Genomic DNA, 57,671 nt, shown 5'->3' on the forward strand with positions numbered 1-57,671 from the left:
CGTACAGGGCAACATGATCAAACAGGTGCGGGTCACGCCAATCACCTCGCTGCAGGCCAGCGTCGGTCATCACTGACCGTCGGCCTGAACGTAAAAAAGACGCGAAATCGCGTCTTTTTTTATCTCTGCGGGCCACGTACGACTAGATATGCAGTTCCTGCAGCTTCTCTTTCGGCAGCGCCAGCTCGTCGTTGTGGTTCACCACCACATCGTTATCCAGAATGTGCTTGGCGATCTCCTGCGCTTCTTCCAGCGAGTGCATATGGTAAGTGCCGCATTGATACTCGTTCAGCTCAGGGATCTTGCGCTGATCGGTCACTTTCAGCACGTCGGCCATCGCCGCTTTCCAGGCATCGGCAACGCGCTGCTCTTCAGGCACGCCGATCAGGCTCATGTAGAAACCGGTGCGACAGCCCATCGGAGAGATGTCGATAATTTCCACGCCCTGGCCGTTCAGATGGTCACGCATAAAGCCGGCGAACAGGTGCTCCAGCGTGTGAATGCCGCGCTCGGGCATCACTTCCAGGTTCGGGCGGCAAAAGCGCAGGTCAAACACCGTGATAGTATCGCCATGAGGCGTTTTCATGGTTTTTGCAACGCGGACAGCCGGAGCTGCCATACGGGTATGATCGACGGTAAAGCTATCCAGCAATGGCATTTCGCTACCTCCTCGTAAAAGAGCATTTATTTCGAAACTTTTTTTCCTAACCGGGAAACCTTTTCCAACCCTGCGAGTCTGAGTATGTGAAAGACGCGCATTTGTTATCATCATCCCTGTCATCAGAGATGCATATTTGGCCACATTGATGTGGCCTTTTTCTTTTTCAGCTTCCGCCGTTTTGCTTCAGGAACGCTTCAAAGCTTAGCGTATCATTGGCTTCTATGTCGCGTTGGCGCTGCCACGAAGCCTCGCGCTCTTTATCCAGCTCAGCTTCGTTCAGAATTTCCAACGGCTCTTCCAGCAGCATCTCGCGATAGCGTTCAGCCAACTGCAGACCGACGCGCCCGGTGCCTTCCGCCTTCATCGCCTTCAGAATGCGTGCGGAGAAAGTCAGTTCCGGATCGTCGAACGCGGCGACCAACTCATCGCACACCTGCTGGTATTGACGATTGCCGGCTTCGCCGTCCAGCACTTCCGCTACCCGACGCAGATCGGCGAACAACGCCTTGCCGACTTTCTCCAGCGGCTCATGGCTGGCGCCACAGCCGATGCCGATGGTCTGGCCCGACTTGCGCCCTTCCAGGATCACTCGGTTCCAGTTTTTGCGCGTGCACAGCAGCTCATCGCTGCTCATCTCCGGCGCATCCGCCAGCGCGCACCACACCAGGAACAGATCCAGGAAACGCGCCTGTACCGCATCCACGCCGATTGGCGAGAACGGGTTGATGTCCAGCGAGCGCACTTCGATGTATTCGATGCCGCCGCGCAGCAACGCGTCCGACGGCGTCTCGCCGCTTTTGGTCACGCGCTTCGGCCGGATCGGCGCATACAGCTCGTTCTCGATTTGCAGCACGTTGCTGTTCAGCTGCAGATAGCGATCGCCCTCTTTCACGCCCAGCTTGGCGAACTCTTCCGAAGGCGTGGCGATCGCCCGCTTCAGACCGGCCACATAGCTGTGTAGATCGTTGAAGGTAATGCCCAGATTACTCTGCGATTTGTTGGTGTAACCCAGGTCGCTCAAACGCAACGAGGTGGCGTATGGCAGGTAGCACATGCCCTGTTCGGTGCGCTCGAACGGCAGATTGGTCTCGCGCCCTTTGAGGAACGAAGAACAGATCGCCGGCGATGCGCCGAACAGATATGGGATCACCCAACCGAAACGGTAGTAGTTGCGGATCAGGCGGAAATAGCCCGCCGAGATCTGCTCTTTACCGCTTTCGGCATCCTGCACGCCGGCCCAGGCCTGCCAAAACTCCAGCGGCAGCGAGAAGTTGTAGTGCACGCCGGAAATGGTCTGCATCAGCGCGCCATAGCGATTCTTCAGCCCTTCGCGGTACAGCGTCTTCATGCGGCCGATGTTCGACGAACCGAACTGCGCCAGCTCGATATCCTGTTCGGCTTCGATAAAGCACGGCATGCTGAGCGGCCACATGCGTTCATCGCCAATATTGCGCGCCACGTAGCGATGAATATCGCGCAAGAACGTCAGCAGGTGATCGATATTGTCATCAACCGGCGTAATGAACTCTAACAGCGCCTCGGCGAAATCCGTGGTAATCCAGTGGTGCGTCAATGCCGCCCCCAGCTTTTCCGGATGCCCGGTAGTCGCCAAGGTGCCGTTCGGCGTGACTCGCAGCGTTTCACGCTCGATGCCGCGACGAATGCCTTTTAATGCCTGAGGATGGGCTTCCAACCAAGAAAGCGCCTGTGATACGTCCGGGATCAAATTGACCTCCCGCTTCTAAAAACAATAACTCGTAAGCATACTGAATCCGCATCCGAGAGAATATTGAGTTATATTCACTTGGTTACTGCCACCAGGCGATGCCCTGTACCGTTATCATAGTCAAAACGATGTAACGCAGCGCCTTTCCGATACACAGAAACAGCGCGACAGAGCCCCAGGGCATGCGCAGCCAACCTGCCAACACGCACAACAAATCGCCCACCACCGGCACCCAGCTGAGCAACAGCGCAGCCGGGCCGAAGCGTTGCAGCCACCCGAGCGCCGTTGCCAGCCCCCGCTGTGGTTTCAACGCCGGTAACAGGCGCCCGATAATGACATTGGTCAAGCCGCCCAGCGTGTTGCCCAGGGTCGCGGCCAGCACCAGCAATTCCGGCGAGACGCGACTCTGGGTCAGCAAAGCGACCAGAACGATTTCTGAATTTCCCGGCAGCAGCGTCGCACTGAGGAAGCTGCTGCCAAATAACGATATTACGGCTAGCGTACTACTCACAGCGTGCGAACGTCTACCACGTCCATACCGGCGCTTTTTGCCGCCTGAATGCCGAACTCGGCGTCTTCAAACACCACGCACTTTTCCGGCGGCACGCCGATAAGTTCAGCGCAGCGCAGGAAGGTGTCCGGCTCCGGTTTGTGGCGCTGTACGTCGTCCGCCCCGACGATCGCGTCGAAGCAGTTGAACAGGCCGAGATGACGCAGCAGCATTTCCGCCATGCGGTGCTCGCTGCCGGTACCGACCGCCATCGGACGGCGACCGTGATAGGATTTTACCACCTCGATCAGCGGCAACGGGCGCACGCTGTCCAACAGCATCGCCTCCACCGCGCGGGTTTTCTCCGCGGCCAGGTGATGGGGATCGAGATCGGCCTGATGGCTGGCGATAATCGCCTGAGCGATGCGCCAGGTTGGTGAACCGCTCAGCGCCACCATCGCCGCTTCATCAAACGTCATGCCATAACGGGACAGCACTTCACTCCACGCTTTACGGTGCGTTGGCTCGGTGTCCAGAATCGTGCCGTCCATGTCGAAAATAAGACCCTGATAGCGGTCGTACATCGTTACTCCATGATCGTTGAGGAAAGAAAACTACTTTAGCGTAAAGCCGTTGGGTTGTCGCTGACTGCGTCATAGCGGAATGTGCTGTGAGCGATCGGGTGCAAAGAAGGAAAGGAGTGAAGAGAGAATGGCTGAATGCTGAAAAGCGAAAAACCCGCCAAGGCGGGTTTCTCTTAGATGGTGCATCCAGGAGGATTCGAACCTCCGACCGCTCGGTTCGTAGCCGAGTACTCTATCCAGCTGAGCTATGGATGCAGAACTGTTTTTGCCGCTTGCCTGTTTCACGAACAACAGAAAAGCAAAAACCCGCCAAGGCGGGCTTCTCTTAGATGGTGCATCCGGGAGGATTCGAACCTCCGACCGCTCGGTTCGTAGCCGAGTACTCTATCCAGCTGAGCTACGGATGCATTACTATTTTTACCGCGTGCCGGCTTCGCTAATAAAGCCAGACTTTAAGAATGGTGCATCCGGGAGGATTCGAACCTCCGACCGCTCGGTTCGTAGCCGAGTACTCTATCCAGCTGAGCTACGGATGCACAGGAATTCTTTTTTGATACCGTATGGTACGTTGTTACTACCCCACCATACTGCAAAATATGGTGCATCCGGGAGGATTCGAACCTCCGACCGCTCGGTTCGTAGCCGAGTACTCTATCCAGCTGAGCTACGGATGCAAATGGCGGTGAGGCGGGGATTCGAACCCCGGATGCAGCTTTTGACCGCATACTCCCTTAGCAGGGGAGCGCCTTCAGCCTCTCGGCCACCTCACCATACGCTTCTTTCGAATTGTGCCTAACTTGCTTTAGAGAAGCTCATCGGCACTGCGTGGCGCACATATTACTTTCTCCGACTTTTAAGTCAAACAATTTTTCCCAACTCATGCGCGTTTGCACAATTCACACCCAACATGGGCGATTTCACGGCAAAAAGGGCGTTTTATCAACAGGCAACCGCAGCGTTTATCGCAACAAAGCAGGAAACTAACCGGGAAAATAATCACGAAAAAGAGAGGGGAGAACGAAAGAAGTGGCTAAAACGATGCAGTAGCGTCTCGTCTGGCAACGAGACGCTGCTTCGGAATCAGTAAGTCGTCTGCTGAGACTTCTCTGCCTGAATGCGCTGATAGATTTCTTCACGGTGAACCGAAACCTCTTTGGGGGCGTTCACACCAATACGCACCTGGTTGCCTTTTACCCCTAGCACAGTGACCGTAACCTCATCGCCAATCATGAGGGTTTCACCAACTCGACGAGTCAGAATTAACATTCTTTGCTCCTTGAAAGATTAAAAGAGTCGGGTCTCTCAGTTTCCCCGTCATTATCCATCATATGTGGTGAAAACGTAAGCCGCGCAATCCACAATAAGTGTAAGCAGACTTGGTCCCACCTCAGATAATGGTAAGTTTAGCCGACCTGAAAAACTTTGTTCCCGCAATTGTAACTAAATTGTGTTAGCACAGTATGAAAACGCCATAATCAACAAAGTATTATGGCGTTTGTCCGTGCTATTTATTTATGTTCACAGCTTCGAGGCCACCCAGGCTTCTACGCTGTTTAACGCCGCTGGCAGGGCGTTGATATCCGTCCCCCCCGCCATCGCCATATCCGGGCGGCCACCGCCCTTGCCGCCTACCTGCTGTGCCACGTTGCCGATCAACTCGCCGGCTTTTACGCGGTCAGTCAGATCCTTGGTCACGCCTGCGACCAGGCTGACTTTATCGTCAGCCGTCGTTGCCAACACGATAATGGCCGAACCCAATTGATTTTTCAGGTCATCCACCATGGTGCGCAGCATTTTGGCTTCGACATTATCCAACTGGCTGACCAACAGCTTCACGCCGTTAACCACTTTCGCCTGGCTGGACAGCGACGCGCTTTCCTGCGCCGCCTGCTGATCTTTCAACTGCTGCAGTTCTTTTTCCAACGCGCGGGTGCGATCGAGCACCGAGCGCACTTTATCGGTCAGGTTGTTGCTGTCGCCCTTGACCAGCTGCGCAACGTCTTGCAACAAATCGCTTTGCTGGTGCAGCGTGGCGATAGCGCCTGCGCCGGTCACCGCTTCGATACGACGGATGCCCGCCGCAGTGCCCGACTCGCTCAGAATGCGGAACAGGCCGATGTCGCCGGTGCGGCTGGCATGGGTACCGCCGCACAGTTCGGTGGAGAAGTCGCCCATGGTCAGCACGCGCACGTTGTCATCGTACTTCTCGCCGAACAGCGCCATCGCGCCCTTCTCTTTGGCATCTTCCAACGCCATCAGCTCGGTCTGTACCGGCAGGTTACGACGCACCTGCTGGTTCACCAGATCTTCCACCGCGCGGATTTGCTCTGGTTTCATCGCTTCGAAATGCGAGAAGTCGAAACGCAGGTATTTGTCGTTAACCAGCGAGCCTTTCTGCGCAACGTGGTCGCCCAACGTTTGGCGCAGCGCGGCGTGCAACAGGTGGGTTGCGGAGTGGTTCAGACGGATGCTGTTGCGACGCTCGGTATCGATCTGCGCGTCAACGCGATCGTTCAGCTTCAGCGAACCTTGCGCCAGCTTGCCTTGATGGCCGATAGCCTGGCCGTATTTCTGGGTGTCGTTGACCACAAATTCTGCGCTGGCGGCTTTCAGCACGCCTTTATCGCCGACCTGACCGCCGGACTCACCGTAGAACGGCGTCTCATCCAGCACCACCACCGCCTCTTCGCCGGCGCTGATCTGATCGACCGGCTGGCCGTCGCGGAACAGTGCGATGACCGTTGCCTGCTGTTCGTCGTGATCGTAGCCGCTGAACTGGCTGCTGCCGTCCACGCGGATCAGGCTGTTGTAGTCGGCACCGAAACCGCTGGACTCACGCGCGCGGCGGCGCTGCGCTTCCATCGCCTCTTCAAAGCCTGCTTCGTCGACTTTCAGACCGCGCTCGCGGCAAACGTCAGCGGTCAGATCGACCGGGAAGCCGTAGGTGTCGTACAGACGGAAAGCGGTTTCGCCGTCCAGGGTATCGCCCTGCAGCTTGGCCAGCTCTTCGTCCAGCAGCGCCAGGCCACGCTCCAGCGTGCGGGCAAACTGCTCTTCTTCGGTTTTCAGCACCTGCTCCACCAACGATTGCTGGCGTTTCAGCTCGTCGGCCGCCGGGCCCATCACTTCGATCAGCGGTGCCACCAGCTTGTAGAAGAAGGTGTCTTTCGCGCCCAACATGTTGCCATGACGGATCGCACGACGAATGATGCGTCGCAGCACGTAGCCGCGGTTTTCGTTAGACGGGATCACACCGTCCGACACCAGGAAGGCGCAGGAACGGATGTGGTCAGCGATAACGCGCAGGGATTTGTTGTCCAGATCGGTCGCGCCGGTCACTTTCGCTACGGCGGCGATCAGGGTGCGGAACAGGTCGATCTCATAGTTGGAGTTCACATGCTGCAACACCGCCGCGATGCGCTCCAGACCCATGCCGGTATCCACCGAAGGTTTCGGCAACGGCAGCATGGTGCCGTCGGACTGACGGTTGAACTGCATGAAAACGATGTTCCAGATCTCGATGTAACGGTCGCCGTCTTCTTCCGGGCTGCCTGGAGGGCCGCCCCAGATGTGATCGCCGTGATCGTAGAAAATCTCGGTGCACGGGCCGCATGGGCCGGTGTCGCCCATCTGCCAGAAGTTATCGGAAGCGAAAGGCGCGCCCTTGTTGTCACCGATGCGGATAATGCGCTCGGCCGGAACGCCGATTTGCTTCTGCCAGATATCGAACGCTTCGTCATCGGTTTCATATACGGTGACCCACAGTCTCTCTTTCGGCAGGTTGAACCAGTTTTCACCGGTCAGCAGTTCCCACGCGTAGCTGATAGCGTCGTGCTTGAAGTAATCGCCGAAGCTGAAGTTGCCCAGCATTTCAAAGAAGGTGTGGTGACGAGCGGTATAACCGACGTTTTCCAGGTCGTTATGCTTGCCGCCTGCGCGCACGCAGCGCTGCGAGGTGGTGGCGCGGGAATAGGCGCGTTTGTCGAGCCCCAGGAAAACATCCTTAAATTGGTTCATGCCGGCATTGGTAAACAGCAATGTCGGATCATTGTTAGGCACCAGGGAGCTGCTTGCTACAACCTGGTGACCCTTACTATGAAAGAAATCGAGAAACGCTTGACGGATCTCAGCGGTGCTCTTGCTCATAATTTTCCTGGAAAGGCTAGAATAACGACACGTGAGCCGGCGACGCGTCATCCCGACGATGACAACCAGCTCACGAACAAAAAGTGGGGATAAGATAAATTTTCTTCAGAGGGAAGTAAAACCCCGTGTGCGCTCATTGCGCAAAATCACGGTAAATTGACTGAATTTCTTCCTGGAAGAAGCCGCGATAGAGCAGATAACGCTGCACTTTGGCTTTCTCTTTCCAGTCGGTTGGCAACACATCGCCAAATTTTCGCTGCGCCACCTGTTTAGCCTGTTCACACCAGTCGATGTCGCATTCCGCCAGCGCGTCCTGCACCAGCGCTTTATCCACGCCCTTTTGCATCAGTTCGCTGCGGATACGCTGCGCGCCATAACCCTTGCGGCTGCGGCTACCGATGTAACTGTGAGCGAAACGCCGATCGTCCAGCCAGTTATGCTGATAACAGTAGGCGATAACCTGCTCGATCTGCGCAGGATCCACCGGCTCTTCAACCACCGGCGATGATGCCGGCGCATGTGGCCCCTTGCCACCAAAACGGGCTTTCGCCACAAACGGCTGCGCCGCAAGTTTGCGGCGCAGTTCAGCTTCACTATGATCGCGTTGCGACAGCAGGCGCATGGCGCGGCTTAGCAAATCATTCATCATTCAAGCCTGAATTTATGGGATATGCGCCACACAAGCGGCGGCGCATACCTTCAGCGATTAGAACTGCTCGCTGGTTTCCGCTTCGTCGTCTTCGAAGTCGTCACCGGAAGCGGCCACCAGTTCACCGCCGCTGTGCAGCAGCAGGTCGCGCAGCTTCTTGTCCAGCTCGGCGGCGATCGCTGGGTTTTCTTTCAGGAAGTTACAGGCGTTCGCCTTGCCCTGACCGATCTTCTCGCCGTTATAGCTGTACCAGGCGCCGGCTTTTTCGATCATCTTGTGCTTAACGCCAAGATCGACCAGCTCGCCGCGGCTGTTGATGCCTTCGCCGTACATGATTTGGAACTCAGCCTGCTTGAATGGCGCAGCGATTTTGTTCTTCACCACTTTCACGCGGGTTTCGCTGCCCACCACTTCATCGCCCTCTTTGATGGCGCCGATGCGGCGGATATCCAGACGCACCGAAGCATAGAACTTCAGGGCGTTACCGCCGGTCGTGGTTTCCGGGTTGCCGAACATCACGCCGATTTTCATACGGATCTGGTTGATGAAGATCAGCAGGGTGTTGGCGTTTTTCAGGTTGCCGGCCAGCTTACGCATCGCCTGGCTCATCATGCGTGCCGCCAGGCCCATGTGCGAATCGCCGATTTCACCTTCGATTTCCGCCTTCGGCGTCAGCGCCGCCACGGAGTCGACGATGATAACGTCAACCGCACCGGAGCGGGTCAGCGCATCACAGATTTCCAGCGCTTGCTCGCCGGTATCCGGCTGCGAGCACAGCAGGTTGTCGATATCGACGCCCAGCTTTTTCGCATAGATAGGATCCAGCGCGTGCTCGGCGTCGATGAACGCACAGGTTTTGCCTTCGCGCTGCGCAGCGGCGATCACCTGCAGCGTCAACGTGGTTTTACCGGACGATTCCGGGCCGTAGATTTCTACGATGCGGCCCATCGGCAGGCCGCCGGCGCCCAGGGCGATATCGAGTGACAGTGAGCCGGTGGAGATCGTTTCCACGTCCATGGAGCGGTCTTCACCCAGACGCATGATGGAGCCTTTGCCGAACTGTTTCTCAATCTGGCCCAGTGCCGCAGCTAACGCCTTTTGCTTGTTCTCATCAATAGCCATTTTTGCTCCTTCGTTTCGCAATGCCGGTGTTACCCCACACTGCCACTGAATGTATGTTGTGCAGGAAATGTCACTAATTATACTGTATGGTCATACAGTATCAAGCCTAATTTACAAAAATTCGTCAATGGCGGTTTGCAGCGCGAAGATCGTCGCCTGCAGCCGCACCGCATCGCGGTCGCCCTTGAATTGCATCTTGCGCACCAGCCCCCGGCCATCGCTGTTGGCGAAGCCGAACCACACGGTGCCGACCGGCTTTTCCTCGCTGCCGCCGTCCGGGCCGGCGATGCCGCTCACCGACAGCGCCAGATCGGCCCGCGCCGCACGCAGCGCCCCTATCGCCATCTCGCGCACCACCTCTGCACTGACCGCGCCGTGCGCCGTCAACGTGGCTTCGCTCACCCCCAGCAGGTCATGCTTCGCCGCATTGCTGTAGGTGACGAAACCGCGATCGAAATAGGCAGAGCTGCCGGCGATGTCGGTAATGGCCTTGGCGATACCGCCGCCGGTGCAGGATTCCGCGCAGGTGATCCAGCGGCCCTGAGCCTTCAGTTTTTCCCCTGCCAGCACGCTGAGCCGGCGCAGTTGGTTTTCACTCATAACCCCTCCCTCGCGAATTCAGGTATATGCGCCCGATAGTAGCATTTATCAAGGCGACGCGGCGGCCGGCGCGTGGAAATGCGCAGCGCCTCGCAGGCGGTGCGGTTTTAAGCGCCCGGTCAAGCTGCTAGTATCAAAAGAAGCGCCCCATCGAGCGGCGGCGCACCAGCACAAGGAACATCACGGAGGCGGCGCGCTGCGGCGGCGGCCTCAGGGCGCACCCGAAGAGATTAGGATGATAGAGTGAAAAAAACGTTGGGCGTATTCTTGCCGTTGTACACCACCACCCTGCTGCTGCTGTTGGGCTCGGGCCTGCTCACTACCTACGTTTCGCTGCGGCTGACCTCCATCCATGTCAGCAGCGCGCTGATCGGCGCCATCATCGCCGCCAACTACATCGGATTGGTGATCGGCGGCAAGGTCGGCCACTTTCTCATCGCCCGCGTCGGGCATATCCGCGCCTACGTAGCCTGCGCCGGCATCATCACCGCCGCGGTGCTGGGGCACGGCCTGACGGAGTTCATTCCCGCCTGGGTCGCGCTGCGTCTGGTGATCGGGCTGTGCATGATGTGCCAGTACATGGTGCTGGAAAGCTGGCTGAACGACCAGGCGGAATCCAACCAGCGCGGCATGGTGTTCGGTTTCTATATGGCGGCGACCTATCTCGGCATGTCGCTGGGCCAAATCGTGCTGATGCTGCAAAGCAACCTGGGTATCGCCACGCTGCTGGTGATCGCACTGTGCTTCGCACTCTGCCTGGTGCCGATCGCCCTCACTACCCGTACCAATGCGCGCCACATGTCGCCGGCCCCGATGGAGCTGCGTTACTTCGTCGGCGCCATCCCCAAGGTATTGGCCACCACGCTGGTGATCGGCATGGTGGTCGGCTCGTTTTACGGCCTGGCGCCGGTCTACGCCAGCCTGCAATCCTTAACCACTCAGCAAACCGGCCTGTTCATGGCGCTGTCCATCTTCGCCGGGCTGGTGGCGCAGTTTCCGCTCAGTTGGTTGTCGGATCGCTACAACCGCCCCTTGCTGATGCGCCTCAACGCCATTTTGCTGATCGTAGCGGCGCTGCCGCTGGCGCTGCTGCCGCACATCGATTTCCCGCTGCTGCTGGCGGTCGGGTTCGTCGTCAGCATGCTGCAATTTACGCTCTACCCGCTGGCGGTGGCGCTGGCCAACGATCTAATAGAGCCGGAGCGCCGCGTCTCGCTGGCCGCCTGTCTGCTGATGGCGTTCGGCGTCGGCGCCAGCATCGGGCCATTGGCGGTCGGCGCGCTGATCGAACCGCTGGGCGGCAATATCCTGTACGCCTTCTTCGCCCTGTGTGGCGTGCTGCTGGCGGCCCTCAGCCGCACGGCGAAAGCGGAGGAACCGCAGCTGGCGCAGGACGCGCCGGTGCCGCACATCCCGCTGCCGGACAGCCTCGCCAGTTCGCCGCTGTCGCCGGCGCTCAACCCGACCTTCGATGAACAGATCATTCACGACACCATGCCGCCGCCGGAAGCGGCGCCCGAGGTCGACGAGCCGCAGCCCGAAGAACAAGAGGCGGAGCCTTTGCCTCAGGGCGCCGATCCGGAAGAGGACACCGGCCTGAAAAAGGCGCACGCCATGCTGTAAACGGCGGCGTTACAGATCCTGGAAGGAGCCCAGCAGGAAACCGCGTTCGGCGATCGTCGCTTTCAGCGTCGGCGCGGTCAACACATCCAGCTCGACGAGGCGCGGGTGGCAGTATTGGCTCTGCAGAATGGTCGCATCGAGAAACGCCGGGTGGCACATTATTTCCAATGACTCGACGCCCTGCTCGTCGGCACGCGCCAACCTCTGCAGGAACAAGGCTTCGGAGATCGCCTCACCGTAGAATCCCGCGTCAAACGCATCGGTGCTGTAGGGAGCCTGCAACGCCATGTCGCGCCGTTTCGCCTCTTCGCGATCGAGGCGCAGCGGCAGACCCTGCGCCTGCGCGAACGCCTCCACCAGCGGATAAATCTGCGGATGCATATGCACATGATGGTGGCTGTCGATATGCGTCGGCGCCCGGCCGAACAGCGTCACAAACCGCGCGAACTGGCGCTGCAGCTCCTCGTGAATTTCGTCCAGCTGCAGCTCGCCAGCCTCGGCGCGGCGCCACAGCCATTTGCCCAGTTCGCCATGTTCGTTGACCAGCGAAGGCATGGCGCCCAGCGGCTTGCCATGGGTCAAAACGAAATGCAGCCCGATAGGCAACCCCGGATATTGCCGGCTGAGCGCCGCCGCGTGCTGCGCGCCGCCGCCGTTCACCATCGCCGTGGTGGAGGAAACGACGCCATGCTGATACGCCTCGATGACGCCATAGTTCTGCCCTTTGCTCAGGCCGAAATCGTCGGCATTCACGATCAGTAGTTTTTCCATAGAGGCTCCCGCGGGATAGATTTTTGGCAAGGGAAGGCCGACCGCTCGGCGCGGCATTCCCCTTCGTTAAGGTAAAAATCAAATGATTAACCGACCGGCGCCCTGAAGCTCATCGGCATATCGGCGTTGATACTGATCGGGAGCGGCCCTAAAGAGGGCCGTAACACTTTTTTCGGTAGTTGCCTGGGGTCACGTCGGTGAGCCGCTTGAAGTTTTTAATGAACAGGCTGACATCGCCATAGCCGGAATCAAAGGCGATGTCGGAGACCGAATAGTTGGTGACCTCCAGCTGCGTCTTGGCGAAGTTGATGCGGATCTCATTGATCACCTGCATCGGCGTCTTCTGATAGTAGCGCCGCATCGCCCGGGTCAGGTACTCCTGAGTTTTCCCCGACAGCGCCACCATGTTCGCCAACGCCTTTTCGCCGAACATCGCCTTGTCATGCATGCCGGCCAGGGTGTTCTTCAGCCACTGCGGGATATCATCGCCGCCGTCGTTTTCTTCTTTATAATGTCGGATGCGGCTGATCACGTAGAAGGTCAATGTTTCGAGGAATTCGGCGAAGTCGTCCTCGCGAAACTGCGGCGAACTCACCACCGATTCGATATAGGCCAAAAACTCGCTTCTCAGGCTGTAGGCCTGCGAGGCGACGAAACAACGCGGCAGCTGTTGCAAGTAATGCTCTTCAAAGAACGCTTTACTGACCGCCACGTTGAAGATTTTCGTCGCGCCGAACTCGTAAAAGCTCTGGTGGTAGGAACCGATAGGAATAAAGACGAAATCCCCCCGTTCCAGCAGCACCCGTTTGCCGTTGATCTCCTGATAGCATTTGCCGCTCAGCACGATGGTGAACTCGTAATAGTCGTGCTGATGCAGCCCGGTGGCGCTTTCCACCTTGTTGTAGATAAACAGGTGAAAATCTTTGCAGTTAAAGAAATCCTGCTCGCGAATCAGCTTCACGTCGTTTGCGCTCAGTGAAATTCGGTTATCGGACACGGCGCCGGCCTCCCGTTAGTCAAATCCGTTGCGTCTGGCCGCCTCGGCAAACCAGTAACCGCTTTTCTTGATGGTGCGCCGCTGATCCGCCCGATCCAGCCGCACCAGCCCATACCGATTCTTGTAGGCGTTCAACCAGGACCAGCAGTCGATAAAGGTCCACAGATGATAGCCCTTGCATTGCGAACCTTCCGCCAGCGCGCGGTGTAACCACTTCAGGTGCTCGCGAATAAAGTCGATGCGGTAGTCGTCTTCCACCCGCCCATCTGCGCCGATAAACGCTTCTTCGCCCTCGACGCCCATGCCGTTTTCCGAAATATAACAAGGCAGATTGCCGTAGTTCTCTTTCAGATCCATCAGGATGTCGTACAACCCCTTCTCATAGATCTCCCAGCCGCGATGCGGATTGATTTTGCGGCCCGGCATTGCATAGTAGCTGAACAAATCCTCCGGCGATGCGATTGGCCCCGCGGCGCAACGCCCCTCTTTCGCCTGCACCCTGCGCGGCTGGTAGTAGTTGACGCCGAGGATATCCACCACACCGCCTTCGATCAGCTGCGCGTCCTGCGGCTCGCAGTGCGGCATCAGCCCATGCTGCTCCAACAGGTACAGCAGCGCCGTCGGATAACGTCCCTTGGCGACCGGATCGAGAAAGCTGCGATTGAGCAGCAGATCGGCATCGTGTGCGGCCTGCAGATCCTCCGGCGCATCGGAGCGCGGATAGGTCGGGCTCAGATTCAGAATGATGCCGATGCTCCCCGGCAACCCGCGCGCTCTGAAACGCTGCACCGCCATGGCATGCGCCAGTACGCTGTGATACGCCACGGTGACCGCCCGTTTGAAGTCCACCACGCAAGGGTAGTGCAAGTCATTCAGGTAACCGGCCTCCACCGGCACGATCGGCTCGTTGAAGGTGAACCAGTGGGTGACCCGATCGCCAAACAGGCCGAAACAGGTATCGGCGTAACGCGCGTAGGCTTCGACCACCGCCCGGCTTTCCCAGCCGCCGCGCTGCTGCATGCACAGCGGCATATCGAAGTGATAGAGATTGATAAACGGGGTGATGCCCTGCGCCAGCAGCTCGTCGATCATCGCGTTATAGAAAGCCACCGCCTGCGGGTTCACCTCGCCGTCGCCGTCCGGGATCAGCCGCGACCACGAGATCGACGTTCTGAAGGTATTGTGGCCCAACGTTTTGAGCAGCCCGATGTCGGTGCGGAAATGGTCATAAAAGGTCGAGGCCTCAGCCGGCCCCACCCGATCGTGAAAGCGCTCGGGCGCGATCTCGTACCAATAGTCGAAGATGTTGCGGCTCTTGCCGTCCCGCGCGGCCGCCCCTTCAGACTGCGGCGCGGAGGTGGCGCTGCCCCACCAGAACCCGTCGGCAAATTGATATTCCATATTCGCGTCCCTCGCGGGGCGGCCGCGCCGCCCCGTTCCACAGTTAGAATTTCAGCGCGTTGGCGATGTCTTCTTCGCTTTCTGTCGCCGCATCGATCTGGCTCTGCGCCTTGTTGGAGATCGCCACGAACGGCAGGTAAATCACGGTGGCGACCGCCAGGTTGAACAGGCTCAGCAACATGGCCATGATGCTGCCGTTGGTGTTGAAGAACGCCCCCAGGCCGACCGGCATGGTCCAGGGCGCGATGTTGGTGATCGGCGGGATCAGCCCGGAGTAATAAGCCAGCGAGGTGATAATGGTCAGCACCGGCTGCACCAGAATAAACGGAATGAACATCACCGGGTTCATGATCACCGGCAGGCCGAACAGGATCGGCTCGTTGATCTGGAAAATGCCGGATGGTGTCGCCAACTTGGCGACCTGGCGGTAATCCTCGCGGCGCGAAGCGATGAAGATGGCGATGATCAGGCCCAGCGTCGAGCCGGTGCCACCGAGGTAGATATAGGAGTCGACGAACGGTTTCGCCCACATGTGGAACTCTTTACCGGCGGCCACCGCCGCTTCGACCGAACCGTATTTGTTGTACAGCTCCACGTTTTCCAGCGCGAACGGCGTCATGATGCCGCTGTCCAGCGCCGCCAGCGCCATGGAGCCGTGCACCCCAAAGAACCACAGCAGCGAAGAGAACAGCACGTACACCCAACCCACCACGCTGCCCATCTTGGCCAGCGGCGCCGAAATGCCGTCCATGATGATCTGGTGGAAGTTGGTGCCCCAATGCGCCAGCGCGAACGCCACCAGCCCCATGATGGAGAGGATGATGAAGCCGGGGATCAGCGCCGAGAAAGAGCGCGACACCGAAGCCGGCACGCTGTCCGGCAGGCTGATCACCCAGTTGCGCCGCACGATGAAAGCAAACATCTCAGCCACCGCCAACCCGATCACCATACCGGAAATGATGTTGGCGCCGCCCAGCCAGTTGGCGCCCACCGCATAGGCCTCGCCGACGTTGAACGGCGTGACGGTCATGAAGGCCGCCACCGCCAGCAGCGCCGAGGCCAGCGGATCGACCTTGCGCTCTTCGGCCAACGCCATGCTGATAAAGAACGGCGTCATCAGGGACATGATCCCCAGCGTACCGTTGTAAACGCTGCCGCCGATGCTCTTCAGGCCGTTAAGCGTCTCGATGGTGGAGGCGTCCAACCTCACGCCCAACGAATAGAAGAACGATCCCTCACCGAAGCTGAGGAACACGTTGTTGATCAACACGAACATCGCCCCGGTCAAGGTCAGCGGCATCAGGCGGATAAAGCCGTTCTTGATGGCGTTGACGTGGGGCTGCTTACCGATTTTTACGGCGAAAGGCAGGATAACCTTCTCGAGCGAGGCAATGAGGGTATTCACGGCGGCCTCCTGTTATTGGTTGGCTTTCTTGATGGCGGCCACCGCGGCCTTCAATACGCCCAGCCCATCGACCTTGCCGTACAGCAGCGGATCGATGACTTCCACAGGTTTGTTGGGCAGCTGTTTTTGCACTTCCGGCAAGGTGTAGGCGATCTGCGGCCCCAGCAGGATCAGATCCGCTTCAACGCCCTTCTCGGCGGCCAGCGCTTCCGGGTAAGCGGCGATGATCACCGGCACTTCATATTTCTCGGCCTGCGCCTTCATTTTTGATACCAACAGGGAAGTGGACATACCGGCAGAACAAAACAGATAGATTTTTTTCTTTTCCATACCAAGCACCTCAGATAATCAAAAAAACCCCGTGTTATTTGTATGCCAGATGCAATCACGATTGCTTCACGCACATTCCTTATGAAAATTTCCGTCACGTTGCCCTGGTTACGGACAGTATACGGAGCATGAAAAACGGATCGGTAAGCCAGGAGGAGAAATAACCGTCTCTCATTGACCTGGTGGATTGACCCTCTTCACATTTCGCACAAAAAAATAGTGTGACCGGGCTCTCAAATAACCGATAAAAACTCAGAATATTCGCAATAAATACTCAAATAGCAATTATAAACAGCAAGTTATAAACGCGCTGGGAATTTAAGGGTTTATTTGAGCCGGAACAAATGGAGAGGATATAAAAATAGTTCAGGCTTGATTCCCCCCTGCCATCCCGCACGCGGTGGCGTGGGGAGGATTACATGGGCAGACGCAGCAACTCGATCACCGTGGTCAACGCCACGGGGTGATTTCTACGATTGGGATAATAGAGGTAAAAACCGGGAAACGGCGCGCACCAGTCGGCCAACACTCGCCGCAGCCGCCCGCTCGCCAGGTGTTCTTCCACCTCCTGCTCGATGGCGAAAGCGATGCCGACGTGCGCCAACGCCGCCTGCAGCAACAGTCTGGCGTCATCCACGATCAGCGGGCTGTTGACCGCCACGGAAAATCGCTGCTCGCCCTGCTGAAACGCCCATTTGTAGCGCTCGCCCGAAGAGGCCTTGCGCCAACCGATGCAGCGATGCTGCAGCAAATCCTGCGGGTGCGCCGGTTCGCCATGCCGTTGAAAATAGTCCGGCGTGGCGACGATGGCAAAACGCAGATCTGGCGTCACGCGCACCGCGCGCATATCGTTGTGCAGATCCTCACCGAGCCGGATACCGGCGTCAAAGCCTTGTTCGACGATGTTGGCGAACCCCTCGTCCGCCACCACTTCCAGCGTAATGCCGGGGTACTCGCTGGCCAAGCGCCCCAGAAGCGGCACGATGGCGAGCTCGATGGCCGAACGCGGCGCGTTGATGCGCACCAGGCCGCGCGGCCCGTCGCGAAACGCATTCAGGCTCTCCAGCGCGGCGTCGATATCGGTAAAGGCCGGCACCAGCTGCGCCAGCAGATGCTCGCCGGCTTCTGTCGGCGAGACGTTGCGGGTGGTGCGGTTCAGCAGGCGAATGCCCACCTGCGCTTCCAGTTCGCGCAAGGTGTGGGTCAGCGTCGGCGGCGTTACGCCCAGCCGAGCGGCGGCGCGGCGGAAGCTGCGTTCACTGGCAATAGCCACGAAGGCCGCCAGGCCGGACAGTTCGGGTTTCTTCATGCTATTAATATAAATTATCTAATAGTGAGATGAATTTTTAGCGGATAGTTATCCGTCATCTAACAACATAGCATTGCGATCGAACCCATTACCAGGTATCGATGCGATGATTAATGCTACAGCTCCAACTCATGAAACGCCGCGCAGGCTGGCGGATAAAGTCGTACTGGTGAGCGGCGGCGGCACCGGCATCGGCCGCGCCGCAGCGCTGGCCTATGCCCGCGAGGGCGCCAAAGTGGCGTTGGCCGGCCGGCGCGCGGCGGAGATCGAAGCCACGGCGCGCGATATCGCGTTGGCCGGCGGCGACGCCCTGCCCATCGTGACCGACGTCGCCCAGGAGGGTGATATCCGCCGGCTGCTCGCCGCGGTGACCGCCCATTACGGCCGGCTCGACGTCGCCTTCAACAACGCCGGCATCATCGGCAACTTCGCCCCCATCACCGAACAGACCAGCGAAGATTTTGACCGGGTTATCGCCATTAACCTCAGAGGCGTCTGGCTGGCGATGAAATACGAGATTGAAACCTTCCTGGCTCAACGCTCGGGCGGCGTGATCATCAACACCTCCTCCTGGCTGACCCACGGCGCACTGACCGGTTCATCAAGCTACTCCGCCAGCAAAGGGGCGCTCGATGCGATGATCCGCGCAGTGGCGCTCGAATACAGCGGCCAGGGCATCCGCGTCAACAACATCAACCCCGGCATCATCGACACGCCGATGGCGCGCAGCAGCGTGGCCGACAGCGCGGCGTTCGCGCCCTTTATCGCCCATACGCCCGCCGGCCGCCTGGGCGAATCGGAAGATATCGGCGATGTGGCATTGTGGCTGGCGACGGACGAGGCCCGCTTCATCACCGGCCAAAGCCTGCTGGTGGACGGCGGTTACACCATCGCCGGCATGCGCTGAGGAGGCGACGCCATGAACTACGTTCGGCTTGGCGACAGCGGCCTGAAGGTGTCCCGCCTCTGCCTGGGCTGCATGACCTACGGCGATCCGGCCTGGCGCCCCTGGGTGCTGAAGGAAGACGAGGCGCGCCCCTTTATCCGCGAAGCGCTGGAAGCGGGCATCAATTTCTTCGATACCGCCAACATTTACTCCGACGGAGAAAGCGAGCGTCTCCTCGGCCACGCACTGAAAGCGTTCGCCCGTCGTGAAGACGTAGTGATCGCCACCAAGGCCTACTTCCCGATGGATGCGCAGCCGAACAGCCGGGGGCTGTCGCGCAAGCACCTGTTGCACAGCGTCGACGCCTCTTTGCAGAGATTGGGGACGGATTACCTCGATCTGTTCGTGCTGCACCGCTTCGACACCGAAACGCCGTTCGAAGAAACCGCCGACACCCTCGACGCCCTGGTGCGGGCGGGCAAGATCCGCTATCTCGGTGCGTCTTCACTGCATGCCTGGCGCCTGATGAAAATGCTGGCCTTTCAACGTCAGCACCGCCTGGCGCCGTTTATTTCGCTGCAGAGCCAATACAACCTGGTGACGCGTGAAGACGAAGAGGAGCTGATCCCGCTGTGTCTGGAAGAGGGGCTCGGCCTGACGCCCTGGTCGCCGCTGGCCCGCGGCGTGCTGGCCGGTTCAGGCACGGCCGGCACGCTGCGCGCCGCCACCGACGAACAGGCACCCCGTTGGTACGGCGGCAGAGACGAAGTTGAGCGTACCGTCGCTGCGGTAGCGGAGGTGGCCGCCGCGCACGGCGTTCCTCCGGCACAGATCGCGCTGGCCTGGCTGTTGGCCAAACCCGGCGTGGCGTCGCCGCTGGTGGGCATGTCCAAGCCGCATCATCTGCAGGATGCGCTGGCAGCGCTCACCCTCAGGCTATCGCCGGAAGACGTGGCCGCGCTGGAGGCGCCTATCGCGCGCGTTGCCCGCCCCGAGCGCTGGTAGCCCATTTGCCTTCATTGCAGGAGAGAAGACATGTCATACGCTGTTACCGTGCGAGCGGTGTTGTTCACCCTCGCCACCACACTTCCCCTTAGCGTTCCGGCACAGGCCGCCATCAGCGCAGCTTGCGCCGCAAGCAGCATGACGCTGCCGCCCGGCGCGCTTTACCCCAACGGCATCGCCCGCGCGGCGGACGGCACCCTGTATGTCGGCTTTGTCACCAGCGGCAATGTGCTGCGTAAACGGCCGGGTAAAGCGTGGGAAACCTTTTTCCCCGGCGCTGACACGGTGTTCGCCTCAAACGCGCTGAGGCTGGACGAAAAACGCGGGCTGCTGTGGGGCAATTCGCCGGACTTCCTCTCCGGCGGCAAAGCGCGAGCCAACCGCATCTACGCGCTGAACGTCGCGGATGGCACGCTCGACCGCAGCCTGGCGCTGCCGGCGGGCGAAATGGGCAACGATATCGTGCTCGGCGCAGACGGTACGGTGTACGTGACGGAAACCCGCGGCGGCGGCATTCTGCGCCTGCGGCCAGGCGAGACGGCATTCAGTACGCTGTTTCAGGATCCGCAGTTAGCGGCCCCTAGCGGGCTGGGCGCCGCCGGGATCGTGCTGCTCGACGATCGGCTGATGGCAGTCGCCAATTTCGGTACCGGTAAGCTCTACACCCTCAGCTATAACGATCCCCAGCCGCAGCTGACGGAAATGCAGCTGCCGCGCCTCATCGAAAACCCGGACGGAATGGGGTTGGCACCGGACGGCGCGCTGATCGTGCTGGAAAACGCGATCCAGAGCGGCCACGGGCGGATCCTGCGGATCGCGTTGCCGAAGGCGGCAGGTATGCACCAGCTTGAGGTCTTGCGCGAAGGCATGGAATCGCCGGTCAACCTGACTATCACCCCGCAAGGCTGCGCCTTCGTCAGCGAGTCGCGCATCCGCCACCGCCTGCTGCCCGGCCATGAAACTGACGTGCCCGACAGCTTCCGCCTCTATCAACTGCCCTTGCCTCTCACCGTCGCACAATAAACTCTGCGCCGCCTCTGCGGGCGGCGACTTGCGTTGTTGCCCGCAGACGAACGACAATCTCGCTTCGTTACCAACCCGCCTTGCGCAGCGCTTCCCATTTTTACCTGTGACAGCCGATTGCCCGCTGGGCTAGTATAAGCGTCTGTGCAAACCTTGGGTTTGAACACGCCGTTTGGCGTTTTGATGACTTGATTTGCGCCGCCCGCCAAGCGCTGAATGGGGCGACGCCTGCTGAAACAATGTGATAGCGAATGACGACAATGAAAATCACAGTGACCTTTACATTCAATGGATTGGAAAAATAATCGCATGAATAGCACCGATAAACTCGATTCGCACACGCCGATGATGCAGCAATACCTGCGCCTCAAGGCCCAGCATCCTGAAATCCTGCTGTTCTACCGCATGGGTGACTTCTACGAGCTGTTTTACGACGACGCCAAGCGCGCTTCCCAACTGCTGGATATCTCGCTGACCAAACGTGGCGCCTCGGCGGGCGAACCGATCCCGATGGCCGGCGTGCCACACCACGCGGTGGAGAACTATCTGGCCAAGCTGGTGCAGCTCGGCGAATCCGTCGCCATCTGCGAACAAATCGGCGATCCGGCCACCAGCAAAGGGCCGGTCGAGCGCAAAGTGGTGCGCATCGTCACCCCAGGCACCATCACCGACGAAGCGCTGCTGCAAGAACGCCAGGACAACCTGCTGGCGGCGATCTGGCAAGACGCGCGCGGCTTCGGTTACGCCACCCTGGACGTCAGCTCCGGCCGCTTCCGCGTCGCCGAGCCGCAGGATCTGGAAACCATGGCCGCCGAGCTGCAGCGCACCAATCCGGCCGAGTTGCTCTACCCGGAAACCTTCGAACAAATGGCGCTGATCGAACAGCGCCACGGCCTGCGCCGCCGCCCGCTGTGGGAATTCGAACTGGAGACCGCACGCCAGCAGCTCAACCTGCAGTTCGGCACCCGCGATCTGACCGGCTTTGGCGTCGAGCAGGCGCACCAGGCGCTGCGCGCCGCAGGCTGTCTGCTGCAGTACGTCAAAGATACCCAACGCACTTCGCTGCCGCACATTCGCGGCATCACCATGGAGCGCCAGCAGGACGGCATCATCATGGACGCCGCCACCCGCCGCAATCTGGAGCTGACGCAGAGCCTGTCCGGCGGCAGCGACAACACGCTGGCGGCGATCCTCGATCGCACGGTGACGCCGATGGGCAGCCGCATGCTGAAACGCTGGCTGCACATGCCAACCCGCGATATCAAGGTCCTGACTGCCCGCCAGCAGGCGATCGGCGCATTGCAGGAGCTGTTCGTGGATCTGCAGCCTTCGCTGCGCCAGGTAGGCGATCAGGAACGTATTTTGGCGCGTCTGGCGCTACGTACCGCCCGTCCGCGCGATCTGGCGCGCATGCGCCATGCTTTCCAACAGTTGCCGGACATCCGCGCGCTGCTGCAAGACGTAGAGACGCCGCACGTGCAGCAGCTGCTGTCGCAGGTGGGCCAGTTCGACGAACTGCGCGAATTGTTGGAACGCGCGGTCATTGAATCACCACCGGTGCTGGTGCGCGACGGCGGCGTGATCGCCCCCGGCTACAACAGCGAGTTGGACGAGTGGCGCGCGCTGGCGGACGGTGCCAGCGACTACCTCGACCGGCTGGAGATCCGCGAGCGTGAAAAGCTGGGGCTGGATACGCTCAAGGTCGGCTTCAACGGCGTACACGGCTACTACATTCAGGTCAGCCGCGGCCAAAGCCACCTGGTGCCGATCCACTATGTGCGCCGCCAGACGCTGAAAAATGCCGAGCGCTACATCATCCCGGAACTGAAAGAGTACGAAGACAAAGTACTCACCTCCAAGGGTAAGGCGCTGGCGATCGAGAAAAGCCTGTACGACGAGTTGTTCGATCTGCTGCTGCCGCACCTGGCGGAACTGCAACAAAGCGCCGCCGCGCTGGCCGAGCTGGACGTGCTGGCCAACCTGGCCGAGCGCGCCGATACCCTGAACTACGCCTGCCCGACCATGAGCGAGCAGCCGGGGATCCGTATTAACGAAGGCCGCCACCCGGTGGTGGAGCAGGTGCTGAGCGAGCCGTTTATCTCCAACCCGCTCACCCTGTCGCCACAGCGTCGCATGCTGATCATCACCGGCCCTAACATGGGTGGTAAAAGCACCTATATGCGGCAAACGGCGCTGATCGTGCTGATGGCGCACATCGGCAGCTATGTGCCGGCTACCAAGGCCACCATCGGCCCGGTGGATCGCATCTTCACCCGCGTCGGCGCGGCGGACGATCTGGCTTCCGGCCGCTCCACCTTCATGGTGGAGATGACGGAAACCGCCAACATCCTGCACAACGCCACCGAGCACAGCCTGGTGTTGATGGATGAGATCGGCCGCGGTACCTCCACCTACGACGGCCTGTCGCTGGCCTGGGCCTGCGCCGAGAACCTGGCTAACCGCATCAAGGCAATGACGCTGTTCGCCACCCACTACTTCGAGCTGACGACCCTGCCGGAGAAAATGGAAGGCGTGGTCAACGTGCATCTGGACGCGCTTGAACACGGCGACACCATCGCCTTCATGCACACCGTGCAGGACGGCGCCGCCAGCAAAAGCTATGGCCTGGCGGTCGCCGCGCTGGCCGGCGTGCCGCGCGACGTCATCAAGCGCGCCCGCCAGAAGCTGCGCGAACTGGAGTCTATCTCCAGCCACACCGCATCGGGCAGCGTCGATGCCACCCAGATGACGCTGCTGCAGGAAGAGACTTCGCCGGCGGTAGAAGCTCTGGAGGCGCTGGATCCGGATTCCCTGTCACCGCGCCAGGCGCTGGAATGGCTCTACCGGCTGAAAAATATGGTGTAGTTGAGGCGATAAACGCAGGCATAAAAAAACGGTGAGCGTCATGCTCACCGTTTTTATTTGATGCGGTTCAACAACCGGCGTTATTCGCGGAACAGCGCCTCAATGCTCAGACCCTGCATCTGCAGGATCTCACGCAGGCGGCGCAGACCTTCAACCTGAATCTGACGGACGCGTTCACGCGTCAGGCCAATCTCCCGGCCCACGTCTTCCAGCGTCGCCGCTTCATAGCCCAGCAGGCCGAAACGACGCGCCAACACTTCACGCTGTTTGGCGTTCAGTTCGAACAACCATTTGACGATGCTTTGCTTCATATCGTCATCTTGCGTGGTGTCTTCAGGCCCGTTGTCCTTTTCGTCGGCCAGAATGTCCAGCAGCGCTTTCTCCGAATCCCCGCCCAGCGGCGTATCCACCGAGGTGATGCGCTCATTCAGGCGCAGCATGCGGCTGACGTCATCTACCGGCTTGTCGAGTTGCTCGGCAATCTCTTCAGCGCTCGGTTCATGATCCAGTTTATGAGATAGCTCGCGCGCGGTGCGCAGATAGACATTCAGTTCTTTGACGATATGGATAGGCAAACGAATGGTACGGGTTTGGTTCATGATCGCCCGCTCAATCGTCTGACGGATCCACCAGGTTGCATAAGTGGAGAAGCGGAAACCACGTTCCGGGTCAAATTTTTCCACTGCGCGAATTAGACCGAGGTTACCCTCTTCGATCAGATCCAGCAGCGCCAGACCGCGGTTGCTGTAGCGGCGGGCAATTTTCACTACCAGCCGCAGGTTGCTTTCAATCATGCGGCGGCGGGACGGCACGTCACCGCGCAGAGCACGCCGCGCAAAATAGACTTCTTCCTCTGCGGTCAGCAGAGGGGAATAACCGATCTCGCCCAGATAGAGCTGCGTCGCATCCAATACGCGTTGCGTAACGCCTTGAGACAACAGCTCTTCTTCCGCTAAATCGTTCTCGCTGGCCTCTTCTTCTACCAGCGCTTTTTCATCAAACGACTCAGCCTCAGCTCCATTCTCGTCGAAATCCGCATCATCATGTAACTCGTTAACTTTCAGCGTATTTTGGCTCATATGCTGCTCCTACCCGTGATACCGCGAGCAGAATCTCAGCGTATTCTGCCCAATCTATCGCTGCGGAAGATAACGCAGCGGGTTTACGGATTTCCCCTTGTAACGAATTTCAAAATGCAAACGTACTGAACTGGTACCGGAGCTACCCATGGTGGCTATTTTTTGACCCGCCTTCACTTCTTGTTGTTCCCGGACCAGCATTGTGTCGTTATGAGCGTAGGCGCTCAGGTAATCATCATTGTGTTTGATGATGATTAGATTACCGTAACCCCGTAAAGCGTTGCCTGCATACACTACGCGGCCATCGGCGGTAGCGAAGATAGGCTGCCCACGGGAACCGGCGATATCGACGCCCTTATTCCCACCTTCTGATGAGGAAAAGTTATCAATAATCTTACCGTCAGTCGGCCATCTCCAAGTGCTGACCGGAGAACTGTTGCTGACGGTGCTGCTCACTGGTGGAGCGGCTTCCGGTGCGGTAACAGGCGCAGTCGCGGTCCCAACCGCTGCGGCACCCGCTGCAGGTAACATCTTACCTACATTCTGTTTACCCGAGTTTTCAGAATACGCGTTAGTTGATTGAGAATCAACCGTTGCCGTCTGGATCTGGGTAGTGGAAGGTGGCTTCGGAACGCCGCCTTTGGTGGCGTCTGTCGTCGCCAGCATACCGCCGCCGCCGTTGGCAGAACCATTACCAAGCTGAATGGTTTGGCCAACATTCAGGCTGTACGGCTCGGGAATATTGTTGCGCTGCGCCAGGTCGCGGAAATCGTTGCCGGTGATCCAGGCGATGTAAAACAGCGTATCGCCGCGCTTGACCGTATAGGTGTCGCCGCCGCTGTAGCTCCCTTTAGGAATGGCGTTATAACTGCGGTTGTAGACAATGCGGCCTTCTGGGCTGACCTGCTGCGCTCCGCCATTATTATTTCCGGATGGAACGGCGCCGCCGCCGCCCACGCTGCTGATAGGGGCCGACGTCGAGGCAGTATTCGTACACCCCGCCAACCACAAACTTACCATCGTACACACCGCTACCCGGCGTAACGTAATCATTGGGCTTCCCGTGCTCATGCTTCCCCCATGACAGCAATATCAGTGATATATCCAAAATACCCTTTACATCGTAGCCGAGCTTTTGCCACTTCCCAGTTTCTGCGATGCAAAGGCGCCGCCGGCCGATCCCTGAACGCCAGGTTATCTCCCGCCGGAGCATCAAAATGCGCGCCAATGCTAACCACATTGGCGATGTCGCACCATAAGACAACTACGTAGAAAGGCCAATTCTAGTGAAAATTAGCCTGATTGGAACGAGAAAACCTTATCCGGACGTGATGAAAGTGCAACAGATTTTGCGGGCGGTCTAAAAATCAGACAATCGCTAGGCCAATTCGCCTTTCACCAGCGGTACAAAACGCACCGCTTCCACCGCGTCGACAACGAATTCGTTGCCATGCCGCTGAATGCGTTTGAGGGTTTGGGCCTGCTCGCCGACCGGCAGCACCAAAATGCCGCCGTCGTCCAATTGCTCCACCAGCGCCTGCGGAATTTCCGGCGGCGCTGCAGTGACGATGATTGCATCGAACGGACCACGCGACGCCCAGCCTTGCCAGCCGTCGCCGTGGCGGGTGGAAACATTATGGAGATCGAGCTGCTTCAGACGGCGCTTGGCCTGCCATTGCAACCCTTTGATGCGTTCGACGGAACAAACGTGTTGCACCAGATGCGCCAGAATGGCGGTTTGATAACCGGAACCGGTGCCAATCTCCAGCACCCTCGAAGTGGGCGTCAGGTTCAGCAGTTCGGTCATGCGCGCCACCATATAAGGCTGGGAGATGGTCTGGCCGGAACCGATCGGCAGCGCGGTATTTTCGTAGGCCTTGTGATCCAGCGCCTCGTCGACAAAACGTTCGCGCGGCACCGCTTCGATCGCCTGCAGCAACTTTTCGTCCCGGATCCCCTGCTGCCGCAGCTGCGTCAGCAATGTTTGCATACGCTTGTTCACCATTCCCCGCTAACCTCTGCCTTGGTTAACCATGTTTTCACGACTTCCTGCGCCGCGTAGGCAGTCAAATCCACCTGCAGCGGCGTGATCGCCACATAGCCTTGTTCCACCGTCGCAAAGTCGGTATCCGGCCCGGCATCAAATTTATCACCAGGCGGCCCGATCCAGTAGAGATTTTGTCCGCGCGGATCCTGCTGGCAGAAGACCTTATCGGCGGGATGGCGGCTGCCGCAGCGGGTGACGCGCAGGCCTTTGATCTCCGCCAGCGGCAGATCCGGCACGTTGATATTCAGGATTTTTCCGGTACGCAACGGCTCGCGCTGCAACGCGCGCAGGATGCGGCAGGTAATGACGGCGGCGGTCGCATAGTGCTGATGGCCGTTCAGCGACACCGCCAGCGCGGGCAGCCCCAGGTGCCGCCCCTCCATCGCCGCCGCGACGGTGCCGGAATAGATGACGTCGTCGCCCAAATTCGGCCCGGCGTTGATGCCGGAGACCACGATGTCCGGCGCCGGGCGCATCAGCGCGTTGACGCCAAGATAGACACAGTCGGTCGGCGTCCCCTGCAGCACCGCGATATCGCCGTTGGCCAGCGTCTGCGTACGCAGCGGCGACTCCAGCGTCAGGGCATTGGAAGAGCCGCTGCGGTTACGATCCGGCGCCACCACTTGCACCTCGGCGAACTCCCGCAGCGCCGCCGCCAACGCCTGAATGCCCGGGGCGCTAACGCCGTCATCGTTACTCAGTAATATCCGCATCGCTGTCATCCTGCTGCATGATCTCGCGAACCACGCTGGTCGCGAAGCTGCCTGCCGGCAACCAGAAACGCAGCTCCACGGTAACGTCATCCCACCAGTTCCACAGCATATTTTGCGGCTGCAGCAGCAGGGCCCGACGAGCGGGTTCGACACGCTCGCGCTTTAAAAGCGTAAGCAATTCCGGTTGTTCCGCCAAGCATTGTTGTTCAAAAGCCAATACCTGGCCGGCGGTGCCCGGCTCGCCGTCACCCGGCAAGGGCGCCGTGATCGCCAGCTCGCCGGCATCCAGCCGTTGCTGCAACGTCTCAAGCTCATCGGCTTTGGCAACGAACCAGCTGCCGCGCCCACTCAGCTGCAGGGCATCCCCTTCCAGCACGGTGCGCTGCAGTCCATCGGCCAGGCGCCGGCCGGCAATCTGATTGAACAGCGCGCTACGGCTGGCGGACAGGTAGAAGCTGCGTTTACTGCGCTCTTTGACGCGGATTTCGTCATTCGCCCAGCGGCGCGCCATCACCAGGTTGTTGCCGCCGCGGCCGAAACGCTGGCTGCCAAAGTAGTTCGGCACGCCCTGCGCTGCGATCGCCTGCAAGCGGCGCTCCACGTCCTGCCGATCGGAAATCTGGCGCAGCACCAGCGTAAAGTGGTTGCCCTTCAGAGTGCCGATGCGCATCTTGCGCAGGTGACGGGCATGCGAGAGCACCTCGCAGCCTTCCAGCGTAAAGCGGGAGAAGTCCGGCGTTTCCTTGCCCGGCATATGCAGGCAGAACCACTGTTCGGTCACCGCGTGACGATCCTTCAAGCCCGCATAGCTGACGGAACGGGCGTGAATGCCGGCGAAGCGCGCCAGATAGTCGGCCACGAACTGGGTATTGCAGCCGTTTTTACGGATGTTCACCAGCACGTGCTCGCCTTCGCCGTCCGGTGCAAAACCCAGGTCTTCCACCACCACGAAATCTTCCGGATTGGCTTTCAGCACCCCGGTGCTCTGCGGGCGGCCATGCAGCCAGGTCAGATTCGCCATATCCATACCGTTATTCCTTGATCAGCAAGGCGACCGCTTCGCAGGCGATGCCCTCGCCGCGCCCGGTGAAGCCGAGCTGCTCGGTCGTCGTGGCCTTCACGTTGACGTCATCCATATGGCACTGCAGATCTTCCGCCAGGAAAACGCGCATCTGCGGGATGTGCGGCGCCATTTTCGGCGCCTGGGCGATGATGGTGATATCGAGGTTGCCAAGGCGATAGCCTTTGGCACGAATGCGTTTCCAGGCTTCGCGCAGCAGCTCGCGGCTGTCGGCGCCTTTGAACGCCGGATCGGTATCGGGGAACAGCTTGCCGATATCGCCCAGCGCCGCCGCGCCCAACAAGGCGTCGGTTGCGGCGTGCAGCGCAACATCGCCGTCGGAATGGGCCAGCAAACCTTTGTCGTAAGGGATGCGAACGCCACCGATCACCAACGGGCCTTCGCCGCCGAATTTATGTACGTCAAAACCGTGACCGATACGCATGGTGCGCTCCTTAATTGTCTAACTGGGTCAAATAGAACGCCGCCAGCGCCAAATCTTCCGGCCGCGTTACTTTAATATTGTCCGCCCGCCCGGCGACCAGCAGCGGATGATAACCGCAATGCTCCAGCGCCGAGGCTTCGTCGGTGACGTTCGCGCCTTCATCCAGCGCGCGTTGCAGGCACTGTTTGAGCAGCGGCAGCGGAAACAGCTGCGGCGTCAGCGCGTGCCACAGATCCTGCCGTTCGACGGTATGGGCGATGGTTTCGCGGCCGGGTTCGGCGCGCTTCATGGTGTCACGCACCGGCGCGGCGAGTATGCCGCCGACCTTACTGTGCGCGGTGATCGCCAGCAGGCGTTCAAGATCGTCGGCGTGCAGGCAGGGGCGCGCGGCGTCATGCACCAGCACCCAGTCCGCATCGCCCGCCAGCTTCAGCCCGGCCATCACCGAATCGGCGCGCTGTTTGCCGCCCTCGGTGACGATCACCCGCGGATCCTGGGCGATCGGCAACCGTTCGAACTGACGATCTTCCGGGCCGATCGCCACGATCACCCGCTCAATGCGCGGGTGGCGCAACAGGGCGTGGATGGCGTGTTCGACGATGCTGTGCCGGCCGATGGTTAAATATTGCTTCGGGCATTCCGCCTGCATGCGGCTGCCGATACCGGCAGCGGGCAAGACGGCAATCACCGAGGGAAAGGTGCCTGCGGAGTGATTCATGCGTTATTTTTGTGCGTTATTTTGCGAGGAAGACGCCGCGTTGCGTCTGGATTGGTCAGGAACCAGACGATAGAAAGTCTCACCGGGCTTGATCATGCCCAGTTCATTACGCGCTCGCTCTTCGATCGCTTCCTGACCGCCGTTCAAATCATCGATTTCGGCAAACAGCTGATCGTTACGCGCTTTCAACTTAGCGTTGTTGCCCTGTTGGACCGCAACGTCTTCATTGACCCGCACGTAATCGTGAATACCATTTTTGCCCAGCCACAGTGAATACTGTAACCAACCGAGCAATGCCAGCAATAGCAGCGTAAGTTTTCCCATCTCCGCCCCCTGAAAAACCGACCAATCATCCCACAACTTCTCGTTGGACTCCACACTGAGAGCGGCATTTCAACGCCAAATTCAGAATACGGATGAAGGGTTCTCGAGTTTATAGCCTAATTCCGCTGCCAAAGCGGCAAAAAAAGCCCCTTTTGCCCGGCGTGCGCGACGTGTTTTCCGGTAAGGCGCACACTGTCTTTTTCCCATTATGCAGCAAGAATCACTATACCGCCGCCCTCTGCCCCATCGCTTTCGCCGTTACCGTGCCAAAAGTGAATATTTAACACCATAGAAATAATAATCATCATGCAGCGGTTGCACTTTCATTTACATGGGCTTATTTTTATGCACTCATAGTGCATAAATAATTCCAATATATAACCTTTCATTATCGGGGATCGCGATGTTAAAACGTTTAGTTCTGATCGGCGCCTGCCTGGCCGCCACCTTCTCCACCGCCGCGTTGGCGGCTGAACCTACCTATGTCGTCGGCTCCGGCGGCACCTATCGGCCGTTCGAATTTGAAAACAGTCAAAAGCAGCTGGAAGGTTTCGACATCGACATCATCAAAGCGGTAGCCAAGGCCGAGGGCTTCCAGATCAAACTGATCAATACGCCATGGGAAGGCATCTTCGCCACGCTGAACTCCGGCGATCGCGATATCATCATTTCCGGCATCACCATCACCGATAAGCGCAAGCAGATGGTTGATTTCTCTGCGCCTTACTTCCCGGCTGAGCAGGCCATCGTCGTGCCGCAAGACTCGAAGGTGGACTCCATCGCCGCGCTGAAAGCGCTGAAGGTCGGCGTAGTGAACTCCAGCACCGGCGACATCGTGGTGTCCGACGTGCTGGGCAAGAACAGCACCGCCATCAAGCGCTTCGACAATACCCCGCTGATGCTGCAGGAGCTGTATGAAGACGGCATCGGCGCGGCGGTCGGCGACGTCGGCGTAGCCAAGTTCTATATCAAAACTCACCCGGAGAAAGCCTTCAAGCTGGTGCCCGACGCCAAGTTCGAACGCCAGTATTTCGGCATCGCCGTCGCCAAGGGCAACGATGAGCTACGCAACAAGATCAACGCCGGCCTGAAGAAGATCGTTGCCGACGGCACCTACGCCAAGATCTACCAAACCTGGTTCGACAGCAACGTACCGACGCTGCCGGCGGAATAATCCCCTGTCGCCGGCGCCCACCAGGCCGCCGGCGCACCACCGTTTCAGCCTACCAAGAAGGAATACCCCTTGAACTTCCGCTGGGAGATCATCCAGGAATACGCGCCGCTGTTTATGGAAGGCGCCTGGATGACCATCAAATGCACCATTATCTGCGTGCTGCTGGGCACCACCTGGGGATTGATCCTCGGGCTGGGCCGCCTGGCGCAGGCGCCGCACGGCATCTGGAAACCCATCCTGCGTTACGGCGTTCAGTGGCCGGTGCGCATCTACATCAGCGCCTTTCGCGGCACGCCGCTGTTTGTGCAGATCATGGTGGTGCACTTTGCGCTGGTGCCGTTGTTCATCAATCCGCGCGACGGCCTGCTGGTCACCAGCGGCCTGATGAGCGTCGATTTCGCCCGTGCGCTGCGCGCCGACTACGGCGCCTTTCTCTCCTGCGTGGTGGCGATCACGCTCAATGCCGGCGCTTATGTCTCGGAGATCTTTCGCGCCGGGATCCAGTCGATCGACCGCGGCCAGATGGAGGCCTCGCGTTCGCTGGGCATGAGCTATGGCAAGACCATGCGCCAGGTGATCCTGCCGCAGGCTTTCCGCCGCATGTTGCCGCCGCTGGGCAACAACGCCATCGCCATCGTCAAGGATTCGTCGCTGGCCTCCGCCATCGGCCTGGCGGATCTGGCCTATGCCGCCCGCACCGTCTCCGGCGCCTACGCCACCTACTGGGAGCCCTATCTGACCATTTCGCTGGTCTATTGGGTCATCACCTTCCTGCTCTCGCTGCTGGTGCAAAACATGGAAAAGAGGTTCGGTAAAAGTGATTCGCGTACATAATCTGCAAAAACAGTTCGGCGAAAGCCACGTGCTGCGCGGCATTTCCTGCCGGATCGCCGCCAACGAAGTGGTGTGCGTCATCGGCCCTTCAGGCTCGGGCAAAAGCACCTTCCTGCGCTGCATCAATGCGCTGGAGACGCTCTCCGGCGGCGAGATCGAGGTCAACGGTTTCGCCGTCCACGATCAGAAAACCGACCTGAACAAGATGCGGGAAAGCGTGGGCATGGTATTCCAACGTTTCAATCTGTTCCCGCACATGACGGTGTTGGAAAATATCATCATGGCGCCAATGAGCGTGAAGAAACAGCCGCGCGCCGAAGCTATCGCGCAAGCAGAACAGCTGCTGCTCAAGGTCGGCCTGCTCGACAAGATCGACGCCTACCCCAACAGCCTGTCCGGCGGCCAGCAGCAGCGGGTAGCGATCGCCCGCGCGCTGGCGATGGAGCCGAAGATCATGCTGTTCGACGAACCGACCTCCGCGCTCGATCCTGAGCTGGTGGGCGAAGTGTTGGCGGTGATGAAATCACTGGCCCACGAGGGCATGACCATGGTGGTGGTGACGCATGAGATGGGCTTTGCCCGCGAGGTGGCCGACCGGGTGCTGTTTATCGATCAGGGGATCATTCAGGAGGAGGGTGCGCCGCAGCAGATCTTCAGCCAGCCGGCCAATCCGCGCACTCAGGCGTTTCTGAGCAAAGTTTTGTAACCTTCGGCACGGCTTTGCAATCCTTCGGGCGCCGGCATCGGCGCCCGCTCTCTCACCACCCGGTCAAGAAGCTGAACACCAGCCAGAACAGGCACAGCACGATCGCGCCGGTCAGCAGCAGCGTCAGGATCAGACGACCGCGCAACAGCATGCTGAGGGTGATGCCGATCAGCACTGACAGCGGCATCAGCGCCAGGAAGAACGGCCAGGTATAGAGCAGGAAAAACAGCGTGTTGGAACCGTAAACCAGAAACGGCAACGCGAACGCCAGCCAGTAGAAAACAAAGCCGCTGACGCCGCCCAGGAAAGAATAAGACGGCTCCTCTCTCTCCTGTTTTGACTGCTTGGAGTCGATCAAGATAGGCGTGACATTTTGCATAGTGATCCCTGGTTATTCGGCTCGCTCTACGGCGGCTTAGAGTAAAAAGCGCATGGCGAAAAACGCCACACGCTTTTTTTGAATTCAGGGTTTGATAATAGCCTGACCACGCAACACGTCTAACAATTGCGCAATCAAATTTGTTACCAATTGTTGGCCATCGAGGTGAATTTCCGGCTGTTGCGGCGCCTCGTAAACCGCGTCGATACCGGTGAAATTGCGCAGCTCGCCGGCGCGCGCTTTCTTATACAATCCCTTCGGATCGCGCGCCTCGCAGATCGCCAACGGCGTGTCGACGAACACCTCGATAAAGCGCTCCTCGCCGAGCATCTCGCGCACCATCTGCCGCTCGGCGCGATGCGGCGAAATGAACGCGGTCAGCACCACCAGCCCGGCGTCCACCATCAGTTTGGCCATCTCCCCCACCCGGCGAATGTTCTCGCGCCGATCCTCGTCGGAGAAGCCGAGATCGCGACACAGGCCGTGCCGCACGTTATCGCCGTCCAGCAGATAGGTGCTGACACCGAGACCGTGTAATGCCTGCTCCAGCGCGCCGGCGACGGTGGATTTGCCCGAGCCGGACAGCCCGGTAAACCACAACACCACGCCGCGGTGGCCGTTGCGCGCTTCGCGATCCGCACGCGTCACCGCATGCGGATGCCAAACCACGTTCTCATCGTCCGGCCCGCTCGCCCTCAGTTCCACGGCCACCTTACTGGCCACCGAGCAGATCGCGCGCACCCCAGTGCGGGAAGTGCTTGCGCACCAGCGCATTCAGCTCCAGCTCGAAGGCGCTGAACTCGCCGCGCGCCGCCGAGGCGGCCTGCAGCGTTTCACGCACCAGACCGGCGCCGACCGTAACGTTGCTCATGCGATCGATGAAGATCAGCCCGCCGGTGTCGTGGTTGCTCTGGTAGCTGTCCAGCACCAGCGGTTCGTCGAAGGTCAGCTCAACCAACCCGATACCGTTGAGCGGCAGGGTGTCGGCCGGGTGCTGCGCCAGCGTATTGATCTCCACCTGATGGCGGATGTTCTCCACGCGAGCGCGGGTCTTTTTGCCGGCGATCTTGATGTCGTAGCTCTGGCCCGGCACCAGCGGCTGCTCGGCCATCCACACCACATCCACCAGCGCGCTCTGCGCCGCCTGCAGGCTTTCGCCGGCATCGACCAGCAGATCGCCGCGGCTGATGTCCACCTCATCCTTCAGCACCAGCGTAATCGCCTCGCCCGGCACCGCCTCTTGCAGATCGCCGTCGAAGGTCACGATGCGCGCCACGCTGGACTCCACGCCGGAAGGCAGCACCTTGACCCGTTGCCCCACCCGCACCACGCCGGCGGACAGCGTGCCGGCATAGCCGCGAAAATCGAGGTTCGGGCGATTGACGTACTGCACCGGGAAGCGCAGCGGCTGGTTTTCACGCTCGCTGACCACGTCGACGCTCTCGAGCACTTCCAACAACGTCGGGCCGCTGTACCACGGCATATGGGCGCTTTCGCTCGCCACGTTGTCGCCGTCCAGCGCCGACAGCGGCACGAATTTGATATCCAGATCGCCCGGCAGCTGCTGGGCGAAGGTCAGGTAATCCTGTTTGAACTGTTCGAACACCGCTTCCTGATAATCCACCAGATCCATTTTGTTTACCGCGACCACCAGATGGCGAATGCCCAGCAGGGTTGCGATAAAGCTGTGGCGGCGAGTCTGATCCAGTACCCCTTTGCGCGCGTCGATCAGCAGGATCGCCAGATCGCAGGTGGAGGCGCCGGTGGCCATGTTGCGGGTGTACTGCTCGTGTCCCGGGGTATCGGCGATGATAAATTTACGCTTTTCGGTCGAGAAATAGCGATAGGCCACATCTATGGTAATGCCCTGCTCGCGTTCGGCCTGCAGGCCGTCCACCAGCAGCGCCAGATCGAGTTTCTCGCCCTGGGTACCGATGCGTTTGCTGTCGCTGTGCAGCGTCGACAGCTGATCCTCGTAGATCTGGCGGGTATCGTGCAGCAGGCGGCCGATCAGGGTGCTTTTGCCGTCGTCGACGCTGCCGCAGGTCAGAAAGCGCAGCAGGCTCTTGTGCTGCTGCGCGTGCAGATAGGATTCGACGCCGCCCTGGTCAGCGATTTGTTGTGCAATTGCGTTGTTCATCCGGCGGCTCCTTAGAAATACCCTTGACGCTTTTTCAGCTCCATCGAGCCGGACTGATCGCGGTCGATCATCCGCCCCTGGCGTTCACTGGTGGTGGAGACCAGCATCTCTTCGATGATCTCCGGCAGGGTTTGCGCCTGCGAATCCACCGCGCCGGTCAGCGGCCAGCAACCCAGGGTGCGGAAACGCACCATGCGCTGGCTGATCACTTCCCCCGGCTGCAGATCGATACGATCGTCGTCCACCATCATCAGCATGCCGTCGCGCTCCACCACCGGGCGTGGTTTCGCCAGGTACAGCGGCACGATGTCGATCTTTTCCAGGAAGATGTACTGCCAGATATCCAGCTCGGTCCAGTTCGACAGCGGGAAGACGCGGATGCTCTCCCCTTTGTTGATCTGGCCGTTATAGTTGTGCCACAGCTCCGGCCGCTGATTTTTCGGATCCCAGCGGTGGAAGCGATCGCGGAACGAATAGATGCGCTCTTTGGCACGCGATTTCTCCTCGTCGCGCCGCGCGCCGCCAAAGGCGGCGTCGAAACCGTACTTGTTCAACGCCTGCTTCAGGCCCTCGGTCTTCATGATGTCGGTATGCTTGGCGCTGCCGTGCACGAACGGGTTGATGCCCATCGCCACCCCTTCCGGGTTTTTGTGCACCAACAGCTCGAAACCGTACTCCTTCGCGGTGCGATCGCGGAATTCGTACATTTCGCGGAATTTCCAGCCGGTATCGACGTGCAGCAGCGGGAACGGCAGCGTGCCGGGGAAGAACGCCTTGCGCGCCAGATGCAGCATCACGGAAGAGTCTTTACCGATGGAGTACAGCATCACCGGGTTAGCGAATTCAGCGGCGACTTCACGGATGATATGGATACTCTCCGCCTCCAATTGCCGCAAATGAGTGAGTCGTTTTTCGTCCATAACAGGTCCTTAAAAGCCTTGCCTATGCCAAATTCACGACGGCCGGGCGCGCGGCCCCTTCCGTCTGCGATTGATGCCCGAACCAGGCGATTTGATGGTGCAGTTCCACCACCTCGCCGATCACCAACAGCGCCGGCAACGGCGCCCGTTGGGCCAGGTGTTCCAATTGATCCAGCGTGCCGATCTGCACCTGCTGATCGGCGCGCGTGCCGCGGCTGATCACCGCCACCGGCGTCGCAGCGTCGCGGCCATGGGCGATCAGGCGTTGGCTGATGTCCGCCGCCTTCATGGTGCCCATGTAGATAGCCAGCGTTTGCCGCGCCCGAGCCAGATCGGCCCAGTCCAGGCCATCGCCGTCGGGGCGGCAGTGGCCGGTGATAAAGGTCACGCTCTGTGCGTGATCGCGATGCGTCAGCGGAATGCCGGCGTAGGCGGTCGCGCCCGCGGCGGCCGTGACGCCAGGCACCACCTGGAACGGAATGCCGGCGGCGGCGGCCACCTGCAGCTCTTCGCCGCCGCGGCCAAAGATGAACGGATCGCCGCCCTTGAGGCGCACCACCCGTTTGCCCTGCTGCGCCAGCTCCACCAGCAGCCGGTTGGTCTCTTCCTGGATCACCGAGTGCGCGCCAGCGCGCTTGCCCACGCAGATGCGCTCGGCGTCGCGCCGCACCAGATCGAGGATCTCGCCGCTGACCAGATGGTCATACAGCACCACGTCCGCCTGCTGCATCACCTGCAGCCCGCGCAGGGTCAACAGCCCCACGTCGCCCGGCCCGGCGCCCACCAGGGCGATCTCGCCCTGTGCGCCTTCATCGCCTGCGGCGAAGTGGTGTAAATCCTGCTCCAGCTGCCGTTCCGCCTGCGCCGTCTGGCCGTTGGCCACCAGCGTGGCGAAACGGCCGCCGAACGTTTTCTCCCAGAAACGGCGACGTTCGCCGATCGAAGCCAACCGCTGTTTGACCTGGCCGCGCCAGCGGCCCGCTACCTGCGCCATCTGCCCCAAACTGGCGGGCAATAACGCCTCCAGCTTTTCGCGCAGCAGGCGCGCCAGCACCGGCGCCTGGCCGCTGGACGACACCGCCACCACCAGCGGCGAGCGATCGATGATCGACGGGAAGATGAACGAGCAGCGCGGCTGATCGTCCACCACGTTGGCCAACACCCGGCGCTTATCCGCCTCGGCGAACACCGCGGCGTTCAGCGCGTTGTCGTCCGTGGCGGCGATCGCCAGAAACACGTCGTCCAACTGCTGCGGATCAAAGCTTTCCCCCAGCCAGAGCACCCGCCCCAGCTGACGTTGTTGTTCCAGTTCCGGTGAGAGCGACTGCGCAACTATCCGTATTTCAGCCCCGGCGCGCTGAAGCAGATCGACTTTGCGCGCAGCCACGTCACCACCGCCAACGACCAGCACCGGACGTTGTTTCAGGTCGGCGAATATTGGTAGATAGTCCACAACAGCCTTTTCATATAACAGAAAGATAGTGTGACTATACGGGCTGAGATTTAGCCTCTGAAATGACGAAAAGGAATGATTAGTTCCTTTATGGAATATAGGCCGCAGAGCAGGAGGCAAACGGTGATAATCGAGGCGATGCTTTGCGCGTTCGCGCGAAATTAAGAGACAGGGAAATTGTGTAATGCCGCCCGGCGTCTCATACTGGGTGCCGCAGAAAAATGATCGGCAGCGCCGATAGCAAAGAAGGATTTTTCGGTATGTTTTCCCGTTTTTACCTGAAGACCAGCCTGCTGGCCCTCGCACTCGGCGGCGTCTTCAGCGTGTGTGCCGCACAGCCCGCAAAAGACGCGCCAATGGGCCGTTTCGCCGCCGAACAGACTCGCCACATCGCCACTTACTTCCCCGGCCGCATGGCGGGCAGCCCGGCCGAATTGCTCACCGCCGACTACCTGAAGCAGCAGTTCAGCAAGATGGGCTACCAAAGCGATATTCGCAGCGTCAATACGCGCTATCTCTACACCAGCAAAGACGGCAAGAAGAACTGGAACAACGTCACCGCCAGCTCGGTGATCGCCGCCCGCAACGGCGACAGCCCGAAACAGATAGTGATCGTCGCCCACTTCGACACCTATACGCCGCAGAGCGACGAAGATCTGGATAACAATCTCGGCGGCTTGACGCTGCAGGGCGTCGACGACAACGCCTCCGGCATCGGCGTGATGCTGGAACTGGCGGAACGCCTGAAGAACATCCCCACCGCCTACGGCCTGCGCTTCGTCGCCACCAGCGCCGAAGAGATCGGTTCGCTGGGGGCGCAGAACTACCTGCAGCGCATGAGCGCGGAAGAGAAAAGCAACACCGTACTGGTGATCAACCTCGACAGTCTGATCACCGGCGATCGCCTGTACTTCAACGCCGGGCGCAACACGCCGCCGCAGATGGCGAAGCGCTCCCGCGATCGCGCGCTGGATATCGCCCACCGCTACGGCATCGCCGCCGCCACCAACCCTGGCAATGCACAGCATCCGCAGGGTACCGGCTGCTGCTCCGATCAAGAGGTATTCGATGCGGCGGGCATCCCGGTGCTGTCGGTGGAAGCCACCAACTGGTCGCTGGGCGACAAGGACGGTTACCAGCAACGCGCCGTCAGCCCGCACTTCCCGCAGGGCGTCACCTGGCACCGCCCGCAGTATGACAACCTGCAGTATCTGGATCGCTACCTGCCGGGGCGGATCGATAAACGCAGCCGCGACAGCGTGCAGATCCTGCTGCCGCTGATCAAAGAGCTGGCGCAGGCGCACCCGCCGAAAGCGAAAAAGAAAAAGTAGCCCGCAAAAAAAACAGGGCCCAGCATTGCTGAGCCCTGTGGTGTTGATCGCGCCGTTTAGCCTTCGTGCAGACCACACTCGCGCTTCAGGCCGAAGAAGCGCGTCTCTTCCTCGCTCATGCCCGGCTCCCACTTCTGGGTGGTGTGGGTATCGCCCACCGACAGGTAGCCCTGCTCCCACAGCGGGTGGTAGCTCAGCCCGTGTTCGGTCAGATACTGGTAAATCTTGCGGTTGTCCCAGTCGATGATCGGCAGGATCTTGAACACCCCGCGCTGCACCGCCAGCACCGGCAGATTGGCGCGGCTGCCGGACTGTTCGCGCCGCAGGCCGGCGAACCAGCTCTGCGCGCCCAGCGTCTCCAGCGCGCGATTCATCGGCTCAACCTTGTTGATCTGGTTGTACTTTTCAATCCCTTCCACGCCCTGTTCCCACAGCTTGCCGTAGCGCGCCTCTTGCCAGGCGGGAGACTGTTCGGCGCGGAACACCTGCAGATTCAGCTTCAGCTGGTCGGTCAGTTGATCGATAAAGCGATAGGTTTCCGGGAACAGGTAACCGGTGTCGGTCAGGATCACCGGGATATCCGGCCGGATGCGCGTCACCAGGTGCAGACATACCGCCGCCTGAATGCCGAAACTGGACGAGAGTACGAACTCGCCGGGCAGATGCTCCAGCGCCCATGCAACGCGCTGTTCGGCGCTGAGGGTCTCCAGTTGGCCGTTGACCACCGCCAATGCCAGCGCCTGCCCGGATTTGGGCAGCGCGTTCAGCGCCGCCAGATCGAATTCAGCCATGTTGTCTCTCCTGCTACTTGAAATTGCCTGTGCGGCCCCTCTGCCCAGAGGCCGCCCGGCCTCACTCCCAGAAATCCCGCGCCGGATCCAGCACCGGTTTGACGATGCCCGCGCGAACGGTGAAGTCGCCGAAGCCTTCGCCGGCGTTGCGCTCCTTCGCCCAGCGCCCCACCAACAGGTCAATCTCGCTCAGGATCTCGTCTTCGTTGATGTTCTCGCGGTACATGCGCGGAATACGCGTGCCTTCGCGGTTGCCGCCCAAATGGAGGTTATAGCGGCCGACCGCCTTGCCCACCAGCCCCAGCTCCGCCAGCAGCGCGCGGCCGCAGCCGTTCGGGCAGCCGGTGATGCGCAGCACGATATGCTCGTCGCCCACCCCGTGCCGATGCATGATCCCTTCCACCTTGGTGACGAATTGCGGCAGGAAGCGCTCGGCCTCCGCCATCGCCAGCGGGCAGGTCGGGAAAGACACGCAGGCCATCGAGTTTTTGCGTTGCTCGCTGATCTGGTCGTCGATCAGGCCATGTTCGCGCGCCAGGGCTTCGATCTTCGCCTTCTCGCTTTCCGGCACGCCGGCGATGATCACGTTTTGGTTCGCCGTCAGACGGAAGTCGCCTTTATGGATCTTGGCGATCTCCGCCATACCGGTCTTCAGCGGGCGCCCCGGATAGTCCAGCAGGCGACCGTTCTCGATAAACAGCGTCAGGTGCCACTGATCGTCGATGCCCTTCACCCAACCGATGCGATCGCCGCGGCCGGTGAATTCATACGGCCGGATCGGTGCAAAGGTGATGCCGGCGCGCTTTTCCACTTCGGCGCGGAAAACGTCCACCCCGACGCGCTCCAGCGTGTATTTGGTCTTGGCGTTCTTGCGATCGGTACGATTGCCCCAGTCGCGCTGCGTGGTCACCACCGCTTCCGCCACCGCCAGCGTATGCTCGAGCGGAATGTAGCCGAACTCGCTGGCCTGGCGCGCGTAGGTTTTCTTGTTGCCGTGCTCGATGGACAGCCCGCCGCCCACCAGCAGGTTGAAGCCCACCAGCTTGCCGTTTTCGGCGATCGCCACGAAGTTCATGTCGTTGGCGTGCAGATCAACGTCATTTTGCGGTGGGATCACCACCGTGGTTTTGAATTTACGCGGCAGGTAGGTCGATCCCAAAATCGGCTCTTCGTCGGTGGTGGCCACCTTCTCCTGATCCAGCCACACTTCTGCGTAGGCGCGGGTGCGTGGCAGCAGGTGTTCGGAGATCTTCTTCGCCCACTCGTAGGCTTCCTGATGCAGCTCGGACTCCACCGGGTTGGAGGTGCACAGCACGTTGCGGTTCACGTCGTTGGCAGTCGCCAGCGCGTCCAGCCCCAGACGGTTCAGCAGTTGGTGCACCGGTTTGACGTTGCCTTTCAGAATGCCGTGAAACTGGAACGTCTGGCGGTTGGTGATGCGAATGCTGCCGTACAGCGTGCTTTCCTGCGCGAACTTGTCGATGCCCAGCCACTGCTGCGGGCTGATGACGCCGCCCGGCAGGCGGCAGCGCAGCATCATGGCGTGGCGCGGCTCCAGCTTCTGCTCGGCGCGTTCGGCGCGAATGTCGCGGTCATCCTGCTGGTACATACCGTGAAAACGGATCAACAGGAAGTTGTCGCCGTTGAAGCCGCCGGTCAGGCCGTCGTTCAAATCTTCGGCGATGGTGCCGCGCAAGAAGTTGCTCTCCTTCTTCATGCGCTCCGCATCGGCCAGTTTGCCTTCGACTACCAAAGGCCCGGGGTGTTTATCACTCATCAGTAAACATCTCGCTGATAACGGCGCTCAAGGCGCAGCTCACTTAAAAATTCATCCGCCTGCTCGGTATCCATGCCACCGTGCTCGGCCACCAGTTCCAGTAATGTGTTTTCCACGTCTTTTGCCATGCGATTGGCATCGCCGCAGACGTAAATGTGCGCGCCTTCCTGAATCCAGCGCCACACTTCCGCGCCCTGTTCGCGCAGTTTGTCTTGTACGTATATTTTATGTTGTTGGTCGCGGGACCAGGCCAGATCGATGCGGGTCAGCAGGCCATCTTTCACGTAGCGCTGCCATTCGACCTGATACAGGAAATCTTCGGTAAAGTGCGGGTTGCCGAAGAACAGCCAGTTTTTGCCGCCGGCGCCGTCGGCGTCGCGCTGCTGCATAAAGGCGCGGAACGGCGCGATGCCGGTGCCCGGGCCGATCATGATCACCGGCGCTTCCGGGTTGGCCGGCAGGCGGAAGTTGTCGTTGTGTTCGATAAACACTCGCACGTCGCCGTCCTCCTCCAGGCGATCCGCCAGGAAACCGGAGGCGCCGCCGCTGCGGGCGCGCCCGTCGATGTCGTAACGCACCACGCCCACGGTGATGTGCACTTCGCTTTCGTTCTCCGCCTGCGAAGAGGCGATGGAGTACAGGCGCGGCGTCAGCGGGCGCAGCAGGCCGACCAGCTGTTCGGCGCTCAGATCCGCCGGCGCCTGGCGCACCATGTCGACGATCGGCGTGTTGTGCGCGTAATGCTGCAGCGCAGCTTTATCCGCCAGCAGGCCGATCAGCGTTTCGTCGCGCGACAGCGCGGCGTATTTATCGACGATCGGCGTGGTGTTCTGCGTCAGTTCGAAATGGCTGCGCAGCGCCTGCGCCAGCGGCAGGGTTTGCCCTTCCACCTCGACCGGCTCGTCGCCTTTCAGCCACAACAGCTGCACCAGTTCGTCCACCAGCGCCGGATCGTTGTCGAACCATACGCCGAGCGCATCGCCCGGCTGATAGCGCAGGCCGGAGTCGCCCAGATCGATCTCGATATGGCGCACGTCTTTATCCGACGCGCGGCCGGTAATTTTCTGATTGACCGCCAGTTGGGCGGTGAGCGGCTGTTCCTTGCTGTACGGGCTGCTGTCGATCAGATCGACCGCGCCGCTGGCCAGCACGCCCGGCGCGGCGCTTTCCGCCGGCGCGCGCGCCTTCAGCACTGACACCACCTGTTTGCGCCAGGCGGCGGCCAGTTCCTGATACTCCACGTCGGCGTCCACGCGCTCCACCAGGCGCTCGGCGCCCAGTTCGGCCAGCTTGCCGTCGAAATCTTTACCAGACTGACAGAAATTCTCATAAGAGGTGTCGCCCAGCCCGAACACCGCAAAAGCGGTGTCATTGAGCTTCGGCGCTTTCTTCGAGAACAGGAATTTATGCAGCGCCACCGCTTCTTCCGCCGGCTCGCCTTCCCCTTGCGTAGAGGCGACGATCACCAACAGGCGCTCTTGCGCTATCTGCTTGAACTTGTAGTCACCGGCGCTGATCAGCGTGGCGCTCAGATTGGCGGCCAGCAGATCGTCGCGCAGCTGCTCCGCCAGGCGGCGCGCATTGCCGGTCTGCGATGCGGAAATGATGGTGATGCCGGCAGCCGCCGCTGGGGCGACAGGCGCAATGCCCACGGCTCCGGGCTGTTGATTGGCCATGCCCCAAAAATAGCCGGACAGCCACGCCAGCTGCGTCGGCGAATAATCGCCGATCGTCGCCTGCAGGCGCGCCAGCTGTTCGGGCGTCAGCGGGAGCAAAGATGTTGGAGGAGCCTGAGTCGTCATTGCTGTACTTATTTCCTATACTTAGCGCCTTTGCTGCCAGGCGCGCGCCAGTGTCAGTCGCTGTCTCTTCGCTGCGTCGGGTGTGCGGAAAAGATCAGGAGAGTTTGTAAGGTTACCGAGCAGAATAGCAACGATTAAATAAGGGATAGCAATAAATCATAACCAAAATGACTAAGCTGTTTTTCCGGTAAGGGATAACGCTTAAACCGTTAAACAAAGTTTTTTATCCAGATGAAAATAAAGCGCTTTTTTTCATCATTTTTTCACCGTTCAACATTTCGGCTCATAACCCCAGCCGATAGGTGCCGCAAACACCAAACAAAAAAAGTGTTAACCGGGCGCGTTGGCCGTGGCGGTAGACCATAACGGTATAAATGGCAAGCAGACGCGCTTTCCGGTACTATGCGGCGGTTTTTGAGTCAATGAGGCCGTAATAATGGCAACCACGCTGTTTAAAGATTTTCAGTTTGAAGCCGCACACCGTTTGCCGCACGTGCCGGAGGGCCATAAATGTGGCCGTCTGCATGGGCATTCGTTTATGGTGCGTCTGGAAGTGACCGGTGAAGTGGATCCCCACACCGGTTGGGTGATGGATTTCGCCGAGCTCAAGGCTGTGTTTTCCCCGATCTGGGAACGGCTGGATCACCATTATCTGAACGATATTCCAGGATTGGAAAATCCCACCAGCGAAGTGCTCGCCGCCTGGATTTGGCAGCAGCTCAAGCCCCAGCTGCCGGAATTGACGGCGGTGATGGTGAAAGAGACCTGTACTGCGGGATGCGTATATAAAGGTTAAAAGAAAGGGCGCCGCAATGGCGCCCTGATTTTAGGCGATGTTCAGATACTTGTGGGTCTGCATCGACAGCCGCCAGTTGCGCGCGATGCAGGTTTCGATGCACAGGCGGGTCGCCTCTTCTTTTTGGCTGATCGGCTGCAGCGCGATAATGCGGGTCTTGTCGTCCTGCAACGTCGCCAGCAGCGCATCCAGCGCCTCGATGTCGCGCTCACGCGCCACCGGATGTTTCACCTCGTCGGCGCGCCGCAGCGCCTGATCCAATACCTTCATGCCGCCGCGCATGTTCACCTTCGGCGAAACCGTCACCCAGGTGTTGGCGGAACAACGGATTTCGTGGGTGCCGCTGGTCTCAATTTGGCAGCTGTAGCCATGCTGTTCGAACAGCTCGGTCAGCGGCGTCAGATCGTAGATACAGGGTTCACCGCCGGTGATCACGACATGGCGCGCGGTGTAGCCCTGCTGGCGCATTACCGCCAACAGCCGTTCGGCGGTGGCGTTGCCCCAGGCGTCGCTCTCTTCTGTTTTGACCAGGATCCGTTGCAGGTCTACTTCCCGATGGGCTTCCTTTTCCCAGGTATGTTTGGTGTCGCACCAGCTGCACCCTACCGGGCAGCCCTGCAGGCGGATGAAAATGGCCGGCACGCCGGTGAAAAAGCCTTCGCCCTGCAAGGTTTGGAACATCTCATTGATCGGGTACTGCATCGGTTTCTCAATCTGGAAAAGTAAAAAGCGATTATCGCAGATTCCGGCCCGGCGACCAAACGGCCAAAAATGTATTAAATTTTATCCTCGGCGCCGCCGTCAGCATATCTCACCGCTAATGGCGTTCATTTAATTTGTTAATCGGCCTTCGGCATTTCATCGGCGGTGCAAGCTGCTCCACAGAAAACAACACGCAGTTAACAAATAAGATAATTATATTTGACATAAAGCGCCGACGCGCAGATGTATATACAAGCAAACACAAGCCGGGCGACAGTTCCGGCCACGTTCCATCACGACTACATCTGCGTTTAGAGGGTGCCATGACTCATTCCACCAGCGAGTTAAACATTCAACAGGCCATCGACGACAGCAAGTTTTCGCTGTTTCACTGGACACTGATCATTCTCGGGTTCCTGATCCTCGCCATCGACGGTTTTGATACCGCCGCCATGGGCTATATCGCGCCGTCGGTCGCCAAAGACTGGGGCATCGTGAAACAGGACCTGGGGCCGGTGCTGAGCGCCGCGCTGCTGGGGCTATCGCTCGGCGCGCTGATCGCCGGGCCGATTTCCGACCGCATCGGCCGCAAGCGCGTGCTGGTGTTTTCCTGCCTGTTCTTCGGCCTGTCGAGCCTGGCCACCGCCTACGCCGGCTCGCTCAACAGCCTGACGCTGTGGCGTTTCCTCACCGGCCTCGGGCTGGGGGCGGCGATGCCCAACGCCATCACGCTGATCTCCGAATACGCGCCGCAGCGCTGCCGTTCGCTGGCGATCAACACTATGTATTGCGGCTTTCCGCTGGGCGCGGCCGGCGGCGGCGCCATTTCGTCGTTGCTGATCCCGAACTACGGCTGGCACAGCGTGCTGCTGCTCGGCGCTATTGCGCCGCTGGCGTTGACGGTGTTGCTGATCCTGCTGCTGCCGGAGTCGGTCAAATATATGGTTAACCGCGGGCAGGAGGCGGCGAAGATCAAGCGCATCGCGCAGCGTTTCGTCAGCCAGAGCCTCGACGGCGTGACGCGTTTTTACCTGTACGAAGAGAAACTGACGCAGGCCAAGACCAGCGTCGGCCTGCTGTTCAGTCGCCCTTACCTGCTCGGCACGCTGATGCTGTGGGTGACCTACTTCATGGGGCTGGTGATCTACTACGTGTTGCTGAGCTGGATGCCGATCCTGATGCAGGGTTTGGGCTATCAGCTGGAGCAATCGGCGATGCTCACCTCGCTGTTCACCTTCGGCGGCACGCTGGGCATTCTGGTGGCCGGCTGGCTGATGGATCGCTGGAATGCGCATAAGGTGGTCTCGAGCGGCTTTGTCGTCACGGCCCTGCTGATCGTGGCGATGGCCACCGAAGACAAGCAGATCGTGCTGCTTGGCGCCTTCATCTTCCTGATGGGCGTCACCATGAACGGCGCGCAGTCCGGCCTGCAAACGCTGGCGGCCACCTTCTACCCCACCCACAGCCGCGCCACCGGCATCGCCTGGATGCAGGGCATCGGCCGCTTCGGCGGCGTCGCTGGCACCATGATGGGGGCTCAACTGCTGGCCATGCAATGGGAAGTGCAGAGCATCCTGATGTTCCTGTGCGTGCCGGCGCTGATCGCCGCCATCGCGACGGTATGCAAGATGAGCCGCAAACCGACGCTGCAACCGGCCGCCTGATCCTTGCCAGCCCGCTCATGGCGGGCTTTTTTTCCTGCGGTGATAGGGGTTGTTTATCCTCCGCCGCCAACTGTAATCAGTCTGTAAAAATATTGTGACTAGCCGCCCAAAAATGAGTCATTTTTAATTCATTTTTGCCGAATAGCTCACTTTTCTCCGGCCTTGTGCACATGAGGCCGGCGATAAAAAAACGCATATCAACCTGATATAAAAAGAAAATAACTTTTTCTTATGCCACTTTTCAGCGGCAACTGGTCAGTGTTGCATATGCTTGTACATACAAGTATATGTTAATAAGCCCTACGCATTGTTATGCCGTGGTTCTCATCCCCACCGCGGCATGGAATCTGCACCGATACTGTTTGAGGAAAATGCTGTGACTACAAATAACAAAGTTCGCAATGTCGATGTACGCGCGCCACGCGGCACACAATTAAACGCAAAAAGCTGGCTGACCGAAGCGCCGTTACGCATGCTGATGAACAACCTCGATCCTGAAGTTGCGGAGAACCCACACGAGCTGGTGGTGTACGGCGGCATCGGCCGCGCCGCGCGCGACTGGGATTGCTACGACAAGATCGTCGAAACCCTGAAAACGCTGGAAGAAGACGAAACCCTGCTGGTGCAGTCCGGCAAGCCGGTCGGCGTATTCAAAACCCACAGCAACGCGCCGCGCGTGCTGATCGCCAACTCCAACCTGGTGCCACACTGGGCGACCTGGGAACACTTCAACGAACTGGATGCCAAAGGCCTGGCCATGTACGGCCAGATGACCGCCGGTAGCTGGATCTACATCGGCAGCCAGGGCATCGTTCAGGGCACCTACGAAACCTTCGTCGAAGCGGGCCGCCAGCACTACGACGGCAGCCTGCAGGGCCGTTGGGTGCTGACCGCCGGTCTGGGCGGCATGGGCGGCGCGCAGCCGCTGGCCGCCACGCTGGCGGGCGCCTGCTCGCTGAACATCGAATGTCAGCAGAGCCGCATCGATTTCCGTCTGAAAACCCGCTATGTCGATGAGCAGGCCAAAGATCTGGACGACGCGCTGGCCCGCATCAAAAAATACACCTCAGAAGGCAAAGCCATCTCCATCGCCCTGTGCGGCAACGCGGCGGAAATCCTGCCGGAGTTGGTGCGCCGCGGCGTGCGCCCGGACATGGTCACCGACCAGACCAGCGCCCACGATCCGCTGAACGGCTACCTGCCGAAGGGTTGGAGCTGGGAAGAGTATCGCCAGCGCGCTCAGACCGAGCCGGCTAAAGTGGTCGCCGCCGCCAAACAGTCGATGGCCGATCACGTCAAAGCCATGCTGGCCTTCCAGCAGATGGGCGTGCCGACCTTCGACTACGGCAACAACATTCGCCAGATGGCGAAAGAAACCGGCGTCGACAACGCCTTCGACTTCCCGGGCTTCGTGCCGGCCTACATCCGTCCGCTGTTCTGCCGCGGCATCGGGCCGTTCCGCTGGGCGGCGCTGTCCGGCGATCCGCAGGACATCTACAAAACCGACGCCATGGTGAAAGAGCTGATCCCGGATGACGAACACCTGCACCGCTGGCTGGACATGGCGCGCGAGCGCATCAGCTTCCAGGGCCTGCCGGCGCGCATTTGCTGGGTTGGCCTCGGCCAGCGCGCCAAACTGGGCCTGGCGTTCAACGAGATGGTGCGCCGCGGCGAACTGTCCGCCCCGATCGTCATCGGCCGCGACCACCTGGATTCCGGCTCCGTTTCCAGCCCGAACCGTGAAACCGAAGCGATGAAAGACGGCTCCGACGCAGTTTCCGACTGGCCGCTGCTGAACGCCCTGCTGAACACCGCCAGCGGCGCCACCTGGGTTTCCCTGCACCACGGCGGCGGCGTCGGCATGGGCTTCTCCCAACACTCCGGCATGGTGATCGTCTGCGACGGCACCGATGAGGCCGCCGAGCGCATCGCCCGCGTCCTGCACAACGACCCGGCTACCGGGGTCATGCGTCACGCCGACGCCGGTTACGATATCGCTATCGACTGCGCCCGCGAGCAAGGCCTGAACCTGCCGATGGTTGCCGCCACCCAAGGAGAAAAAGCATGAAAGCGCTGACTATTCGCCCAGGCAAACTGACGCTGGCCCAGCTACGCGACGTCTACCAACATCCGGTGACGCTGACGCTGGACGACAACGCCTATGCCCCTATCCAGCAGAGCGTGGCCTGCGTAGAGCGCATCGTTGAAGAAAACCGCACCACTTACGGCATCAACACCGGGTTTGGCCTGCTGGCTTCGACGCGCATCGCCCGCGACGATCTGGAAAACCTGCAGCGTTCGATCGTGCTGTCGCACGCCGCCGGCGTGGGCGAGCCGACCGACGACAATCTGGTGCGCCTGATCATGGTGCTGAAGATCAACAGCCTGTCGCGCGGCTTCTCCGGCATTCGTCTGGAAGTCATCCAGGCGCTGATCGCGCTGGTCAACGCCGAAGTTTATCCGCATATCCCATTGAAAGGCTCGGTCGGCGCTTCCGGCGACCTGGCGCCGCTGGCGCACATGAGCCTGGTGCTGCTGGGCGAAGGCCAGGCGCGCCATCAGGGCCAATGGTTGCCGGCAACCGAAGCACTGGCCAAAGCCGGCCTGAAACCGCTGACGCTGGCGGCGAAAGAAGGCCTGGCGCTGTTGAACGGCACCCAGGTATCCGCCGCCTTCGCGCTGCGCGGCCTGTTCGATGCGGAAGACCTCTTCGCCGCCGCGACCGTGGCGGGCAGCCTGACGGTGGAAGCGGCATTGGGCTCCCGCAGCCCGTTTGACGCGCGTATCCACGAGGTGCGCGGCCAGCGCGGCCAGATCGACGCCGCCCTCGCCTACCGCCACCTGCTCGGCGCACGCAGCGAAGTCTCCGACTCGCACCGCAACTGTGAAAAAGTGCAGGATCCTTACTCCCTGCGCTGCCAGCCACAGGTGATGGGCGCCTGCCTGACGCAGATCCGCCAGGCCGCCGAGGTGCTGGAGATCGAAGCTAACGCCGTCTCCGATAACCCGCTGGTGTTCGCCGAACAGGGCGACGTGCTGTCCGGCGGCAACTTCCACGCCGAACCGGTGGCGATGGCCGCCGATAATCTGGCGCTGGCGTTCGCCGAAATCGGTTCGCTGTCCGAACGCCGCATCTCGCTGATGATGGACAAACACATGTCGCAGCTGCCACCGTTCCTGGTGGAGAACGGCGGCGTGAACTCCGGCTTCATGATCGCCCAGGTCACCGCCGCAGCGCTGGCCAGCGAAAACAAAGCGTTGGCGCATCCGTCGAGCGTCGACAGCATCCCAACCTCCGCCAACCAGGAAGACCACGTCTCCATGGCGCCGGCCGCCGGTCGCCGCCTGTGGAGCATGGCGGACAACGTGCGCGGCATTCTGGCGGTCGAATGGCTGGCCGCCTGCCAGGGCCTGGATTTCCGCAACGGCCTGAAGACCTCGGAAGGTCTGGAGCAGGCGCGCCGTCTGCTGCGCGAGCATGTCAGTTTCTACGACAAGGATCGTTTCTTCGCCCCCGACATTGAAGCCGCCAGCCAACTCTTGGCGGCCGGTCACCTGACATCGCTGCTGCCTGCGGCGCTGCTGCCTAGCCAGGCATAATCATCACACACTGAATCACGCAGTTTGTTCTGCCCCGCCGGGTGCGTTCCACCCGGCGCGGGCAGCGCGTGCCTGTTCGGCAAACACTTAACGGGAAGCAACATGCGTAACGAAACAACACAACTCAGACGCGGACTAAACGCGCGACATATCCGTTTCATGGCTCTCGGCTCGGCGATCGGCACCGGCCTGTTCTACGGCTCCGCCGGCGCCATCCAGCTGGCCGGCCCGGCGGTGCTGCTGGCCTATCTGGTGGGCGGCGCGGCGGTGTTCATGGTGATGCGCGCGCTGGGTGAAATGGCGGTGCACCAACCGGTCTCCAGCTCGTTCGGCCACTACGCCAGCCACTACCTCGGCCCGCTGGCCGGGTTCCTCACCGGCTGGACCTACACCTTTGAAATGGTGATCGTCGCCCTGGCGGACGTCACCGCCTTCGGCATCTATATGGGGCTATGGTTCCCGGACGTCGCCCAGTGGGTCTGGGTACTCAGCATCATCCTGTTTATCGGCGCGCTCAACCTGTGCAGCGTCAAGGTCTTCGGTGAAATGGAATTCTGGCTGTCGCTGGTCAAGGTCGCCGCCATCGTGGCGATGATCGTCGGCGGCGCGGCGGTGATGCTGTTCGGCTTCGGACAGACTCAGCACGCCACCGGCATCAGCAACCTGTGGCAACACGGCGGTTTTATGCCTAACGGCATCGGCGGCGTGGTCGCGTCGCTGGCGGTAGTGATGTTCGCCTTCGGCGGCATCGAGATCATCGGCATCACCGCCAGCGAGGCGAAAGACCCCGCCAAAGTGCTGCCGAAAGCGATCAACGCCGTGCCGGTGCGCATTCTGCTGTTCTACGTGCTGACGCTGACGGTGCTGATGGCGATCTACCCGTGGAACAGCATCGGCCAGAACGGCAGCCCGTTCGTTGAGATCTTCAGCAACCTCGGCATCAGCTCCGCCGCCAACGTGCTGAACGTGGTGGTGATCACCGCCGCCATCTCGGCCATCAACAGCGACATCTTCGGCGCCGGCCGCATGATGTACGGCATGGCGCAGGACGGCCAGGCGCCGCGCAGCTTCACCAAACTGACCGCCAGCGGCGTGCCGTGGATGACGGTGCTGGTGATGTCGGTCGCTCTGCTGCTGGCGGTAGTGCTCAACTATCTGATTCCAGAGAAAGTCTTCATGATCATCGCCTCGATCGCCACCTTCGCCACTGTCTGGGTATGGCTGATGATCCTGCTGTCGCAGATCGTCATGCGCCGCACGCTGTCGCCGGAAGAAGCTCGTCAGTTAAGCTTCCCGGTACCGTGGTGGCCGGTAGCGCCGGCATTGGCGACCGCCTTTATGGCGTTCGTCATCGGCCTGCTCGGCTACTTCGAAGAGAGCCGCATCGCGCTGTACGTCGGGCTGGTATGGATAGCCCTCCTCACCGTGGCTTACTGGCTGTGGGTGCGCAAGAAAGGCGGCGGCTCGCCGGTCACTGCGGCAACGCAGCAGATGTAGCGTTCGCTGAAGGTAAAACCCGCTGCGGCGGGTTTTTTATTGCGCCAATGTATCACCCTATATTCCTCTGCAGATCCACGGTGTCATCGATCACATATACACCCTGCAGGCCGTAAACCTGCATGTTTGGTGATCGGTCGACCCACATCGTCGTTTTGAATATCGCTCAGACCGGTGTTCCGCTCCGCTTTCACCCGGCTGAGCGTAAAACCGCGCTGATGATGGATATCGCGCGAAGCAAAAATGGCGGGCAGTGTCTCATCACTCGAACGATGCAAAAACAGCCAGTTGCGCAACAGTTGAGAAATGGAGGGGTAGGTATAAACGATCTCCACCGCCTTACGCACTCAGAGCCACCGCCGGTAATCATCCAGCATCAGCGTGGTTTCAATCGGTGCGATACCGCACTGGTAGGATACATTTGGCGTTTCAGGGAAGGAAACGGAGATGGAGATACGTCCTTTTTCTATAGTCACCAGTTTATACAGCAATCGCCTGGCGGCCTGATGCTGGTAGAACTGATTGCCCGCCAGCACAAGTCCTTCGGTGTTTTCCAGCCAAAGCACGCAGCCTGTGGCGAACACCAGAAAATCATAAGGATAATGCTTGCCGCTTTGTGTAATGATATGTCTCTTTTTTAAATCGAAAGACTCCGCTTTATCAACAATAAACTGTATTTCAGGACACAATAAACTCCACTGTAGCGCGTGAACTCCTGTTTGACAAAGCTATTGAGCGCCATATATATAATCCGACTCGCAATGACGCAGTAGTGAATCCGATACCATTAACAAATTAACTTTATTATTAATAATTTTTTAGCGCAATTTTAGGCCAGTAAGCTGACCAGTATAGTACCGACGGAGCCGTCACCGATAATGACGACTAGCTGTCGTATCAAGCCTTCATCCAGTCGGAGTTTTCAAAGTAACACTATAAAATGAAAAAGATCGAAAGAACCTCGAGTAATAACCACCATATCATTAACCAAATAGTATCAACCAAATGAATATGAAAGAAATAAGTAAATAATTCTTATCATAAAACTAAATTCAATTCACATAAAAAAGGAAACAATGCAATCACTGGTAAGAACACATCGTAGCTGCCGGATTCAGGCGGCATGGAAACAGCCCAAAAAAGAAACCCACCACTTAAATTACGAGGTGGGTTATCCAGTCATACACTTAACCTAGCGAGGGAACGACATGTTTTCTGGCGGTTAATTTACGTGTAATTATTTTCTCAACAAACTCGTAAAACAGCACTGAGAAAAGTATACTCGCAACCAACGTACTTACGTTAAACAACATTGGGTCGTTCAACAACTCGGTGTGCTTATAGAGTATTCCTGCGGCGGCAATAATAAAAAGATGAGCCAGATAAATAGAGTAAGACGCATCCCCTAAATAAGAGAGTGGCCTAACCATAGTTTCATTCATTTTTATTTTATCTTCAAGCATAACGAAGACATTAAACAACACTGTAGAATACAGGCCATAAGTGAGGACACCATCATGAGTGCCATAAAAATAACCGATCAGCGCGGCAACCGATGACAGGACAACCAGCGTTAGCGACTTCCCTTTTGTATAGAACAGGAATGATAATACCCCGAGCAAAAACTCTCCCATGTAATGAGTGAAGAAAAATTCAACATAGTAATTTTCATAAGAAAATTTCGAACAAGCCCAAATCGATCCGAGTAATACTGAAACAGTCACATATCTATTTGGTGTCAAAAGAGACAGCGAAAAAAGGATATAGAATATGAACTCATATCGCAATGTCCAAGCTACCTCAAGCAGCATTGACTTCCCTTCAACAGGAAACAACAAATATGAGTTTATAATCCCGGGGGAAGCCATAGTGCTATTTACAGATGATGGGCTTATAATAAAAACGGCAAGTGCCACTGAAGTTAGAACCCAGTATATTGGGATAATCCGGACAAGCCTTTTTTTCATAAAGGAAACGAAATTAACTGATTTCCCATGCGTGATATAGGCCATAATGAAACCGGAAATAATGAAGAACAAATCTACGCCATATTTTCCAACTTCAAAAAAATTCCCATTTGTTATAGCGAGAAAGTCAGACTTTCTGCCAACATGATACAGCACCACTGCCAACGCGGCTATCGCTCGCAAAAGTTGAATTGAAACCACCTATACCCCAGTCTGTACGAAGACAGCAACATAAAATATGGCCCCGACTCTATACCAGCAGTATTGTAAAAGAAAGTTCAAGTTGAACCAGTATAGGGAGAAATCCTATTTTTCAGATAAGCTTTAATCCGTTTGCAGAGAGTAGATGCAATTAATGCATGGTTTTTTTGATTGCCAATACCAACCATCCTGCATCGTAAGCCATAAAAAAACCCGCCGCAGCGGGTTTTTATTCAGCAACCGAATCGGTCGAACTTACTGGCCTTTAACTTCTTTCAGGCCGTTGAATGGCGCACGGTCACCCAGCGCTTCTTCGATACGGATCAGTTGGTTGTACTTGGCAACGCGGTCAGAACGGCTCATGGAACCGGTTTTGATCTGGCCAGCCGCAGTACCTACCGCCAGGTCGGCGATGGTCGCGTCTTCAGTTTCACCGGAACGGTGAGAGATCACTGCAGTGTAACCGGCGTCTTTCGCCATCTTGATAGCCGCCAGGGTTTCGGTCAGAGAACCGATCTGGTTGAACTTGATCAGGATGGAGTTAGCGATGCCTTTCTCGATGCCTTCTTTCAGGATCTTGGTGTTGGTCACGAACAGATCGTCGCCAACCAGCTGGATTTTGTCGCCCAGTACTTTGGTCTGGTAAGCGAAGCCCGCCCAGTCGGATTCATCCAGGCCGTCTTCGATAGACACGATTGGGTACTGTTTGGTCAGCTCTTCCAGGAAGTGAGTGAACTCTTCGGAAGTGAAGGCTTTGTTGCCTTCGCCGGCCAGCACGTATTTACCGTCTTTGTAGAATTCGGAAGCCGCGCAGTCCATCGCCAGAGTAACGTCTTTGCCCAGCTCGTAGCCCGCCGCTTTTACCGCTTCAGCGATAACCGCCAGCGCTTCGGCGTTGGAACCCAGGTTTGGCGCGTAGCCGCCTTCGTCGCCCACAGCGGTGTTCATGCCTTTGGCTTTCAGAACTTTCGCCAAGTGGTGGAACACTTCAGAACCGATGCGCACCGCTTCTTTCAGGGTTTTCGCGCCAACCGGCTGAATCATGAATTCCTGAATGTCGACGTTGTTGTCAGCGTGCTCGCCGCCGTTGATGATGTTCATCATCGGCAGTGGCATGGAGAATTTGCCTGGGGTGCCGTTCAGTTCAGCGATGTGCTCGTACAGCGGCATGCCTTTAGAGGCTGCGGCTGCTTTCGCTGCTGCCAGAGAAACCGCCAGAATGGCGTTGGCGCCGAAGTTGGATTTGTTTTCGGTGCCGTCCAGCTCGATCATGATCTTGTCGATGTTCGCCTGGTCTTTGGCATCTTTACCCAGTACTGCCTGAGCAATCGGACCGTTTACTGCAGCAACGGCTTTCAGTACGCCTTTACCCAGGAAACGAGACTTGTCACCGTCACGCAGTTCCAGCGCTTCGCGGGAACCGGTAGAAGCACCTGACGGCGCAGCAGCCAAGCCGACGAAACCGCCTTCCAGATGAACTTCGGCTTCTACAGTCGGGTTACCGCGGGAGTCGATGATTTCACGACCGATGACTTTAACGATTTTGGACATTAGGTTTTCCTCAGTACAAGTTAAACTAAAACTCCAGACAAACAGCGCGCGGTTCTCACCGCGCGCCGCCTACCAAATATTTTATTTCACCTGGCGCTTCTGATGCTCGCCAGCGGCTTTCACGAAGCCGGCGAACAGCGGATGCCCATCACGCGGCGTAGATGTAAATTCCGGGTGGAACTGACAGGCTACAAACCACGGGTGATTCGGCAGTTCAATGATCTCAACCAGCTTGTTGTCGGCGGAACGACCGGCGACACGCAGCCCTGCGGCTTCGATCTGCTTCAACAGCATGTTGTTAACTTCGTAACGGTGACGGTGACGCTCGACAATGGTCGGTTCGCCGTACAGCTGACGCACCAGGCTGTTGTCGCTCAGGTTGCACTGTTGGCCACCTACGCGCATCGTGCCGCCCAAATCGCTTTCTTCGCTGCGCACTTCGACGTTGCCGTCTTCGTCGCGCCATTCGGTGATCAACGCCACCACCGGGTACTTACAGTCTGGCATAAACTCGGTGGAGTTAGCGTTTTCCATGCCGGCCACGTTGCGAGCGAACTCCATCAACGCCACCTGCATGCCCAGGCAAATGCCCAGGTAAGGAATGTTGTTCTCGCGCGCATAGCGTGCGGTCATCACTTTGCCTTCCACGCCGCGGTAACCGAAGCCGCCAGGGATCAGGATCGCATCCAACCCTTTCAGCACTTCCACGCCGCGGGTTTCCACGTCCTGCGAGTCGATCAGCTTGATGTTCACGGTCAGACGGTTTTTCAGCCCGCCGTGCTTCAGCGCTTCGATCACCGACTTGTAAGCGTCCGGCAGCTCAACGTATTTGCCGACCATACCGATGGTCACTTCGCCGCCCGGATTGGCTTCTTCGTAGATCACCTGTTCCCATTCGGCCAGGTTGGCTTCCGGCGCGTTCAGGCTGAATCGTTTACAAATATAATCGTCCAGCCCCTGAGATTTCAATAGGCCTGGGATTTTATAAATAGAATCAACGTCTTTCAGAGAGATAACCGCTTTTTCCGGCACATTGCAGAAAAGCGCGATTTTAGCGCGTTCGTTAGCAGGAACCGCGCGATCGGAACGGCAAATCAGCACATCAGGCTGGATACCGATGGAAAGCAGCTCTTTTACGGAATGCTGGGTCGGCTTGGTTTTCACTTCGCCGGCCGCCGCCATGTATGGCACCAGCGTCAGGTGCATGTACAGGGTGTGCTCGCGGCCCACTTCCACCGCCATCTGACGGATGGCTTCGAGGAACGGCAGCGATTCGATATCGCCGACGGTGCCGCCGATCTCCACCAGCACCACATCGTGGCCTTCGCCGCCTTCGATGATGCGTTCTTTGATCGCGTTGGTGATGTGCGGAATGACCTGCACGGTCGCGCCCAGATAGTCGCCGCGGCGTTCTTTACGCAGCACGTCGGAGTAGATGCGGCCGGTGGTGAAGTTGTTGCGACGCGACATCTTGGTGCGGATGAAGCGCTCGTAGTGACCCAAATCCAGATCGGTTTCTGCGCCGTCTTCGGTGACGAAAACTTCCCCATGCTGAATCGGGCTCATGGTGCCCGGATCCACGTTGATGTACGGGTCCAGTTTCATGATGGTAACGTTGAGGCCACGGGCTTCAAGAATAGCCGCCAGAGAGGCTGCGGCAATGCCTTTACCCAGAGAGGATACGACCCCGCCGGTCACAAAAATATAATTAGTTGTCATGCTGAACCTGAGAGTTTAGGTTTAAAGACGATGGAAGAACCAGGACGGGAAAGTAGTATACCCGAACCTCTCCTGACCTACAAACGATCGTTTTGCTGTCCATCATCTCGGCCGCCCTCCCGTGTTCATCAGGGTTTACTCCGCCGGTGCCCCGTAAACCCTCCAGGAAATACAAAGAGTTAGCGGAGAATATTTCTTTTTACCGCCCCTCAGGAGCGATAAAACGCCTTAGATTTCAGTTTGTTGGCCTTTTGCTGCCGACGGCAGCCATGCGCCTCTGACCTGACCGCAAGCTTAACCGTTTCAGCTACAGTGAACCTTGTCGGCGATCAACATTGCAGCTGCAGTTCAGCTTTCCTGGCGTTTAACCTGCTGCCAGGCCTCTTCCATCTGCTCCAGCGTGGCGTCTTCCAACCGCAGCCCGCGTTGCTGAACGATCTCTTCCACCTGGCGGAAGCGGCGTTCGAACTTGCGGTTCGCCGCCTGCAGCGCGTTCTCCGCCTTGTGCCCCAGATGGCGCGACAGGTTCACCGTGGCGAACAGCAGATCGCCGATCTCCTCTTCCAGCTTGCTCTCGTCGACCACCGCCTGGCGGGCTTCGTGCATCACTTCATCGATCTCTTCGTACACTTTGTCCAGCACCGGGCCCAGCGTGTTCCAGTCGAAGCCGACCGAGGCGCAGCGTTTT

The 57,671-nt window shown here is 59.2% G+C and carries 53 protein-coding genes and 5 tRNA genes (2 of these 58 only partly in view); 15 read left to right on the forward strand and 43 right to left on the reverse strand.

Annotated features, from left to right (window positions below; all coding sequences use genetic code 11):
• Positions 1–76 carry the final stretch of an HlyC/CorC family transporter gene (locus AAIE04_RS15755; protein ID WP_019455134.1) on the forward strand. It extends 1,214 nt beyond the left edge of the window, so the window shows 76 of its 1,290 coding nt (coding positions 1,215–1,290); its start codon lies beyond the left edge, outside the window; the stop codon is at positions 74–76.
• 66 nt (positions 77–142) lie between these two features.
• On the opposite strand, the gene luxS is transcribed toward AAIE04_RS15755, so the two are convergent.
• The 14 genes from luxS to pncC all read right to left on the reverse strand — a co-directional run bounded on the left by luxS (position 143) and on the right by pncC (position 9,978).
• The gene (gene luxS, locus AAIE04_RS15760) at positions 143–658 is read right to left on the reverse strand and encodes an S-ribosylhomocysteine lyase (RefSeq protein WP_019455133.1); all 516 of its coding nucleotides are present in this window, start codon (positions 656–658) and stop codon (positions 143–145) included.
• Positions 659–824: 166 nt separating this feature from the next.
• Entirely contained in the window at positions 825–2,387 is a 1,563-nt protein-coding gene (gene gshA, locus AAIE04_RS15765) for a glutamate--cysteine ligase (protein ID WP_498577310.1), read from the reverse strand.
• A gap of 82 nt (positions 2,388–2,469) precedes the next feature.
• Positions 2,470–2,898 carry a YqaA family protein gene (locus tag AAIE04_RS15770; RefSeq protein ID WP_025159656.1) on the reverse strand — a complete coding sequence of 143 codons (429 nt, stop codon included), beginning with the start codon at positions 2,896–2,898 and terminating at the stop codon, positions 2,470–2,472.
• The gene (yqaB, locus tag AAIE04_RS15775) at positions 2,895–3,461 is read right to left on the reverse strand and encodes a fructose-1-phosphate/6-phosphogluconate phosphatase (RefSeq protein WP_004932523.1); all 567 of its coding nucleotides are present in this window, start codon (positions 3,459–3,461) and stop codon (positions 2,895–2,897) included. Before yqaB ends, AAIE04_RS15770 begins: the two co-directional genes overlap by 4 nt.
• Before the next feature lie 178 nt (positions 3,462–3,639).
• Positions 3,640–3,716, reverse strand: a tRNA-Arg gene (locus AAIE04_RS15780).
• Between the two features lie 75 nt (positions 3,717–3,791).
• Positions 3,792–3,868 (reverse strand) — tRNA-Arg (locus tag AAIE04_RS15785).
• Positions 3,869–3,920: 52 nt separating this feature from the next.
• Positions 3,921–3,997 (reverse strand) — tRNA-Arg (locus AAIE04_RS15790).
• 61 nt (positions 3,998–4,058) lie between these two features.
• Positions 4,059–4,135 (reverse strand) — tRNA-Arg (locus tag AAIE04_RS15795).
• Positions 4,136–4,138: 3 nt separating this feature from the next.
• Positions 4,139–4,231: transfer RNA gene (locus tag AAIE04_RS15800), tRNA-Ser, on the reverse strand.
• 310 nt (positions 4,232–4,541) lie between these two features.
• Positions 4,542–4,727, reverse strand: coding sequence for a carbon storage regulator CsrA (gene csrA, locus AAIE04_RS15805; protein ID WP_004091602.1), 186 nt, complete (start codon positions 4,725–4,727; stop codon positions 4,542–4,544).
• 252 nt (positions 4,728–4,979) lie between these two features.
• On the reverse strand, positions 4,980–7,607 hold the full coding sequence (alaS, locus tag AAIE04_RS15810; RefSeq protein ID WP_498577311.1) for an alanine--tRNA ligase: 2,628 nt from the start codon (positions 7,605–7,607) through the stop codon (positions 4,980–4,982).
• Between the two features lie 133 nt (positions 7,608–7,740).
• Entirely contained in the window at positions 7,741–8,253 is a 513-nt protein-coding gene (recX, locus tag AAIE04_RS15815; protein ID WP_019455130.1) for a recombination regulator RecX, read from the reverse strand.
• 60 nt (positions 8,254–8,313) lie between these two features.
• Positions 8,314–9,378 carry a recombinase RecA gene (gene recA, locus AAIE04_RS15820; RefSeq protein ID WP_004932541.1) on the reverse strand — a complete coding sequence of 355 codons (1,065 nt, stop codon included), beginning with the start codon at positions 9,376–9,378 and terminating at the stop codon, positions 8,314–8,316.
• Between the two features lie 111 nt (positions 9,379–9,489).
• Positions 9,490–9,978, reverse strand: a complete 489-nt coding sequence (pncC, locus tag AAIE04_RS15825; RefSeq protein WP_498577312.1) for a nicotinamide-nucleotide amidase — start codon at positions 9,976–9,978, stop codon at positions 9,490–9,492.
• Between the two features lie 243 nt (positions 9,979–10,221).
• On the opposite strand from pncC, the gene AAIE04_RS15830 reads away from it, so the two are divergent.
• Positions 10,222–11,601: an MFS transporter gene (locus tag AAIE04_RS15830; protein ID WP_498577313.1), complete on the forward strand. Its 1,380-nt coding sequence runs from the start codon at positions 10,222–10,224 to the stop codon at positions 11,599–11,601.
• A 9-nt stretch (positions 11,602–11,610) separates the two neighbouring features.
• Here AAIE04_RS15830 and chbG read toward each other — a convergent pair whose 3' ends face one another.
• The 6 genes from chbG to AAIE04_RS15860 form a co-directional block, all read right to left on the reverse strand.
• Positions 11,611–12,372: a chitin disaccharide deacetylase gene (gene chbG, locus AAIE04_RS15835; protein ID WP_498577314.1), complete on the reverse strand. Its 762-nt coding sequence runs from the start codon at positions 12,370–12,372 to the stop codon at positions 11,611–11,613.
• Between the two features lie 148 nt (positions 12,373–12,520).
• Positions 12,521–13,369, reverse strand: a complete 849-nt coding sequence (gene chbR / locus AAIE04_RS15840; protein WP_025159654.1) for a transcriptional regulator ChbR — start codon at positions 13,367–13,369, stop codon at positions 12,521–12,523.
• A gap of 15 nt (positions 13,370–13,384) precedes the next feature.
• A complete protein-coding gene (locus AAIE04_RS15845; protein WP_498577315.1) occupies positions 13,385–14,770 on the reverse strand; it encodes a glycoside hydrolase family 1 protein in 1,386 nt (461 codons plus the stop codon).
• Positions 14,771–14,813: 43 nt separating this feature from the next.
• Positions 14,814–16,175: a PTS N,N'-diacetylchitobiose transporter subunit IIC gene (gene chbC / locus AAIE04_RS15850; protein WP_063918187.1), complete on the reverse strand. Its 1,362-nt coding sequence runs from the start codon at positions 16,173–16,175 to the stop codon at positions 14,814–14,816.
• A 12-nt stretch (positions 16,176–16,187) separates the two neighbouring features.
• A complete protein-coding gene (locus AAIE04_RS15855) occupies positions 16,188–16,505 on the reverse strand; it encodes a PTS sugar transporter subunit IIB (RefSeq protein WP_004932561.1) in 318 nt (105 codons plus the stop codon).
• 415 nt (positions 16,506–16,920) lie between these two features.
• Positions 16,921–17,814, reverse strand: coding sequence for a LysR family transcriptional regulator (locus tag AAIE04_RS15860; protein ID WP_498577316.1), 894 nt, complete (start codon positions 17,812–17,814; stop codon positions 16,921–16,923).
• 106 nt (positions 17,815–17,920) lie between these two features.
• On the opposite strand from AAIE04_RS15860, the gene AAIE04_RS15865 reads away from it, so the two are divergent.
• The 4 genes from AAIE04_RS15865 to mutS all read left to right on the forward strand — a co-directional run bounded on the left by AAIE04_RS15865 (position 17,921) and on the right by mutS (position 23,593).
• Positions 17,921–18,721, forward strand: coding sequence for an SDR family NAD(P)-dependent oxidoreductase (locus AAIE04_RS15865; RefSeq protein WP_498577317.1), 801 nt, complete (start codon positions 17,921–17,923; stop codon positions 18,719–18,721).
• Positions 18,722–18,733: 12 nt separating this feature from the next.
• A complete protein-coding gene (locus AAIE04_RS15870) occupies positions 18,734–19,705 on the forward strand; it encodes an aldo/keto reductase (protein ID WP_498577318.1) in 972 nt (323 codons plus the stop codon).
• A gap of 30 nt (positions 19,706–19,735) precedes the next feature.
• Positions 19,736–20,728 (forward strand): Vgb family protein, encoded by a 993-nt coding sequence (locus AAIE04_RS15875; protein WP_498577319.1) that lies wholly within the window; start codon positions 19,736–19,738, stop codon positions 20,726–20,728.
• Between the two features lie 309 nt (positions 20,729–21,037).
• Entirely contained in the window at positions 21,038–23,593 is a 2,556-nt protein-coding gene (gene mutS / locus AAIE04_RS15880) for a DNA mismatch repair protein MutS (protein WP_498577320.1), read from the forward strand.
• 80 nt (positions 23,594–23,673) lie between these two features.
• On the opposite strand, the gene rpoS is transcribed toward mutS, so the two are convergent.
• From rpoS to ftsB, 8 genes are all read right to left on the reverse strand, one after another.
• Entirely contained in the window at positions 23,674–24,672 is a 999-nt protein-coding gene (gene rpoS, locus AAIE04_RS15885; protein WP_019455119.1) for an RNA polymerase sigma factor RpoS, read from the reverse strand.
• Between the two features lie 54 nt (positions 24,673–24,726).
• Positions 24,727–25,725, reverse strand: a complete 999-nt coding sequence (nlpD, locus tag AAIE04_RS15890) for a murein hydrolase activator NlpD (RefSeq protein ID WP_019455118.1) — start codon at positions 25,723–25,725, stop codon at positions 24,727–24,729.
• A gap of 325 nt (positions 25,726–26,050) precedes the next feature.
• Complete coding sequence (locus tag AAIE04_RS15895) at positions 26,051–26,677, reverse strand: protein-L-isoaspartate(D-aspartate) O-methyltransferase (RefSeq protein ID WP_019455117.1); 627 nt, start codon at positions 26,675–26,677, stop codon at positions 26,051–26,053.
• Entirely contained in the window at positions 26,671–27,432 is a 762-nt protein-coding gene (gene surE, locus AAIE04_RS15900) for a 5'/3'-nucleotidase SurE (protein WP_498577321.1), read from the reverse strand. The genes AAIE04_RS15895 and surE overlap by 7 nt, the downstream gene beginning before the upstream one ends.
• Entirely contained in the window at positions 27,413–28,459 is a 1,047-nt protein-coding gene (gene truD / locus AAIE04_RS15905; protein WP_498577322.1) for a tRNA pseudouridine(13) synthase TruD, read from the reverse strand. The genes surE and truD overlap by 20 nt, the downstream gene beginning before the upstream one ends.
• Positions 28,460–28,463: 4 nt before the next feature.
• On the reverse strand, positions 28,464–28,937 hold the full coding sequence (gene ispF, locus AAIE04_RS15910; protein ID WP_004932594.1) for a 2-C-methyl-D-erythritol 2,4-cyclodiphosphate synthase: 474 nt from the start codon (positions 28,935–28,937) through the stop codon (positions 28,464–28,466).
• Positions 28,938–28,947: 10 nt separating this feature from the next.
• A complete protein-coding gene (gene ispD / locus AAIE04_RS15915; protein WP_019455114.1) occupies positions 28,948–29,655 on the reverse strand; it encodes a 2-C-methyl-D-erythritol 4-phosphate cytidylyltransferase in 708 nt (235 codons plus the stop codon).
• A gap of 3 nt (positions 29,656–29,658) precedes the next feature.
• Positions 29,659–29,979, reverse strand: coding sequence for a cell division protein FtsB (ftsB, locus tag AAIE04_RS15920; RefSeq protein WP_016929043.1), 321 nt, complete (start codon positions 29,977–29,979; stop codon positions 29,659–29,661).
• 403 nt (positions 29,980–30,382) lie between these two features.
• Between ftsB and AAIE04_RS15925 the strand changes: the two genes are divergently transcribed.
• The 3 genes from AAIE04_RS15925 to AAIE04_RS15935 all read left to right on the forward strand — a co-directional run bounded on the left by AAIE04_RS15925 (position 30,383) and on the right by AAIE04_RS15935 (position 32,693).
• On the forward strand, positions 30,383–31,153 hold the full coding sequence (locus AAIE04_RS15925; protein ID WP_019455113.1) for a basic amino acid ABC transporter substrate-binding protein: 771 nt from the start codon (positions 30,383–30,385) through the stop codon (positions 31,151–31,153).
• A 114-nt stretch (positions 31,154–31,267) separates the two neighbouring features.
• On the forward strand, positions 31,268–31,987 hold the full coding sequence (locus AAIE04_RS15930) for an amino acid ABC transporter permease (RefSeq protein WP_498577407.1): 720 nt from the start codon (positions 31,268–31,270) through the stop codon (positions 31,985–31,987).
• On the forward strand, positions 31,971–32,693 hold the full coding sequence (locus AAIE04_RS15935) for an amino acid ABC transporter ATP-binding protein (protein ID WP_197807424.1): 723 nt from the start codon (positions 31,971–31,973) through the stop codon (positions 32,691–32,693). The genes AAIE04_RS15930 and AAIE04_RS15935 overlap by 17 nt, the downstream gene beginning before the upstream one ends.
• A gap of 52 nt (positions 32,694–32,745) precedes the next feature.
• Here the strand turns inward: AAIE04_RS15935 and AAIE04_RS15940 are convergent, their stop codons facing one another.
• The 5 genes from AAIE04_RS15940 to cysG all read right to left on the reverse strand — a co-directional run bounded on the left by AAIE04_RS15940 (position 32,746) and on the right by cysG (position 37,585).
• Complete coding sequence (locus tag AAIE04_RS15940) at positions 32,746–33,072, reverse strand: DUF3561 family protein (protein WP_004932611.1); 327 nt, start codon at positions 33,070–33,072, stop codon at positions 32,746–32,748.
• Positions 33,073–33,156: 84 nt separating this feature from the next.
• Positions 33,157–33,846, reverse strand: a complete 690-nt coding sequence (cysC, locus tag AAIE04_RS15945) for an adenylyl-sulfate kinase (protein ID WP_498577323.1) — start codon at positions 33,844–33,846, stop codon at positions 33,157–33,159.
• Entirely contained in the window at positions 33,785–35,212 is a 1,428-nt protein-coding gene (gene cysN, locus AAIE04_RS15950; protein WP_498577324.1) for a sulfate adenylyltransferase subunit CysN, read from the reverse strand. The genes cysC and cysN overlap by 62 nt, the downstream gene beginning before the upstream one ends.
• An 11-nt stretch (positions 35,213–35,223) precedes the next feature.
• Positions 35,224–36,132, reverse strand: a complete 909-nt coding sequence (cysD, locus tag AAIE04_RS15955) for a sulfate adenylyltransferase subunit CysD (RefSeq protein WP_004932620.1) — start codon at positions 36,130–36,132, stop codon at positions 35,224–35,226.
• A gap of 22 nt (positions 36,133–36,154) precedes the next feature.
• The gene (gene cysG, locus AAIE04_RS15960) at positions 36,155–37,585 is read right to left on the reverse strand and encodes a siroheme synthase CysG (protein ID WP_019455108.1); all 1,431 of its coding nucleotides are present in this window, start codon (positions 37,583–37,585) and stop codon (positions 36,155–36,157) included.
• 260 nt (positions 37,586–37,845) lie between these two features.
• Between cysG and AAIE04_RS15965 the strand changes: the two genes are divergently transcribed.
• Complete coding sequence (locus tag AAIE04_RS15965; protein ID WP_025159651.1) at positions 37,846–38,916, forward strand: aminopeptidase; 1,071 nt, start codon at positions 37,846–37,848, stop codon at positions 38,914–38,916.
• A gap of 56 nt (positions 38,917–38,972) precedes the next feature.
• On the opposite strand, the gene AAIE04_RS15970 is transcribed toward AAIE04_RS15965, so the two are convergent.
• The 3 genes from AAIE04_RS15970 to cysJ all read right to left on the reverse strand — a co-directional run bounded on the left by AAIE04_RS15970 (position 38,973) and on the right by cysJ (position 43,286).
• Positions 38,973–39,707 (reverse strand): phosphoadenylyl-sulfate reductase, encoded by a 735-nt coding sequence (locus tag AAIE04_RS15970; RefSeq protein ID WP_016929052.1) that lies wholly within the window; start codon positions 39,705–39,707, stop codon positions 38,973–38,975.
• A gap of 61 nt (positions 39,708–39,768) precedes the next feature.
• Positions 39,769–41,484: an assimilatory sulfite reductase (NADPH) hemoprotein subunit gene (gene cysI / locus AAIE04_RS15975; protein WP_063918179.1), complete on the reverse strand. Its 1,716-nt coding sequence runs from the start codon at positions 41,482–41,484 to the stop codon at positions 39,769–39,771.
• Positions 41,484–43,286: an NADPH-dependent assimilatory sulfite reductase flavoprotein subunit gene (cysJ, locus tag AAIE04_RS15980; RefSeq protein ID WP_498577325.1), complete on the reverse strand. Its 1,803-nt coding sequence runs from the start codon at positions 43,284–43,286 to the stop codon at positions 41,484–41,486. The genes cysI and cysJ overlap by 1 nt, the downstream gene beginning before the upstream one ends.
• Positions 43,287–43,722: 436 nt before the next feature.
• On the opposite strand from cysJ, the gene queD reads away from it, so the two are divergent.
• Positions 43,723–44,082, forward strand: coding sequence for a 6-carboxytetrahydropterin synthase QueD (queD, locus tag AAIE04_RS15985; protein WP_004932638.1), 360 nt, complete (start codon positions 43,723–43,725; stop codon positions 44,080–44,082).
• 30 nt (positions 44,083–44,112) lie between these two features.
• Here queD and queE read toward each other — a convergent pair whose 3' ends face one another.
• The gene (queE, locus tag AAIE04_RS15990; protein WP_063918177.1) at positions 44,113–44,784 is read right to left on the reverse strand and encodes a 7-carboxy-7-deazaguanine synthase QueE; all 672 of its coding nucleotides are present in this window, start codon (positions 44,782–44,784) and stop codon (positions 44,113–44,115) included.
• Between the two features lie 323 nt (positions 44,785–45,107).
• Between queE and AAIE04_RS15995 the strand changes: the two genes are divergently transcribed.
• The 4 genes from AAIE04_RS15995 (at position 45,108) to AAIE04_RS16010 (ending at position 51,545) form a co-directional block, all read left to right on the forward strand.
• Positions 45,108–46,448 carry an MFS transporter gene (locus tag AAIE04_RS15995; RefSeq protein ID WP_498577326.1) on the forward strand — a complete coding sequence of 447 codons (1,341 nt, stop codon included), beginning with the start codon at positions 45,108–45,110 and terminating at the stop codon, positions 46,446–46,448.
• A 376-nt stretch (positions 46,449–46,824) separates the two neighbouring features.
• Complete coding sequence (gene hutU / locus AAIE04_RS16000; protein ID WP_025159649.1) at positions 46,825–48,516, forward strand: urocanate hydratase; 1,692 nt, start codon at positions 46,825–46,827, stop codon at positions 48,514–48,516.
• On the forward strand, positions 48,513–50,048 hold the full coding sequence (gene hutH, locus AAIE04_RS16005; RefSeq protein ID WP_019455102.1) for a histidine ammonia-lyase: 1,536 nt from the start codon (positions 48,513–48,515) through the stop codon (positions 50,046–50,048). The genes hutU and hutH overlap by 4 nt, the downstream gene beginning before the upstream one ends.
• Before the next feature lie 102 nt (positions 50,049–50,150).
• Positions 50,151–51,545, forward strand: a complete 1,395-nt coding sequence (locus tag AAIE04_RS16010; RefSeq protein WP_498577327.1) for an amino acid permease — start codon at positions 50,151–50,153, stop codon at positions 51,543–51,545.
• 83 nt (positions 51,546–51,628) lie between these two features.
• Here the strand turns inward: AAIE04_RS16010 and AAIE04_RS16015 are convergent, their stop codons facing one another.
• From AAIE04_RS16015 to mazG, 6 genes are all read right to left on the reverse strand, one after another.
• Positions 51,629–51,892, reverse strand: a complete 264-nt coding sequence (locus AAIE04_RS16015) for a hypothetical protein (protein WP_498577328.1) — start codon at positions 51,890–51,892, stop codon at positions 51,629–51,631.
• Entirely contained in the window at positions 51,893–52,234 is a 342-nt protein-coding gene (locus AAIE04_RS16020) for a hypothetical protein (RefSeq protein ID WP_498577329.1), read from the reverse strand.
• 498 nt (positions 52,235–52,732) lie between these two features.
• The gene (locus AAIE04_RS16025; RefSeq protein WP_498577330.1) at positions 52,733–53,713 is read right to left on the reverse strand and encodes an acyltransferase family protein; all 981 of its coding nucleotides are present in this window, start codon (positions 53,711–53,713) and stop codon (positions 52,733–52,735) included.
• 255 nt (positions 53,714–53,968) lie between these two features.
• The gene (eno, locus tag AAIE04_RS16030) at positions 53,969–55,264 is read right to left on the reverse strand and encodes a phosphopyruvate hydratase (protein ID WP_004932670.1); all 1,296 of its coding nucleotides are present in this window, start codon (positions 55,262–55,264) and stop codon (positions 53,969–53,971) included.
• 81 nt (positions 55,265–55,345) lie between these two features.
• Complete coding sequence (gene pyrG, locus AAIE04_RS16035) at positions 55,346–56,983, reverse strand: glutamine hydrolyzing CTP synthase (protein ID WP_004932674.1); 1,638 nt, start codon at positions 56,981–56,983, stop codon at positions 55,346–55,348.
• A gap of 348 nt (positions 56,984–57,331) precedes the next feature.
• Positions 57,332–57,671 carry the end of a nucleoside triphosphate pyrophosphohydrolase gene (mazG, locus tag AAIE04_RS16040; RefSeq protein WP_498577331.1) on the reverse strand. Its footprint extends 455 nt past the window's final position, so the window shows 340 of its 795 coding nt (coding positions 456–795); the start codon falls outside the window, past its right edge; its stop codon occupies positions 57,332–57,334.

Source organism: Serratia sp. Ae19-1 (assembly GCF_059801225.1).

Bases quoted from the DNA above. Each gene is read 5' to 3' on its own strand.
- luxS (WP_019455133.1), bottom strand. From the start codon at position 658: ATGCCATTGCTGGATAGCTTTACCGTCGATCATACCCGTATGGCAGCT.
- yqaB (WP_004932523.1), bottom strand. From the start codon at position 3,461: ATGTACGACCGCTATCAGGGTCTTATTTTCGACATGGACGGCACGATT.
- csrA (WP_004091602.1), bottom strand. From the start codon at position 4,727: ATGTTAATTCTGACTCGTCGAGTTGGTGAAACCCTCATGATTGGCGAT.
- alaS (WP_498577311.1), bottom strand. From the start codon at position 7,607: ATGAGCAAGAGCACCGCTGAGATCCGTCAAGCGTTTCTCGATTTCTTT.
- recX (WP_019455130.1), bottom strand. From the start codon at position 8,253: ATGAATGATTTGCTAAGCCGCGCCATGCGCCTGCTGTCGCAACGCGAT.
- recA (WP_004932541.1), bottom strand. From the start codon at position 9,378: ATGGCTATTGATGAGAACAAGCAAAAGGCGTTAGCTGCGGCACTGGGC.
- pncC (WP_498577312.1), bottom strand. From the start codon at position 9,978: ATGAGTGAAAACCAACTGCGCCGGCTCAGCGTGCTGGCAGGGGAAAAA.
- chbG (WP_498577314.1), bottom strand. From the start codon at position 12,372: ATGGAAAAACTACTGATCGTGAATGCCGACGATTTCGGCCTGAGCAAA.
- AAIE04_RS15845 (WP_498577315.1), bottom strand. From the start codon at position 14,770: ATGGAATATCAATTTGCCGACGGGTTCTGGTGGGGCAGCGCCACCTCC.
- AAIE04_RS15855 (WP_004932561.1), bottom strand. From the start codon at position 16,505: ATGGAAAAGAAAAAAATCTATCTGTTTTGTTCTGCCGGTATGTCCACT.
- AAIE04_RS15860 (WP_498577316.1), bottom strand. From the start codon at position 17,814: ATGAAGAAACCCGAACTGTCCGGCCTGGCGGCCTTCGTGGCTATTGCC.
- AAIE04_RS15865 (WP_498577317.1), top strand. From the start codon at position 17,921: ATGATTAATGCTACAGCTCCAACTCATGAAACGCCGCGCAGGCTGGCG.
- AAIE04_RS15870 (WP_498577318.1), top strand. From the start codon at position 18,734: ATGAACTACGTTCGGCTTGGCGACAGCGGCCTGAAGGTGTCCCGCCTC.
- AAIE04_RS15875 (WP_498577319.1), top strand. From the start codon at position 19,736: ATGTCATACGCTGTTACCGTGCGAGCGGTGTTGTTCACCCTCGCCACC.
- mutS (WP_498577320.1), top strand. From the start codon at position 21,038: ATGAATAGCACCGATAAACTCGATTCGCACACGCCGATGATGCAGCAA.
- rpoS (WP_019455119.1), bottom strand. From the start codon at position 24,672: ATGAGCCAAAATACGCTGAAAGTTAACGAGTTACATGATGATGCGGAT.
- nlpD (WP_019455118.1), bottom strand. From the start codon at position 25,725: ATGATTACGTTACGCCGGGTAGCGGTGTGTACGATGGTAAGTTTGTGG.
- AAIE04_RS15895 (WP_019455117.1), bottom strand. From the start codon at position 26,677: ATGGTGAACAAGCGTATGCAAACATTGCTGACGCAGCTGCGGCAGCAG.
- surE (WP_498577321.1), bottom strand. From the start codon at position 27,432: ATGCGGATATTACTGAGTAACGATGACGGCGTTAGCGCCCCGGGCATT.
- truD (WP_498577322.1), bottom strand. From the start codon at position 28,459: ATGGATATGGCGAATCTGACCTGGCTGCATGGCCGCCCGCAGAGCACC.
- ispF (WP_004932594.1), bottom strand. From the start codon at position 28,937: ATGCGTATCGGTCACGGTTTTGACGTACATAAATTCGGCGGCGAAGGC.
- ispD (WP_019455114.1), bottom strand. From the start codon at position 29,655: ATGAATCACTCCGCAGGCACCTTTCCCTCGGTGATTGCCGTCTTGCCC.
- ftsB (WP_016929043.1), bottom strand. From the start codon at position 29,979: ATGGGAAAACTTACGCTGCTATTGCTGGCATTGCTCGGTTGGTTACAG.
- AAIE04_RS15925 (WP_019455113.1), top strand. From the start codon at position 30,383: ATGTTAAAACGTTTAGTTCTGATCGGCGCCTGCCTGGCCGCCACCTTC.
- AAIE04_RS15930 (WP_498577407.1), top strand. From the start codon at position 31,268: ATGGAAGGCGCCTGGATGACCATCAAATGCACCATTATCTGCGTGCTG.
- AAIE04_RS15940 (WP_004932611.1), bottom strand. From the start codon at position 33,072: ATGCAAAATGTCACGCCTATCTTGATCGACTCCAAGCAGTCAAAACAG.
- cysC (WP_498577323.1), bottom strand. From the start codon at position 33,846: ATGCGCTGGTGCGCAAGCACTTCCCGCACTGGGGTGCGCGCGATCTGC.
- cysN (WP_498577324.1), bottom strand. From the start codon at position 35,212: ATGAACAACGCAATTGCACAACAAATCGCTGACCAGGGCGGCGTCGAA.
- cysD (WP_004932620.1), bottom strand. From the start codon at position 36,132: ATGGACGAAAAACGACTCACTCATTTGCGGCAATTGGAGGCGGAGAGT.
- AAIE04_RS15965 (WP_025159651.1), top strand. From the start codon at position 37,846: ATGTTTTCCCGTTTTTACCTGAAGACCAGCCTGCTGGCCCTCGCACTC.
- AAIE04_RS15970 (WP_016929052.1), bottom strand. From the start codon at position 39,707: ATGGCTGAATTCGATCTGGCGGCGCTGAACGCGCTGCCCAAATCCGGG.
- cysI (WP_063918179.1), bottom strand. From the start codon at position 41,484: ATGAGTGATAAACACCCCGGGCCTTTGGTAGTCGAAGGCAAACTGGCC.
- cysJ (WP_498577325.1), bottom strand. From the start codon at position 43,286: ATGACGACTCAGGCTCCTCCAACATCTTTGCTCCCGCTGACGCCCGAA.
- queD (WP_004932638.1), top strand. From the start codon at position 43,723: ATGGCAACCACGCTGTTTAAAGATTTTCAGTTTGAAGCCGCACACCGT.
- queE (WP_063918177.1), bottom strand. From the start codon at position 44,784: ATGCAGTACCCGATCAATGAGATGTTCCAAACCTTGCAGGGCGAAGGC.
- AAIE04_RS15995 (WP_498577326.1), top strand. From the start codon at position 45,108: ATGACTCATTCCACCAGCGAGTTAAACATTCAACAGGCCATCGACGAC.
- hutH (WP_019455102.1), top strand. From the start codon at position 48,513: ATGAAAGCGCTGACTATTCGCCCAGGCAAACTGACGCTGGCCCAGCTA.
- AAIE04_RS16010 (WP_498577327.1), top strand. From the start codon at position 50,151: ATGCGTAACGAAACAACACAACTCAGACGCGGACTAAACGCGCGACAT.
- eno (WP_004932670.1), bottom strand. From the start codon at position 55,264: ATGTCCAAAATCGTTAAAGTCATCGGTCGTGAAATCATCGACTCCCGC.
- pyrG (WP_004932674.1), bottom strand. From the start codon at position 56,983: ATGACAACTAATTATATTTTTGTGACCGGCGGGGTCGTATCCTCTCTG.